This window comes from Flagellimonas marinaquae (assembly GCF_003992675.1).
GTDB lineage: Bacteria > Bacteroidota > Bacteroidia > Flavobacteriales > Flavobacteriaceae > Flagellimonas > Flagellimonas marinaquae.
Genome location: NZ_RZMZ01000010.1, coordinates 1 through 57,671, shown reverse-complemented (window position 1 = coordinate 57,671; position 57,671 = coordinate 1). Strand labels below are relative to the sequence as shown.

The following is a 57,671-nucleotide window of genomic DNA, read 5'->3' as shown; positions in this document are numbered from 1 at the left end:
GCTCCACTCACGGTCATCATACCTCCTCCGCAATATTGAGTATGGAAGCATTTGATTTGGCCAATGACCCTAACGCATATACCGAGCAGCTGGATTTGACCTCTCCTTGGCAGCCGAGACGTATTTTCTACAACACCTCGTGGTGGCAATACGGTAGTCAAGAAGCCTTTGAAAAAGTGGACAAATCAGGAATGGTAAAGTTGGATGTAGGCACTTACTATGCCGAACTTGGGCTCTCCAACAACGAAATTGCCGCAATGTCTCGCAGCCAACACCTCTGCCAAGGATTTGGTAGATTGACCAATAGAGGTTCGGATAATGAATATATTGAACTCCTTAAAGGAGATATGCCCAAATACAATAATGTTTTTGAAGGCATCAACACTACTTGGTCCAGAGTGGAAGGTGGTGGGGCCGTTGGCAAAATTCTGTATGAAGTAGAGGCCAATTTTGATTTTCAAAATCCATCAAAGCATATTCCACAGCTGGTTGAGGCATATCGGCTCTTGCAGGACGTAGAGGACGAGCATTGGAAAACCTTAAAGTCACAAGAGCTTAAAAATATCATATTGGCTGCTTCAGGATTGTATTTGGAGGCCAGTTCGGGAAGTGCATCTGCCACTCCAGGCAGCAAAGTCACGGTCAATATCGAAACCATCAACCGGTCCTCCCCTAGTGTTGTACTCAAGGAAATCCAAATAGTTGGGGTTGACGCCAACTTGAAACCGAATAAAGAATTGAACGACAATCAACAGGAGAATTTTGAAATCAGTTTTACGGTACCCCAAAATGTGAACTATACCAGCCCTTACTGGTTGAACGAACCAGGAACCTTGGGCACATACACGGTAAATGACCAAAATTTGATCGGCCTACCTGAAACACCAAGTGCATTTAAGGCCGTTTTTAAAGTACTGGTCGCTGGTGTTGAAATTCCGTTTGAAAAAGAAGTGGTGCATCGCTACTCCCGGCCAGATAAGGGAGAATTGTACGAACCCTTTGCCATATTACCTGAAGTGACTTCGGAAATTGATGAAAAAGTACTGATTTTCGCCAATGGCGATTCCAAGGAAGTCCAGGTGAAAATAAGAGCTGGAAAAAATGATGTATCCGGCAGCGTTACACTGACTCATCCCTCGGGATGGAACATTGTTCCGAGTAGCATACCTTTTTCCATAACTCAAAAAGGAGAAGAAATTTCCGTGGCTTTTCAGGTAACTCCGCCAAATACAGAAAGTGAAGGTAAGATAGCATCTAAAATCACCATTCAAAATAAGGTTTACGACCGGGAACTGATAGAGATCAATTACGATCATATCCCAAAACAATCGGTACTGCTTCCCTCTGAGGCCAAAGTGGTCCGAATGGACATCAAAAAATCCGGAGAGCATATCGCTTATATCATGGGCGCCGGTGACAAAGTACCCGAAAGTTTGGAACAGATTGGCTATCAAGTCCATTTAGTAAATCCAAACGATATTCAAAATGGAGATTTGGATAAATATGATGCTGTGGTGGTGGGTATCCGTGCGTACAATGTGGTGGAAGCCCTTAAGTTTAAACAACCCGTCTTGTTCGACTACGTAAAGAATGGAGGCACCATGATCGTACAGTACAATACGGCCGGAAGATGGGCCAGCCAATTTGAAAACATCGCTCCCTATGATGTAACCCTCTCCAGGGACCGGGTGACCGACGAAAATGCCCAAGTGAAGATTTTAGCACCTAACCATTCCTTGGTCAACTTCCCAAACACCATTACTGAAAAGGATTTTGATGGCTGGGTCCAAGAACGGGGACTTTATTTTCCAACGCAGTGGAGTGCAGACTTTACCCCGATTCTTTCCATGAAAGATGAAGGCGAAACGGACAAACAAGGAAGCCTTATTGTAGCACCTTACGGAGAAGGTCACTATATTTACACAGGACTAAGCTTTTTCAGGGAACTTCCCGTTGGAGTTTCTGGAGCGTACAAACTCTTTGCGAATATGCTTTCTATAGGAAAAGATGAGGTAAAAAAACAAAGCAATGTCAAAGGATAATATGGATATCAAATTTGAATGGAAAAAGGAATACAGCATCGTAATCCTTCTGAATGCCATTTACATTTTGGCCTTTTACCTCATTATGATCTTAAACAATTGACACCCTGAATGGCATTACTCGACTGGATTATTCTTGGTAGTACCCTACTCTTCATCGTTGCCTACGGTGTTTGGAAAACGCGTGGCAACAACAACGTGGACGACTACGTTCGTGGAGGTGACAATGTTAAATGGTGGACCATTGGACTATCCGTTATGGCCACACAGGCCAGTGCGATTACGTTTTTGTCCACGCCGGGTCAAGCATTCCACGACGGTATGGGCTTTGTTCAGTTCTATTTTGGACTGCCATTGGCCATGATCGTTATCTGCCTAGTATTTATACCTATCTATAAAAAACTTAAAGTGTTCACTGCCTACGAGATGTTGGAAGGTCGATTTGACTTAAAAACACGAACGCTTACAGCACTATTGTTTTTGGTACAACGCGGACTGGCAGCAGGAATCACTATTTTTGCCCCATCCATAATACTCTCCGCCGTTTTGGGCTGGGACTTACGAACCTTAAACGTAATTATTGGAATACTGGTAATCATTTACACTGTTTCTGGTGGGACCAAAGCAGTGAGCATGACCCAAAAGCAGCAGATGTTCATCATAATGTTGGGAATGTTCTTCGCATTTTTCTTCATTCTGGGAGCCTTTCCTACGGATATTTCCTTTGGAAAAGCGCTAAAGATTGCTGGAGCGAACAACAAACTGAATATTCTTGACTTTTCTTTTGACACCAACAACCGTTACACCTTTTGGAGTGGCATTACCGGTGGTTTTTTCTTGGCCTTGGCCTACTTTGGCACCGACCAGAGTCAGGTGCAACGTTACCTATCGGGCAAATCGGTTCGGGAAAGTCAATTGGCACTGATTTTCAATGGTATTTTTAAAATTCCAATGCAATTCTTTATTCTTTTGGTAGGTACCATGGTTTTTGTGTTCTACCAATACAATTCCTCTCCGTTGAATTTTAATCCAGCCGCCACGGAAGCGGTGATGCAATCCGAATATGCCAACGATTACCGCGCACTTGAGGAAGACCACAAAGCACTGGAAAAGGAGAAAAGAATGGCGCAACATTCCTTTTCATCAGCCTTGGAACTGAAAGAGTATAACGCCATTGAGCAGGCCAAGCAAGACATTATAAAAATTAACGAGAAAGAGAACGCCAGTCGGGAAACTGCCAAGGATTTGATTGCCAAGGCGGATAGCAAAGTAGAAACCAACGATAAGGATTATGTATTTATCCACTTTATCCTGAACAATTTACCGATAGGGCTTATCGGACTACTATTGGCCGTTATCCTATCCGCTGCCATGTCCTCCACGGCGTCAGAATTGAACGCTTTGGGAACTATTACCGCACTGGACCTGTACAAAAGAAGTATTGGAAAAAACCACTCACAGGAGCATTACCTTAAGGCCACCAAAGCCTTTACATTGCTCTGGGGGATTATCGCCATTATTATAGCAAACGTGGCCAACCTTTTTGACAACCTGATACAATTGGTAAATATTATAGGTTCCATTTTTTACGGGAACGTTTTGGGGATATTCCTGCTGGCCTTCTTCTTTAAATTCGTGAAGGGAAATGCCGTTTTTGTGGCTGCCATTGTCACACAGGTTATCGTAATCGTTGGGTGGTATTTGGACTGGATGTCCTACTTGTGGTTGAATGCTTTTGGTTGCTTGCTTGTGATTTTACTGGCAACCATCACACAAGTGTTCGATAACTTCCTAGGAGGTTCATCGGCGATTGAGGAATAAAAAAACCCACTTAAAAAGTGGGTCTTTATGTCAACTATAATGAGCCCTATTACATTTTGGCCCACTCTTGCAATGAATCCTTGTTCATTTTTACATAATCTTGGTTACCAGCAGCTTGGGCAGCGGCCAATGAACGCTTGGCAGCCTCAATGGCGGCTTCCTTATCCCCCATCTTTGCATAAATAAGGGATTGGGTTCTCATCATCCAATAAGCACTCCCATCGCCCATTTCAACAGCCTTATCGACCCACTCCTTGGCTTGCTGCATATTCATGCCTTCTGCAAAATAGTAGGAACCGGCAGCAAAATAATCGTTTGCGGTCAAATCTTCTTTATTGGCCATAGTTTCCTCAATGCTCTTCATGGCCTTGCTCACCGTAGGAACGATGAAGTCGACACCCACATAAGTGTTCTCCCACATAATGCCCAAGGTAGCACCATTGTTGTACAAATCATCAATGGTGATGGTAAACGATTCGATGGGCATTGGAATGTCCATAGTCTCCACCTTTACGGTAGCCGCTACTTTAGAAGCATCCCATTCTTGGGGAGTGCCCCAGTTATCGGTAGCAGTGTAGAAGAAAACTTCCCAAACGGCTTCGCTGGGTCTGGTAAAAATGGCATAAGTCCCTGCTTTCAATTCCTTACCTTCCACGGTAACATCATCACTAAAAGAGATAGTCGTGTTCTGGTTGGCACCAGTTCTCCAAATGGCGTCAAAAGGAACCAAATCACCAAATACTTTTCTTCCCTTCATCGCAGGGCGGGAATACTTAACGGTCACATCGGTCAATCCCACTTTTTGTTCCAGTGTGGAAAAAGGGCTTGGAGCCGGAGTCTGTATCTGGGCCTTCATAAAAAAGCCGATAGACATCATGCATAGTAAGAGTGTAAATTTTTTCATAGTTATTGTCTGTATTAATTGTTCAGCAAGGCAAAATTAACACAAAGCCCAGCCCAGTTTGTTAATTAAACCTTAAAAGAAGAGTAACGAATAAATAGTCAGGTTTTAATTTTTGTTTAACTATTTATTACTTTAATTAAACATTTTACTTTTATCTTTGTGTAAATTCTAATGAATGCAACTGTATCAACTACAATCTAAGCAAGTTTTTCCCATTAGTCAACAAGAAGCATGGGAATTCCTATCAGACCCAAAAAATTTAGCTGTCATTACACCTCCTCACATGGGGTTTCATATTTTGGCAGGAGCTGATAGACCAATGTTCCAAGGGCAGGTCATCCAGTATATCGTTAAACCGTTTCCCATGGTTTCTACCAAATGGGTAACGGAAATCACCCATGTAAAGGAAGGCGAATATTTCGTGGATGAGCAGCGGTTTGGCCCCTACGCACTTTGGCACCATAAACATTTTTTAAAAGAGGTGCCCGAAGGTGTGGAAATGGAAGATATTATCGATTATAAACTGCCTTTTGGTTTTTTGGGAAAACTGACCCATCCCCTGTTGGTTAAAGGGCAGCTTCAAAAAATCTTTGAATTCAGGGAAAAGAAGCTTGCCGACTTGTTTGGCAAAGTTGATGGAAAAGAAAATTATTTAAGTATCAGAAAAATATAATATGGAAAAGAATATACTATTGATTGGCGGATCGTACGGGATTGGATTGGAAATGGCAAAGAAACTTTCCAAAGACCATAACGTATATGTTGCCAGTCGCAGCAATGATGAGCTCAATAATCTGGATGTAACCCATATTCCCTTCGATGCCTTAACGGACGACCTTTCGGAAAAGAAAATCCCGGAAAAATTGGATGGCTTTGCATATTGCCCCGGAAGCATCAACCTAAAACCATTCAAGACCATGGGCATGGACACTATTCAAAAGGATATGGAAATCAATTTTTTTGGATTGGTCAAGGCCGTAAAGGAAGTTATGAACCGAATGAACGAAGGTTCCAGTATGGTATTTTTCAGTACCGTGGCGGTGGGGACCGGGATGCCCTTCCACACTAGTGTATCTGCAGCCAAAGGAGCCATTGAGGGCTTTGCCCGTGCCCTGGCGGCCGAATATGCCCCTAAAGTGAGGGTAAATGTAATAGCACCGTCCTTGGTGGACACTCCCCTATCCGAGCGTTTACTGAGCAATGACAAGAAAAAGGAAATGATGTCCGAAAGAAATCCATTAAAAAGAGTAGGAACGGCCAATGACATTGCCAACATGGCTACTTTTTTACTGGACGGTGACAATTCATGGATTACAGGGCAAGTTATTGGGGTCGATGGAGGAATGTCTAGCTTAAACGTGAATTCATGAAAGACAGCATCATAGTTTTTTGGTTCAGACGGGATTTACGATTGGAAGACAATGTAGGTCTGTATCAAGCCCTTCAAAACGATGCTCCAGTACTCCCCATTTTTATTTTTGACAAAGAAATCTTGGAAAGTCTGCCCAAAAACGATGCAAGGGTCACTTTTATCCATAATCAAATCCAAAAGATAAGCCAGCAACTTCGCACCAATTACGATAGTGGCGTAGCACAATATCACGATAAGCCCAAAAACGTATTTCAGCAGCTGGTGAAAGATTACCATATCCAAGCCGTATACACCAACCACGACTATGAGCCGTACGCGAAAGAACGCGATAAAGAAATCGCTGAGTTATTGAAGGAAAACGATATACAATTCAAAAATTTCAAAGATCAAGTGATTTTTGAAAAGGAAGAGGTGGTAAAGGACGATGGTGACCCCTACGTAGTGTACACGCCCTATATGCGCAAGTGGAAGGAAAATTTTAACCCTCCCACTCATTTGGTAACATACGATACCTTGAAAGACTTGGAAAAAAACCTTTACCAGTCCAAATCCTTGCCCCAACTCTCCTTGGAAGATATGGGATTTGAAGAGTCCGACATTAAAGTGCCAGATTTTACCGTCACCCCCAATTTGATTCAAAATTACGAGGACACCCGTGACTATCCGGCCAAAGAAAAAGGAACCTCACGATTGGGTCCACATTTGCGATTTGGGACCGTTTCCGTTCGAAAAATGGTGAAAAAAGCGATAGACGAAAAGAACGAAACCTTTTGGAACGAATTGATTTGGAGGGAATTTTTTATGCAAATCCTATGGCATTTTCCCCATACCGTAGATAATGCGTTCCGTTCCAAATATGATAGAATCGAATGGCGCAACAACGAAGAGGAGTTTGAAAAGTGGAAAACGGGAAAAACAGGATACCCCTTGGTAGATGCGGGTATGCGGGAACTCAATGCTACTGGCTACATGCACAACAGAGTGCGAATGTTGGTGGCCAGTTTTCTGTGCAAGCATTTGCTAATCGATTGGCGATGGGGCGAAGCCTATTTTGCCGAAAAATTGTTGGATTACGAAATGGCGAGCAATGTCGGGAATTGGCAATGGGCAGCGGGCAGTGGTGTGGATGCCGCACCCTATTTCAGGATTTTTAATCCTACAACGCAAATAAAGAAATTCGATAAGGATAAAAAGTACATCAACCGATGGGTTCCCGAACTGCAAGAGCTGGATTACCCAGATCCTATTGTGGACCACAAGATGGCTCGTGAACGCTGTTTAAAAACATACAAGGAAGCGGTAAGTTGATGCATTTTCTTTAAATTTAGGTGCTGATGCAATTTTGCTTTCCATCATTCTGACGGAATACAACAACAGTCGGCAAGTAACTAACTCAAAACCTAAATAATGAAAAAAGTTTCAACCTTACTCCTTTTGGCGCTGTTATCATTCAACCTATCGGCCCAAAAAATGTCAAAGGACAAAAAAGCGGTCGTCGCTTCCGTGGAAAAGCACAAGGAAAACCTTATTAAAATTAGTGATTCTATATGGGCGTTGGCCGAAACTGCCTTCGAGGAATCGATTTCCTCTGAATTATTGGCAGATTACGCCGAACAAAATGGAATGACCGTTACCCGTGGTGTAGCTGATATTCCAACGGCCTTTGTTGCCACCTACGGTTCTGGAAAACCTGTAATCAGTGTTTTGGGCGAATTTGATGCCCTTCCAGGGCTTTCACAGAACACCGTACCCACCAAAGACCCTCGAATCGATGGTGCTCCGGGACACGGATGCGGGCACAATATGTTCGGGGCCGCTAGTTTAGGCGCAGCCATTGCCATCAAAGAACAAATAGAGGCGGGCAACATTAAGGGAACCGTCAAATTCTTTGGAACTCCGGCCGAGGAAAAATTCTTTGGTAAAGTATGGATGGTAGAGGCCGGACTTTGGGACGATGTTGATGTAAATGTAAGTTGGCATCCATCTGCCGAAATTGAAGCCGATGTACAAAGTGGATTGGCTCTGGTAGATTTTATGGTGGAATTCTATGGTCAAGCAGCCCACGCCTCTGCAGACCCATGGAACGGACGTAGTGCTTCAGATGCCTTAGAACTATACACTACGGGAATCAACTACTACAGGGAACATATCAAACCAACATCCCGTATACACTACCATATACAAGATGGCGGTCAGGTGGTCAATGTAGTTCCCGATTATGCTCGCCTTTGGGTTCGAGTCCGTGACCCTAAAAGAGAGGTTATGCTACCCACTTTTGAGCGTGTAAAAGCCATGGCCGAGGGTGCCGCTATCATGGCCAATGTGGACTATAAATATTCGTTGATTTCTGGTATTTATGAAACCTTGGTCAACCGTGAGGGAGGCAAAATCATGCAAAATAATCTTGAGCTTTTAGGACCAATAACCTACACAGATGAAGAAATTACCTTTGGTAAAGGTATTCAAGAGGCTACTGGAAAACCCCAAGTGGGTATGGATGGTGACATTCATCCCTTGAAAGAAACGGAGGAATTACCCGGTGGAGGCTCCACCGACGTTGGTGATGTGAGTTGGAACGTTCCCAATATTAACTTGGGCGTAACCGTGGCGCCAAAAGGGACACCTTGGCATTCTTGGGCCGTTGTGGCCTGTGGCGGTATGAGTATTGGACATAAAGGTATGGTTTATGCTTCCAAGGCCATGGGGATGACGATGTTTGACCTTTTTGATGATCCAAAATTGGTTGAAAAAGTAAAAGAAGAATTTAAAACCAGAAAAGGTGATGTAAAATATGAGGCCATGATCGATGGCCCGCCACCAATTCCAGGTAAATAAACTAATTATTGTAAAGGCCTGCATCACGCAGGCTTTTATCCTTTTAAACAACTGAATTATGACGACCCCTATTGTACAAACCTTTCCGTTGAGCACGCCATGGCAAACGTTGGACCCCTTCCTTTTTAGTGTGTATCATTTAGATCATTTCCCAAAGGGAAACGGGGAAATGGGCCCAGATCCATCACTATTGGCTGGAAGGAACCTAGGAAGCGACTTTGATCCAAACCAGAAGTGGCGCATGTATCACGGGCAGTCCATTCCTGGATTTCCGTATCATCCGCACCGTGGTTTTGAAACTATTACTATTGTAAACAAAGGATTTTGCGATCACTCGGATTCTTTGGGAGCTGCTGGCAGATTTGGCGAAGGTGATGTACAATGGATGACGGCAGGAAGGGGTGTACAGCATTCCGAAATGTTCCCGTTGCTTAACGATGAGGCAGAAAACCCATTGGAACTCTTCCAAATATGGTTGAACCTTCCCAAAGCTGGAAAATTTGTCGACCCCCATTTTAAAATGCTCTGGAGCGAAGACATACCCGTGGTAGAAGAAGAAAAGGCAAGCATAAAAGTGATAGCCGGAACCTATAAAAATGTGGTCCCAGTGCCTCCTGCACCAGATTCATGGGCCGCCGACCCAAGTAACGAAGTGGCCGTTTGGAACATTCATGTGCAGCCTGATGCTGAATATGTGCTGCCCAGTGCAAGTGCATCGGTAAATCGCGTACTGTATTTTTATGAAGGGAAGGAAATCCATATAGGAGATAAAAAAATAAACTCCAATTTTGGTATTGTTTTAGACCCCACCACAGAAGTGAATATCAAAGCCGGCTCCGAAACTGCTCATATTATGGTTCTTCAAGGAAAGCCCATCGGCGAGCCGGTGGCAAAATATGGTCCGTTTGTGATGAACACCCAAGAAGAAATCCAAAAATCCATGGAGGAATACCGCCTCACCCAATTTGGTGGTTGGCCCTGGCCACACCCAGACCATGTCCACGATAAAGACAAGGGACGCTTTGCACTGTATCCTGATGGGAAAATGGTCGAGAAAAATTAAAGTTTTTCTGACAAACCCTTGTTTTTTGGGGCTTACGGCGTTTTTTTTATGAATAATCATCAGAATTATTTCTATTTTAATACCTGACAATCAAAGTTATAGTGCCAGCTAACTTATTTCGCCAGGTGCATGCTATTCAATATATTTAGGTTTATTTATGGTAAGGCGTTCCTGATTCTTTTGTTGGTCGGAAACATCGGCTATTCCCAAACGGAGGAAATCGATAGCCTCCAAAACCTCCTGAAAACGGCGGATGACACGACCCAAGTCAACCTACTGAGGCTTTTAGAGATAAAATCCAGATTTATAAACAAGGAGAAAGCGGTTGCTTACGGGTTGCAGAGTCTGGAAAAATCCAAGGAAATTGGTTTTTTCGGTAGGTGAGGCATGAAGTATACGTGAAAGATCGTGAAATTGAGGCCAACACCTTAGAATTGGCCCTGCTCAACACCCGTGTAGAACAAAATAGAAAACGAACGCTTTACCTTATTATCATATCTGCCCTATTGCTTTTTTCAGCTAGCCTACTCTATTTTAGGTACCATGCAAAGAAAAAATCCAACGCCATACTTTCCGAAAAAAATAGGTTGATATCGGAGCAACGAGATACCATTGGCCAAATGAACAAACAATTGGAAAAACGAATGTTACGGGCCCAGATGAACCCATATTTTATTTTTAATTCCCTTGGTTCCATTCAGCACCTCATCAGTACCAATGATAAAGAAGGAGCCCTAAGTTATCTCTCCAGGTTCTCAAAATTACTGCGTCAGGTTTTGGAAAGCTCTGTAAATGTAAGTTTGGTACTTAGCGAAGAAATTGAGCTGCTTAAAATTTATGTGGAATTGGAGGCTTTACGTTTTGACCATTCTTTTAGCTATCATTTTGAAATTGATGAGAATTTGGACATTGATGCCCACGAAATACCCATGCTGCTGGTTCAGCCGTATATCGAAAATGCCATCATCCATGGACTAATGCCCAAGAAAGGAGATAAACAGCTTACTATATCCTTTAAGAATATTGGGGACCATATTGAATGTGTTATTGAAGACAACGGCATCGGACTATCCAAAACAGGGGAACGGAAATCCAATAGGATATCTCGGGGAATGTCCATCACAGAGAGGAGAATCCAAGCACTTAAACAACACTCGGAACGGGAATTGGTGAAAATCGAAGACTTGACCAACGCAGACCATAGTGGCACACGGGTCACGATTTTGATCCCAAAAGAATAAGTCAAGAATTAAACCCTTACAATTTTTGCCCCAATGGCCCGCAAACGTTCATCGATGTTTTCGTAACCACGGTCAATCTGTTCAATATTGTGAATGGTGGAAGTTCCTTTGGCCGACAGTGCCGCGATCAAAAGGGAAACGCCTGCCCTGATATCGGGAGAGACCATAGTGGTTGCCTTTAAGGTCGATTTAAAATCGTGTCCGATCACAGTGGCCCTATGTGGATCGCAAAGGATAATCTTTGCACCCATATCAATGAGTTTGTCCACAAAGAACAATCGGCTTTCAAACATTTTTTGATGAATTAATACTTCTCCACGGGCTTGGGTTGCCGTAACCAAAATAATGCTCAATAAGTCAGGGGTCAATCCAGGCCAAGGTGCATCTGCAATGGTAAGAATAGATCCGTCAATAAAATTCTGGATTTCATAACCGTTCTCATGCTTGGGAATAAAAATATCATCATTTCTTCGCTCTACCGTAATTCCCAACTTACGGAAAACGGTCGGGATCTGTCCCAAATCGTCCCAACTCACATTTTTAATGGTCAGTTCGCTCTGGGTCATGGCCGCCAGTCCGATCCAGCTTCCAATTTCAATCATATCGGGAAGCATGGTATGTTCGGTGCCTTTTAGCGATTTCACACCCTCAATGGTCAGCAGATTGGAACCTATTCCAGAAATTTTGGCGCCCATACGGTTGAGCATTTTGCACAATTGCTGTAAATAAGGTTCACAAGCGGCATTATAAATGGTAGTGGTACCTTCGGCCAAAACGGCAGCCATCACAATGTTTGCGGTACCAGTTACGGAAGCTTCATCCAAGAGCATATAAGTACCCGTAAGTTTTTCGGCCTCTACACCATAAAAATACTCTTCCTTGTTGTATCTAAATTGTGCTCCAAGCTTGATGAAACCTTCAAAGTGGGTATCCAAACGGCGCCTTCCAATTTTGTCGCCTCCCGGTTTGGGAATATATCCTTTTCCAAATCGTGCCAATAAAGGCCCCACCAACATAATGGAACCACGAAGGCCCCTTCCATCTTCCTTAAACTTGGCTGATTGCAGGTAATCCAAATTGATATCGTCTGCCTTAAAGGTATACGAACCTTTTCCTTTCTTTTGGATCTTTACCCCTAAATCTTCGAGCAGTGCAATGAGTTTGTTGACGTCGACAATGTCCGGTATATTGTTTATCGTAATCTTTTCTTCTGATAACAATACAGCGCAAAGAATTTGTAGTGCTTCGTTCTTTGCTCCCTGGGGGGTGATTTCACCGTGCAATTGGTGGCCGCCCTCTATTCGAAATGTACCCATGTACTGATTTGGAATTTAATATCTTTTTTTACGACCTCTCTGACTCTTTTTGCCTCTATTATTGCTCGTATTCGAACGGCTGGGCCTGTTTTTAAGAAACTGGCCACTCTCGGTCAAGCTCTCGTCGCTCTTGGCCAAATCAATCTGACCATCGCTGAGTTCTTTCAGATGATTAAAAATAACCGTGTCTTCGACCGTGTCCTTGTTCCAGGTCAAATAACACTTTTTCATGTGGTTGGCGATGGCATATTCCAAGCCAGACCTCATATCGCCCTTTTCCCAATTAACGGCCACATCGATCATTCGTTTGATGTTGTTGCCGTAAAAACGGTATTTGGGATGGTTCTGAGGGTATTCCAACGGTTCTGGACGCTGTTGTAGCATCTCTTTGGATGTAATCGGAAAGGGAGAGTCAACATCCAATTTAAAATCGGACATAATGAAGAGTTGGTCCCAAAGTTTGTGCTGAAAATCTGGCACATCCCGTAAATGAGGCTGCAAATTTCCCATAACACTGATGATGGACTGCGCCACTCGGTTCCTTTCGTCGCGGTCCTCAATGGCAACTGCGTGGTCCACCATTTTTTGAAAATGGCGGCCGTATTCGGGGATAAAAAGCTTTGGACGCTCCGTATTATATTCTAAGTTGTATACTTCGTTCAAACTAATGTATTTAGTGATTTTAAAATTGGAAAGTCAATCCGATAACGTGTGCAAATTAATAAAATTATGGCAAACCATAGGTTTACAAGGAAATAACACCTTCCACAACAGAAACTTCCTTGTATTTTTGGATTACTGCATCCGGGTCTTTCATCTGTACAGTGATGGAAAGGCTGGTGTAGGTCCCTTTTTTGCTCTTTTTGGATTCGATCACAGCCCCGGTATTGTCAAAGATAGTTTGAATCTGCGAAATTCTATCCTCATCTGTGGGAACAATGAATTTATACAGATAAGTCGAAGGCCAACTAGTGGTTTCTAACAACTGCTCCTTCAGCTTTGCGTAAAATTCTTCTGTTTCCTTACTATCCATACCGCAATTTTATACAAATATATGGCTTACCCTTCAATTTTTTTTCCTTAAGTCGATTTCATTACTTTGTAATATTAATTTTAAGGTCTTTGGGAAAGAACAAAGTAGTTATAACGGGAGCTCCCGGCACAGGGAAAACATCCATAGTAAATGGTTTGGAAAGCAAGGGTTTCCACTGCTTTCACGAAATCATTAGGGACATGACCTCGAAGGCAAAACAGCAGGCGCAGTCGGAGCACCATATTTCCAATCCCTTGGTGTTTGTGGATGACGCCCTGCAGTTCAACAAAGATCTGCTGGAGGGAAGAACATCCCACTACAGGGAGGCGCTACGCATCAACGCACAGATCAGTTTTTTTGACCGGGGCATTCCGGATGTATTGGCCTATATGGATTTTTTTGATCAGGACTACGACGACTTTTTTATTTCCCATGCCGAAAACCATAGGTACGATTCGGTTTTTATTGTTCCCCCTTGGAAAGAAATATATCTCCGACAATGAGCGTTTGGAAACCTTTGAGGAGGCGGAAAGTATCCATCATTCCTTGTTGAAAACTTACACCCAATTTGGCTATAACCCCATCGAAGTGCCAAAAGATGAAGTCCAGAAGCGGATTGATTTTATTTTGGAAACACTTAAAAAAACATAGTGCATAAGGACACCACAAACATTTTAAAGGAATTTTGGGGATACGATGGTTTCAGAGGGTCTCAAAAGATGATCATCGATACCGTAATTTCCGGAAAAGATGTCTTGGCCCTCATGCCTACCGGCGGCGGAAAATCCGTCTGTTACCAAGTACCTGCCTTGGCCATGGAAGGTATCTGTATTGTAATCTCACCTTTGGTGGCACTTATCCAAGATCAAGTAGCACAGCTCAAAAAAAGGAATATCAAGGCAATTGCTTTAACCGGGGGAATCCATCCCAATGAGGTTAACGACTTGCTGGACAATTGTGTGTATGGGAATTATAAATTTTTATATCTATCCCCCGAGCGCCTGCAGCAGAACGTGGTAAGGGAACGCATACAACAAATGAACGTGAACCTGATCGCCATAGACGAAGCGCACTGCATATCCCAATGGGGCAACGACTTTAGACCTGCCTATTTGGAATGCTCCATTTTGAGGGAACTCGTGCCCAAAACACCGATGATGGCTCTTACAGCGACAGCTACACCTAGGGTTGTGGAAGACATCGTGGAGAATTTAGAGTTAAATGAGGTCCGTATTTTCAAGGATTCATTTTCCCGCTCCAATATCGCATTTAAGGTAAAGCGTTCAGAGGATAAGTTGTACCAGCTCAAAAAGTATATGGGGAAAATTCCTGGGAGTGGCATCGTGTATGTCCGTTCCCGGAAAATGTGCATTTCTTTGGCCAATTTTCTCATAAAGAACGGTATTTCCGCTTCCTTCTATCACGGAGGTATTCCCAAAAAGGATAAGGAAAAAAAACTCGATCGTTGGTTGAGCGATGAGGACAGAATCATGGTGGCTACCAATGCCTTTGGTATGGGGGTGGATAAGCCCGATGTCCGGTTGGTCATTCACTATCAGATACCAGATAGTTTGGAAAGCTATTTTCAGGAGGCGGGACGGGCTGGAAGGGATGGAAAGCCTTCAACGGCCATCATTTTGGCCTCCAATGAAGATGAGGACAGGGCCAAACAGCAGTTTTTGTCCACCCTACCGGATGTAGCTTTCGTTAAAAAAGTTTACTCCAAACTCAACAATTATTTTCAGATTTCCTACGGAGAACTTGTATCCGAGCCTTTGGCATTTAAATTCAACGAGTTTTGTACGCACTATGGGTTCAATCCCAACATGGCCTTCAATGCCCTTCGTGCCTTAGACCAAAATTCTGTACTATCACTTGCTGAAAACTTCAAGGAAAAAACAACGCTCCAATTTGTAGCCTCCAAGGCCGAGATATTTAATTACTTGGACAAAAACAGGAAAACCGCACCCATCATTCAAACCATTTTAAGGACTTATGGAGGCATTACCGACCATGAGACCAAAATCAACCTGTATATGTTATCCCAAAAAACAGGCACAGGCGAGAAACACTTAAAACATATCTTACAACAACTTGCAAACGACAATATCGCAGCATATCAAAACCATAACTCGGATTTGGAGATTACTTTTTTGGTGCCCCGCGAAGACGAACATACCATAAACCCCTTTGCCAAGAAAATAAAGGACTTTAACCAAGTAAAGCAGCAGAACATGGCCGCCATGCTGGGATACATTTCCAATCGGAACATCTGCCGTAGTGTTTACCTGTTGAATTATTTTGGGGAAAAGAACGCCGAAAAGTGCGGTACTTGCGATATTTGTACCAAGAAAAACAAAGAGGCCCCTCCACACGACCTAGAGAAACGAATTTTGGAACTATTGGAGCTTCGCCCCTATTCCTCCAGGCAATTGGAACGTATTACGGGGGCCAATGAACTGCAACTTTTAAACCTATTGGAAAGACTGTTGGAAGAAAGACGGGTCTCGATAAACCTTAAAAATGAGTACATTAAAACATAATTCACTTCGCATCGTATTTATGGGCACCCCCGATTTTGCTGTGGGCAGCTTGAAACAACTGTTGGATGCCAGTTTTAATGTGGTAGGCGTTGTCACCGCACCGGACAGACCCGCCGGAAGAGGGCGCAAGCTGCAGGAATCAGCGGTGAAACAATTTGCAGTAAAACATCAATTAAAGGTATTGCAGCCCACTAACTTAAAGGACGAAGCATTTTTGGAAGAACTGAAAAACCTTGATGCCAACCTGCAAGTCGTGGTCGCCTTTCGGATGCTGCCCAAAGTGGTATGGCAAATGCCTGCGCGTGGCACCTTTAATCTTCATGCTTCGCTCCTGCCCCAATATCGGGGTGCGGCACCCATTAACTGGGCAATTATCAATGGAGAAACAGAAACAGGCGTGACTACCTTTTTTATTGATGAAAAAATAGATACAGGCAATATCATTCTTCAAAAAACAGCCAAGATACTGCCAGATGACAATGCGGGGGACCTGCACGACAGACTAATGGAACTAGGTGCCCATTTGGTCGTGGATACCTGCAAACAAATTGAAGAAAAAACGGTATCCTTAAAAAAACAGGATGAGAGCGTGGAACTGAAACCTGCTCCCAAAATCCACAAGGATACCTGTAGAATCGACTGGAACAGCTCCATGACCAATATTTACAATCACATTCGGGGATTGAGCCCTTATCCCGGAGCTTGGACAGAATTGGTGAACGATGGGAAGCATGAACCCATGAAGATTTTTAAGACCGAAATGGAAACCGCTGAACACGACTATAACGTTGGAAAACTGGTGGTGGGAAAAAAAACGCTCAAGATTGCCGTTAAAGAGGGGTATATTTCGCTATTGGAATTGCAACTTCCCGGTAAACGAAAGATGCAGGTGAAGGAAGTTTTGAACGGACTGAATCTGGACAAAGAGGCCTATCTGCGCTAAAGCCTTGCTATGATTGGGCTAGGAAAAGTTGTCGTTTTTTTCCCACTTTATCAACAAACGTTTCAAGTTATCAACAAAAACCCCTATTTCCCTTGGTTTTACTTGCGTGAGACCCAAATCCATATAAATTTGTTCATCATTAAAATTATATTAACAACAATTAATTTAATTCCATTATGAACAAAACAGAATTAATCGATGCTATGGCAGCTGATGCTGGCATCACTAAGGCAGCAGCAAAAAAAGCATTGGAATCTTTCTTGGGAAATGTAGAAGGAACGCTTAAAAAAGGAGACAGGGTTTCCTTGGTAGGTTTTGGTTCTTGGTCAGTTTCTAAAAGAAGCGCTAGAGAAGGTAGAAATCCACAGACTGGAGCTACTATTAAGATTGCCGCTAAGAACGTTGTAAAGTTCAAAGCAGGTGCTGAATTGAGCAGTGCAGTAAACTAATCAATTTTTTATTGAATATACGAAAGCACTCCTTTTGGGGTGCTTTTTTAGTTTATATTCAGCTTTGTTTTTTGCATATGTTGAATAATATGTTAAATTTAAATATAAGAAATCAGGTAAATGGTTACTCAGAAGCCAAAAAAGGGGAATTTACTTGTTGCGGAACCATCGCTGACCGGCGATGTTTCTTTCAATAGATCTGTTGTACTTATTGCCGAACACAATCAAGAAGGCTCGGTAGGTTTTATTTTGAACAAGCCTCTTGACTATACCATTTGCGACCTTGTATCCGAAATCACCATTCCTTTTCAGGTGTTCAATGGCGGTCCCGTGGAACAGGACAACCTTTACTTTATCCACAAAGTACCTGATTTGATAGAAAACAGCATCGAGATTTCCGATGGTATTTTTTGGGGCGGTAATTTTGAGGTGACCATTGAGCTCATCAACAATGGAACCATTACCGAGCAGGATATCCGGTTCTTTTTGGGCTATTCCGGATGGGGAACCAGCCAATTGGACCAAGAACTCTCTTCCAAATCATGGGTGGTATTGCCCAACGAATACGAAAGCAGTATTCTGGAAAAGGCTGCAAATGCCTTTTGGAAAGAAAAGATGGTGGAATTGGGCGGTGACTACCTATTATGGTCCAATGCTCCCGAAAACCCCTCGCTCAACTAGCCAATCCTGGCCTTTGCGTTTAATTTGCCCACCAAACTCTTTGCAACTTTATTTTCATACTCCTTTTTCCTGTACTTGCTAATGGGCTGAATCCCGACAATGGAATTAGTGAGAAACATTTCGTCCATTTTTTGCAGCTCGAAAGGGGAAATGGAATCCTCGACCAAATCGTAGTCTTCCGACCCTGCAATCAACTTCATCAGGTTTTTTCGGATAATCCCGTCCAAGCAACCATCGCTCAAGGGTGGAGTCTTTATCTCATTGCCCTTTACCAAGAAAAGATTTCCGTTGATTGCCTCGACTACCTTTTTATCAGAATTTACCAATAAACAGTTGGCATAACCATTTTCCTGCGCATACACCCCAGCCACCACATTCAAGATTTTGTTGGTGGATTTTAAATTGGAAAGCATATCCTTGTTTACGTAGTAATCCTTGAAAAGCTCCACTTCGTAAGGTTTGTCCTCTATGATAAAGAAAGGAGATTCCATGGGACTGGTGTCAATTACATAGGAGACCTCATTGGTCGTGGGCGTATACAATCCACCCTCGTTTCTAAAAACAGTTAATCGCACACGGACCGCACTATTATTAAGTTGGTTGGCTCCTATGGTTTTCTTGATTTCTTCCTCTAAAAATTCCATGGTAAATTCCATAGGGATTTCCATCCGAAGGATGCGCATGGAAGCCATCAACCTGAAATAGTGGTCCTCCCAAAAAAAGAGGGTGCCATTCACATAGCGAACCGATTCAAAAAGGGCGTCGCCATACTTAAAAGCCCTGTTATTATGCGTGAAAATCGCCTTATCCGTTGCCTGTAGTTCTCCGTTACAATTGACCATAAAAAAGTCCCGATTTTTATCGGGACCAAAGATACGGTTTACTGGAGAATCGGGCTAGGTAGAACCCAGAACTTGTTTGAGGTCCGATACTTGGTTCTCCCACAGCATTTTCGCTTCGTCCACTTCATCTTCTTCGGCAAAATCAGTAATGAACAAGGAAACATCCTTTGTTATCTCGTCCACAATAATGCGCATTTCAAAATAGGAGCCATCTTCATTTTCTTCCCATGCCAATTTGACAAATTCCTCGCTTTTCCGCTTGAGCAATTTGGCCCTTTCTTCGGACCCATCCCATATAAATGTAAAAATCTCTCCGCGGGAGTTCACATTGTCAGCATACCATTCGGAAAGTCCAGAGGGGGTGGAAATATATTGGTAAAGCAACTGAGGTGAAGCCTGGATGACAAACTCCAGTTCAAATTTAACCTTATCACTCATTGTCGTGTTCTTTAGATCGTTATTTCAGCTTAAGTATAGTTTGGGAAGATATAAAAATAAATATCAAATAATAAATTAATAATGAATTTTGATTCAGCGAAAATTTAAACATATATTTGCACCCGCTTAGCGAAATCACGGCGAGGTAGCTCAGCTGGTTAGAGCGTCGGATTCATAACCCGGAGGCCGGGGGTTCAAGTCCCCCTCTCGCTACAAAAAACAAAGTCATTTAGCTGTTATCAGTTAAGTGGCTTTTTTATTTCTGCTGTATACTTTTTTTCCTAACTTATAGGTTTTAATCCAACCATCGAATGAACTACTTTAAAAAGTTAGGAACTCCCAACTTGCTCATGCTTCTTCTCTGCGCTATGATCATTATTGTGGCAGAATACCTTTTCCTTACTGGCAACACGGAGCACGGCCTCTTCGTGGGACTTTGGGCACCAACCCTTCTTGGCGTTATGATCTACTTAAAACTTGTGGACAATGACAGCAAATGATATCGTTTTATGGTTTTCCATTGTTGTTATTGTATTAGTCGCCATCTGGGCTATCCTCATGATACGGGCCTACAATAAGGCCAGCAATGGAAAATAGAGGTACTCCCCTATAGGCACGAAGCCTAGAGCATTTTATTTAAGTGAGTGGAATTGTTCTTATTTCGTTTAATTTTAGCTTTCTATGAAGAACACCATTTCCGAACGCATTGCAGATTTTCTCAAAAACTATCCGCCCTTCAATGCCATGGAGCCCAAACAATTGGAGCAATTGGCCTTGGAGGTGACCATTATCCATAAGGAAACCAATACCGTCGTATTTTCACAAAACGAAAGCCCCCATTCCCATTTCTACGTGGTAAACAAAGGGGCTGTTTCTTTATCCAAGGCAGGTTCCAGTCAAATATTGGATATCTGTGATGAAGGCGACGTGTTTGGGCTTCGCCCTCTTTTAGCCAACGAAAGCTATAAATTGGAAGCCAAGGCCTACGAAGAAACCATCCTGTACGCCATCCCCATTAGCGACTTTAAACCGTTGGCGCTCGAAAACAAGCGTATTGGCAATTTTTTGATAGAAAGCTTTGCTTCCAACACTGGTAACCCTTACTCCATCAAACATCGGGGCAAATTGTATGGAGAAAGTGGTGATTCCAATCAATATTCCAGTGATAAAATACTGGATCTTCAGCCCATTAAATATTCCACAGACCTTATCACCTGCAAAAAAGGAACAAAAATCAAGACTGTAGCCGATAAAATGACCAAGCATAACATTAGTTGTATACTGGTGATGAAAGATGAGCTGCCGGTTGGAATCATAACCGATAAGGATCTTCGGAAAAAAGTGGCCACAGGACTGTTTCCCATCACGGCGACGGCCAAATCCATTATGACCTCGCCCTTGATTACCTATCCCAAAGGGCTCACCTTGGCACAATCCCAAATGGCCATGATGAAGAGCGATATCAGCCATCTGGTGCTTACGGAAGATGGCACTTCGGATACGAAAGCAGTGGGCATTCTTTCCAAACATGATATAATGGTGGCTGTTGGGAATAACCCCGCGGTGCTCTTACGCGCCATCAAACGTGCGACCAAATACAAGAGGTTACGAAACATCCGCCATGGCATTATGAACTTGCTACGGGGCTATTTGGAACAGAACATCCCTTTGGGGTTGGTAGCCAAAATCATCTCTGAACTCAATGATGCCTCAACCAAACAGGTGATCAAAATTGCCCTATCGAAAATGGAAACAGAGCCCCCCGTGCCATTTACATGGCTTAGTATGGGCAGTCAAGGTCGTGGAGAGCAATTGTTGAATACCGATCAAGACAATGCTATCATCTTTGCCGATGTTCCCAAAGAACAACTGGAAGGGACGCAAAACTATTTTTTGACCCTTGGCGAACGGATTTCCAAAGGATTGAACACCATAGGGTTTGAATATTGCCCCGCGGATATGATGGCTTCCAATCCAGCTTGGTGCCACAGCCTGAGCGAATGGAAAAAGGTAACTCGGCACTGGATTCATAATCCGGGGCCAGATGAAATCCTACTATCCTCCATCTTTTTTGATTACAACGTGACCTTTGGGGAAAAGTCGCTGGCCGATGAACTCTCTCAAGATATTTTTGATAGCGTTCAAGGCTACCCCCAATTCTTTACCCATTTGGCAAGCGGAGCCCTACAAAATCCTTCGCCATCTGGATTCTTTAGGGATTTTTTAGTGGAGCAGGATGGCGAACACAAGGACTTTTTCGATTTAAAATTAAGGGTACTCATGCCCATTATCGATGCTGCCCGCGTGCTCATCTTGTCCCATTCCATCAAATCCATCAATAATACAGCTGAGCGTTATGAAAAACTGGCAGAGCTGGAGCCCAACAATAAAGAATTGTATCTCGCCTGTTCCTACGCCAGCAAGGCGTTGCTTAAATTCAGGACCCGACAGGGGCTTTTGCACAACGACTCGGGTAGGTTTATCGCCTTGGACAAACTCAACAAAGAGGAGAAAATCAAGCTGAAGCGAACGTTCAAGACCGTTAAGGAAATCCAATCACTCTTGGAAATACGGTTCCAAGTAAAAAATCTGTTGCGATAATGTGGCCGTTCACCAAAAAAAGGCCTTTGGAACTTCCCGATTTTTGGTGGGAATACGAAGCGTATTTTAAGGAACCGCTTCCAGATGATATTGGAGAAAATACATTTGTGGTTTTGGATACAGAAACAACCGGTTTTAGTTTGACCCGAGATCGGATGCTTTGCATTGGCGCCTTAAAATTGAAAGACAACAGCATTGTGGTAAAGGATAGTTTTGAAGTTTATGTGGAACAGGAACATTATGATTCGGAGAGTGCTGAAATCCACGGTATCCTTAAAAAAAGTAAAAAAGATAGTGTCACCGAGCTAGAGGCGCTCAAGCAATTTTTAGTATATGTAAAAAACCATGTTTTGGTAGGGCATCATGTGATGTTCGATATCAATATGATCAATGCTGCACTCAAAAGAAACGGGCTTCCAAAGTTGAAGAATAAAACTTTGGATACGGAATCGCTTTATATTCGGACCCTTTTGATCTCTACCTTGGTACAAAAAAAAGAGCGGTATTCCTTGGATGATTTGGCCAAAAAGTACAGTATCTCCAGAAAGGATAGGCATACGGCATTGGGCGATGCTTTTATCACCGCCATTGCATTCTTGCGAAGCGTAGAAAAACTAAAGCCCAAAAAAATAAAGGACCTCTTGCGATAAGAAGATCCTTTATTGACTAGTATTGAAGTTAATTTAGAGACTATCTTTCATAATCGACTCTACCACTTCTGGATTCAACAAGGTTGATGTATCGCCCAGGTTACTGGTATCTTTTGATGCTATTTTTCGGAGAATTCTTCGCATAATCTTACCACTTCGTGTTTTGGGCAGTCCTTCCACAAATTGGATTTTATCCAACTTTGCAATCGGGCCAATATGTTCGGTAATCAATTGGTTGATTTCCTTTTTCAGGTTATCCCGATTACGGTCCTCCCCTGTTTCTTTTAAAATGATGTAGCCATAAAGTGCATTCCCCTTGATGTCATGCGGGAATCCAACAATGGCCGATTCGGCCACGGCAGGATGCTCATTAATGGCATCTTCAATCGGAGCAGTTCCCAGATTATGACCAGATACGATGATGACATCGTCCACCCTTCCCGTGATGCGGTAGTAGCCCACCTCATCCCTCAAGGCGCCATCACCTGTAAAATATTTGCCTTCAAATGCAGAGAAATAGGTGTCCTTGTAGCGCTGGTGATTGCCCCAGATGGTCCGGGCTATGGAGGGCCATGGAAATTTGATGCACAATCTGCCGTCCACTTGGTTTCCTTTGATCTCTTGACCACTCTCATCCATCAATGCAGGTTGTATTCCTGGCATCGGCAAGGTCGCGTAGGTGGGTTTGGTCGGTGTGGAAAATGGTATGGGTGAAATTAGTATTCCTCCTGTTTCGGTTTGCCACCAGGTATCTACAATGGGGCATTTCTTTTCCCCAACATGATCGTTGTACCAATGCCAGGCCTCCTCATTGATGGGCTCTCCAACAGTTCCCAGAACTTTCAGGCTGGAAAGGTCATACTTGGTCACAAAATCAAGATTTTCCTTAGCCAAGGCCCGGATAGCGGTTGGCGCGGTGTAAAACTGGGTCACCTTGTGCTTCTGCACCACATCCCAGAACCGACCAAAGTCGGGATAGGAAGGTACTCCTTCAAACATAACGGTGGTGGCCCCATTGGCCAAAGGCCCGTAAACAATGTAGGAGTGACCGGTAATCCAGCCAATATCAGCAGTGCACCAATACACATCTTCCTCTCGGTACTGGAATACATTTTTAAAAGTATAAGCGGTGTACACCATATAACCTCCCGTTGTGTGGACCATACCCTTTGGGCGTCCGGTAGAGCCAGAAGTGTAAAGGATAAATAATGGGTCCTCGGCATCCATAATTTCGGGTACGCAATCCGAATAGGCCTTGTCCAAAAGTGGCTGTACCCACTTATCACGACCTGCTTTCATGATAACTTTCCCTCCTGTGCGCTTGGTCACCAAAACGGTTTTCACATCAGGGCATTTTTCCAGTGCTTCATCCACAATGGCCTTCAGGTCTATTACCTTGGTTCCTCGGTACGAACCATCTGAGGTAAGTACCATTTTGGCACCACAATCGTTGATTCGAGTGGACAGTGCTGTAGATGAAAAACCTGCAAAAACTACGGAGTGTATGGCCCCAATTCGGGCACAGGCCAATATGGCTATGGCCAAATCTGGTATCATGGACAAATAAACAACTACCCTATCCCCTTTTTGGACACCCTGCTCCTTGAGAACATTGGCATACTTGCACACACGCTCGTGCAATTCGCGGTACGTGATATGTTCCGCTTCTTCATCGGGGTCGTTAGGTTCGAAAAGGATGGCCGTTTTATCTCCACGGATGCGAAGATGTCTGTCGATACAGTTTTCGGTGATATTTAATTTGGCTCCTTTAAACCAGCTGATTTCTGGTTTTGTAAAGTCCCATTCCAAAACGGAATCCCATTTTTTACGCCATTGGAAATGTTCTTCGGCTACTTCTTCCCAAAATCCCTCGGGGTTTCTTACGGATTTTCGATACACCTGAAAATATTCCTCCAAGTGCTTGATATTATAATTACTCATTTAATATTGTGTTTGGTTATTATGTAGATTATTCATTTGGTTCCAAATATGTATCTGGACTATGCCAATAGCTCCTCTATTTCAGAAATTACTTTTTTCATCGAAAATGGTTTCGTCAAATAACGGTCTGCGCCCATTTTCAAGCCTTTTTCAATATCTTTTTCCTTACTTTTTGCCGATAGGAACACAATCTTGGTGTGTGCCAAATCCTCATTGTCCTTAACCTGTTTCAAGGTCTCATACCCATCCATCTCGGGCATCATGATGTCCAAAAGAATAAGATTTGGTTTTTCCCGGTTCGATATTTCTATAGCTTCTGTGCCGTCCCGGGCGATAAAAACCTCGAAATCCTTCTTTTTGAACGCATACTCCAACGACATCAAAATGTTGGGTTCATCATCCACGATCAGTATTTTTTTCTGCTTCATTGTTCCTTCGGTATTGAAAATCGTATAACTGCTCCTTTTTTATAGTGGTTGTCCACGGAAATGGTTCCTGAATGGCTCTCCACTATTTTCTTGCAAATCGCCAAACCCAATCCACTCCCTTGTGGTTTTTTGATGTTTTGGTTTTTTGACTGATAGAACTTGTCAAAGATGTAGTCCTTATCCTCTTCGGGAATCCCTCGACCATTATCCTTTACAATGACAGACACTTCCGCTTCGAGCTCTTCCAAAAGAATTTTAATTTTTCCCGTTTGTGGTTCCGTGAATTTAAGGGAATTTGACAACAAGTTGGTCAACACTTGCAAAATTCGGTCCTCATCATAGCGCGCAAATACGTTCTGTTTTTTCGAAAATTTGATGCTCACCCCTTTTTTTGATGCAATCTGCTCCACTCCATGTATTGCCTTTTGTATAGTATCCGACATATCGTAATCGTCCATTTCCAATTCCGTTCGGTTACCTGACAGTTTTTCCAAATCAAGAATATTCCGAATCAAGGTGTCCAATCGGTCGCTGTCCTTGTTTATATTTTTCAGGAACTTTGTCCGTAGCTCAGAGGGCATATCGGAATCCTCCAAAACTTCGGAGGCAGCCTTAATGGAGGTAACCGGTGTTTTGAGCTCGTGTGCAACAGTATCCAAGAATTCATCCTTTAGTTTGTCCTGTATGCGAAGCTCCTCGTTCACTAGCTTGAGCTGCTGTGCCATGGCAGCCAGTTCATTGGACTTTTCCTGCAGCAATTTATTGTTGGCTTTTGTCTCCTTGCTCTCCTCCAAAATATGAAGCACCTCCACCAAGCTTATAGGGGTTTCTTTGGAGACCGAAGCCAACAGTATTTTTGCGGAGGCACTTCCAATACTTCCGGTTAAAAGTTTCTCTGAAAAATTGATCAGCCGTGCATCCGCACGTTCCTCAGTTTCCGAAATATTGTATTTTCTATTGAACAACTGCAAGGCCCGGTTGGTGCGTTGTTCGCCTAAAAATCGGTTCAATAAGCGTTTGATGTCGGCTACATAGGCCTCGCCCTTCCAGATGAATCCTCCTTCTTGTAGGTTTCCATAATTTTCATGGTTGACAAACATCTCCGCGTAGTTCCTTTCCCTATAGTTCCCTTTGGTGTTAAGCGAAAAAGCAACAAAACTCAAGGTATTGAATGCCATACTCCATAAAAAGGCATTACTCTCCGGGGATAAATAATAAAAGCCGAATGTCTGGGCAGGTTTGAACCATGCGTATCCAAATAAACCCTCCGTTAAAACATCTACATTGGGCCTAGCTATATTGCTGATTACAGGAAGAAATATGGTATAGAACACAATGGCCAAGCCAACCAGCATTCCCGTTTCTGCCGCTCGTGCCGTTCCTCTTCTCCACGTTAATCCCAAAAAGAACGATGGCGCCAGTTGCGCAATGATCAAGAATGATATCAACCCAATGGAATACAACGACAATTGAACGGAAAAGCGGATGTAGAAAAAATAGGCTACAATGATCAGTAAGAAAATGGAGATTCTTCTAATATTCTTGATACGCTTCGCATTTTCCTCAGGATTTCCCTCTACCAATGTTTTGATGAAACCGTAGGGAATGACAATATTGTTACTGACCATGGTGGATAGTGCCAAGGTAGAGACTACGATCATGGATATAACCGTGGTGAATCCGCCAATAAAAACCATCACTGCCAAGCCGTAATCGCTTTGCTGTAATGGCAACAACAAGGAATAATAATCATGGTTTACTGCTGCATCCAAACGTATGTTTCCTGCCCATGCAATACTGATAACAAAGAGGTTGAACAAGAGCAAGTAGAGCGGAAACAACCAAATGGCCTTACGCAAATGGTTCTCGTTGTCATTCTCCACCACAGCGACATGGAACTGTCTGGGCAATAAAAAAATGGCGAAAAAGGATAAACAAATGGTGAACAACCAGTTGAACCCGTTCCCAAGTCCTCCAAAAGTGGTCAATTGGTCAAAATTTTCCCGTAGGCTTGCCTGTTCGTAAATATCCGTTGTGCCATCAAACAGATAAAAGACGACATATACGCCTATGGCCAAGAAAAAACAAAGTTTTAATATGGATTCCAATGCCACTGTGGCCACAATCCCTTTTCGGTGTTCCGACGTATCGGTGGATAGGGTTCCGTAAAAGGCCACAAAAACGGCGATAAGCAATGCAATGTAGAAGGTGGAATCGTCAAAAAATCCGGTGGACTGATAACTTCCCTTGGCCGAAATCAAAGAAAAGGTTTCGGACACTGCCTTTAACTGTAGCGATATATAGGGAATAATGGCAAACAAACAGGTTAAGGTGACCAATGCACCCAGTTGACGGTTATTCCCATACCTAATGGAAATAAAGTCGGCTATACTCGATATTTTGTGCTGCTTGGAGATGCGGATTACCTTTTTCATAAGGACTATCCAAAGCGGCATGGCCAAGACAGGACCTAAATAAATGGCCAAAAAACTGATTCCGGAACTCGATGCGATTCCCACACTGCCATAATACGTCCAAGCCGTACAATACACCGCTAGGGAAAGTGTGTATACGTAAGGGTTGTTGGTCCATTTGCTTCTTTTGTTTTTCTCGGCCACATATGCGATAACAAAAAGCATGGACAAATACAGCACAATGACCAATCCTACGCCATAGTTACTCATAGAATCGTTTTAAAATTATATACATCAAAACGACGGCAATCAACCAACTCGAAAAAATGAAAATGTAAAATATGGGAAAACCGAACACCTGCCCCTCCCCATCGAATAAAGTAACGAAGGGTACATTCCATAAGAAGAAAAGTACTATGGAAATGAGGATTAATTTCTGCTGATGTCGTTTTTTCATTTTTAACTTATGCTTGGCTCCATGGAAAATTACAAAAACGGCACGGTAAATTGTTACCGCACCGTTTTTGGCAACCACTCATTAATGTGAAGACGCTTCTCCTGCACCGCTTGGTATACGGATACGCTCCACAATTTCCTGTACTTCTTCCGGTGGTTCTGGAGTAAACCGGTTCACCACTAATGCAACGATAAAGTTCACGATCATCGCAATGGTTCCAAAGCCTTCAGGGGATATGCCAAACCACCAACTATCCTGAAGTCCGGCAACAGCTTCCTTACCGCCGTCAAAAATTCCAAACTTGAATTTGAGCATATAAAAGAGCATCAAACATAGACCTACGATCATACCGGAAATGGCTCCCTTGCTGTTCATCTTCTTATAAAAAATACCCAATATAATGGCTGGGAAGAAAGATGCAGCTGCGAGACCGAAGGCGAGGGCGACCACGGCGGCCACAAAACCAGGCGGATTTATCCCGAAATAGCCAGCAATCACCACCGCAACGGCTGCAGAAAGTCTGGCTGCCCACAGCTCACCTTTTTCTGAAAGGTCCGGTTTCAATACGTTTTTAATCAAGTCATGAGAAACAGATGATGATATGACCAAAAGTAATCCAGCTGCTGTTGATAGTGCCGCGGCAAGTCCACCAGCGGCTATCAAACCGATGACCCATGCTGGTAAATTGGCTATCTCAGGGTTGGCAAGCACCATAATATCTCTGTCCACTGTTAATTCATTGACTTCTGGTGCAGCTACATATTGAATTTTTCCATCTCCGTTCTTGTCCTCATGCGCAATCAGCCCCGTTTTTTCCCATCTATGGAACCATTCGGGCATGTTTGCGTACTGCTTTTCACTAACGGTTTCAATTAGATTGGTTCTGGCAAATACGGCCACTGCAGGGGCCGTTGTATAGAGAATGGCAATGAACAACAATGCCAATCCTGCTGATTTTCTCGCATCACGCACGCGTTTAACGGTAAAAAAGCGAACAATTACGTGAGGCAAACCTGCCGTTCCTACCATGAGGGCAAGGGTGATGGCGAAGACATCAATCACACTTTTGGAGCCATCGGTATACTCTGCAAACCCCAGTTCGGTGGAAAGACCATCCAATTTATCCAACAGATAGGTTCCTGACCCGTCGGCAAGGGTGCCTCCAAATCCTAATTGCGGAACAGGGTTGCCAGTCATCTGAATGGAAATAAAAATCGCAGGAACCATAAAGGCGAAAATCAACACACAATATTGTGCCACTTGGGTATAGGTGATTCCTTTCATACCTCCTAAAACGGCATAAAACAAAACGATTACCATACCAATCACCACCCCTGTGGTGATATCCACCTCCAAGTATCTGGAAAATACAATCCCCACTCCACGCATTTGTCCCGCCACATAGGTAAAGGATACAATCAAAGCACAGATTACCGCTACAATCCTAGCGGTTTTGGAGTAATAGCGTTCCCCTATAAAATCGGGTACGGTAAATTTTCCGAACTTTCTCAGATACGGGGCCAATAGCAGGGCCAAAAGCACATATCCACCGGTCCATCCCATCAAATACACCGCACCATCATAACCCGCAAAGGAAATGATACCTGCCATGGAAATAAATGAGGCCGCTGACATCCAATCCGCTGCTGTGGCCATTCCGTTTGCCAAAGGGGACACACCTCCTCCTGCTACGTAAAATTCTTTGGTAGATCCTGCCCGGGACCAAATGGCAATTCCTATATACAGACCAAATGACAAGGCTACCAAGACATAGGTCCAAATTTGTACATCACTCATAATTGTAAATTTTGTTGGTTAATTACTTCTCGTCGTATCCGTATTTTTTGTCCAATTTGTTCATGAGGCGAACGTATACAAAAATGAGTATGACAAAGACATAGATTGATCCTTGTTGGGCGAACCAGAACCCCAATTTAAATCCACCCAATCGGATGGTGTTCAATGCATCTTTGAATAGGATTCCCGCTCCGTAAGAGACTAGGAACCAGATAATCAGTAGTATCAATAAATATCTGAGGTTTTCTTTCCAATAGGCCTTGGCCCTTTGCTGTTTTTCTGACATAATTTGTTGGTTTAGTTGTTATAAATAAATATGTGCTTGTAACGTAATCATTCCCATTCCATCGGCATTACCTACCTTGGAATTTGCATACTCCAAGGTCAGTTTGGAGTGATGTCCCGTCATATATAGGTTGGCTCCAACTCCCCATCTTGTGGTATTATCATCAATGGCATCAATTGTCCTGGTTTGATAGGACAAGTAGGGTTGTAAGCGTGATTTGGTGTTGGGCCCAGGAACCAAATAGCCCACATGGCCATAAACCATGTTACCTGTTCCATATGGACCCAAGTTAAAGTTACGACCATAATCATTATTTTGATACACTGCATAGGCAGTTATTGCTGAGCCATCCTCACCAAGTGGTGCATCGTAAAAGGCATCCACCGCAAAAATGTTTACATCTTCCCCTTCCATATTGCCAACCTCATCCATAACTACAACCCCATTTCTGTGATTGAGAAAACCTGCCCCTAGATTGAATATTCTTTTAGTGCCGAGGTACGAACCTACTTTGTAGGGCAGAAAGTTGGATTCCTCGTCGAGGAAATGGTAATCAAAATAACCTTGAACCACTTTGCCAGCTTCCCCAGCTCCCAATAATTCACGACCCCGGTATACTGCTCTTCCATTGGGAGTAGGGTCATTTCCAGAATCCAAGGTATTGGTAATAGCCTCGTTGTAGGATACCCGATACTGAAGGCGACCAACTTTACCCTTAGCGTACACACCCAAATGTCGGGCAAACTGATCACTTAGGCCCAATACCGCCCAAGACGGACGATTGTTGTCCAATGTCATAAAGTTTAGGGTGCTACTATTGTTCAAGCGAGAAATACCATTCCAATAATGGAGTCCAGCCCCAATCGCTGCATTTTTGCTTAGAGTCCATTCTCCCCAAAAATCATGGAAGAATAGTTGAGCGGATTCTCCCTTGCCAGTAGGACTCAAATTGGACCCGTTTAAGCTATTGAGACCAAAGTGGGTCAAAATCAAAAACTTTTTGTTCAATTGGGTATAAGTAAGAATCCTGGCGCGTCGTACGCTCAGGTTAAGATTACTGGCATCTTCAGGTACGTCGTCGGAATACTGGGCCCAGAATTGCCCCCATGCGATGATACGGAGATACTTGGTACCATCTTCATTAAAACTCACTTTGTAACCACCGGTGTACTCGGTATTCCCTTGTGAGAAAGACTTAGGAACGACCAATAAGAATAAAGTCATTCCGATAAGCATTTGTTTCATTTCAGTTTGGTTGTTAGAGGGTTATGTGCCCTGCGAACATCCAAAAAAATTACGCCGAAATAAAAACCAATATATCTTTTTGTAAAATAGCTATACTTAATCCCTGAACCTGTCCCATTTTATGAGCATAAACTTATCTCCAAGCTCAGTCACCAACTGGCCAGCACCTTTGAGATTTTCAGGGTTTTGAAAGTATTTTTGTAGCTCGGTGTGGTTCAAAATTTTGTAGGTGGGATGATATTTGGAGTTGTATGGCCGTTTGATATTGTACTTTCGGACCCAGTTCATAACGGACACATGAGAAACACCGAGAATACGCTCGATTTCCCGATAGGCCAAGCCCTCCAAATACAGCTGTAGCGCCTTATTTACAAAATAATCATCAATTTGTTTGCCCAACTTTGGGACTGTAAAATAGTAGTTGCAGGATTTACATTTATAACGCTGCCTATCTTGTACGACCCCTGCTTTGGTAAATACGGTTGAAGAGCAATTGGGACAACTTTCCATTGTAGATATATTTACTTAGCATAAATATATCAATTTAGCTTTAAATATATATCAAAAGTGCTGTCAAAAAGACGTGTAATCCCTAAAAAGTATGCGATTTTATTGGGTAAATCCTAATTTTGGGATGCTATTTTCCCAAATAATCCATTACGTTGGATAAAATACGCTCTTGAAGGTTGGAGATATCACTTTTTACAAATGGTTCGCCAGTAATATTTTCGTACAGTTCGATATATCTATTGGAAACGGATTCAATATAGTCATCCGACATTTTGGGAACGGACTGCCCTTCCAGTCCTTGAAATCCGTTGGAAATCAACCATTGTCTTACAAATTCCTTGGAAAGCTGCTTCTGGGACTCGCCCTTTTCTTGACGTTCTTCGTAGCCATCAGCATAAAAATAACGGGATGAGTCTGGGGTATGGATTTCATCGATCAAAACGATTTCCCCATCTTTGGTTTTGCCGAATTCGTATTTGGTATCCACCAAAATAAGACCTCTTTGGGCCGCAATCTCGGTTCCCCTTTGGAACAGGGAGCGGGTGTATTTTTCCAGAATTTCATAATCTTCTTTGGAAACAATCCCCCTCTTTAAAATATCTTCCTTGGAAATATCCTCATCATGATCGCCCTTTTCGGCTTTGGTGGCCGGAGTGATCATGGGCTCTGGAAACTTATCGTTCTCTTGCATCCCTTCGGGCATGGGAACACCACACAGCATTCTTTTCCCAGCTTTGTACTCACGGGCGGCATGACCCGACATATAGCCCCGGATGACCATTTCTACCTTAAAAGGTTCACAAGCCTTGCCAACGGCCACATTGGGGTCGGGCGTGGCCATCAACCAATTGGGAACAATGTCCTCGGTATCCTTCATCATTTTGGTCGCAATCTGGTTCAAAATCTGTCCTTTGTAGGGGATGCCCTTGGGCATTACCACATCAAAAGCGGACAGACGATCTGTGGCTACCATCACCAAGACATCGTTTTCCAGGGTGTAGACCTCTCTTACTTTTCCTTTATAAACAGATTTTTGCCCAGGAAACTTAAAATCCGTGGACATTAGCGTATTCATTCCCATACTGATTTCTAGAATTGATTTTGGTGCTCTATGTTCTTATAGGCATCAATCACCTTTTTCACCAATTTATGACGAATCACGTCTTTATCATCCAAATAAATGATACTGATTCCGTCTACGTTTTTTAAAATAAGAAGTGCCTCTTTAAGACCAGAGATTACCCTTCGCGGCAAATCAATCTGTCCTGGGTCACCTGTCAATAAGAATTTGGCGTTTTTTCCCATACGGGTCAAGAACATCTTCATTTGCGCATGGGTGGTGTTCTGCGCCTCGTCAAGAATCACAAACGCATTGTCCAAGGTGCGCCCTCGCATAAAGGCCATGGGTGCAATCTGGATGGTCCCATCCTCAATATATTTCTCCAGTTTTTCCGAAGGAATCATATCCCTAAGCGCATCGTACAAGGGCTGCATGTAAGGATCTAATTTTTCCTTGAGGTCACCGGGTAAAAAACCAAGATTTTCTCCTGCTTCCACGGCTGGACGTGTTAAGATAATACGCCTCACCTGCTTTTCCTTAAGTGCCTTTACGGCCAAAGCGACCCCCGTATAGGTTTTTCCTGTACCTGCAGGACCAATGGCAAAGACCATATCGTCCTTTTTACAGGCATCTACCAAGCGTCTTTGGTTGGCTGTCTGCGCTTTGATCAACCTGCCGCTTACTCCATGTACCAAAACATCGCCACTGCTAGAGGAAGAGGTGTAATCCGCTTTGCTGGTGCTGGTAAGCACGCGCTCGATCATATTTTCGTCCAGTTTGTTGTATTTGGCAAATTGGCTGGTGAGCTCATCAAAACGCTTATCGAATTCTTCAAGCAGTGCTTCGTCGCCAAAAACTTTGATCTTGTTGCCCCGTGCTACAATCTTTAATTTTGGAAAATACTTTTTGAGCAACTCGATATTGGAATTTTGTTGTCCAAAAAATTCCTGTGGGCTGATTTCCGTAAGTTCTATTATTAGTTCGTTCAAAAATAGTGAGGTGTTACAGTTGTTTTTTGAAGAATCTCGTTCTTTCTTTTTTGACTAATTTTACAAACAAACTTAACTAAAAATCACTTTGAACGCGGAAAAACATATCAACAGTATTGTATGCCAATCATAACCCTAACTACCGATTTTGGATACAAGGACCACTATGTGGGTGCTGTCAAAGGAGCCATACTGAACAATCTTCCCGAAATCAATGTTGTTGATATTTCGCATGCCATCAGTCCGTTTAATATCCAAGAATGTGCCTACATCCTAAGGAACGCCTACCATTCGTTCCCAAAGGGAACGGTCCATATTGTAGGGGTTGATTCGGAGATTTCTCCTGAAAATGAGCATATTGTAGTGCAAGTGGATGGGCACTATTTTGTGAGCGCCAACAGCGGTGTCATTTCTTTGATAACTTCCGAGGTACAACCCGAAAAAGTCGTGGAAATCAATCTGCCGAGTTCCACATCGGGTGCTTTTCCGGTGCTCAACATTTTTGTTCAAGTGGCCTGCCATATTGCTCGTGGGGGTAAATTGGAAGTCATAGGTAAACCGTTCCAAAATTTAAAGGAACTACGTGATTTTGAACCACGGATCACCAACGAGGGAAAAAGCATTATGGGCAACATAATTTATATTGACAACTACGGAAACGTGGTCACCAATATCCAAAAAAGCCTGTTTGAAGCGTATAGAAGCGGACGGGATTTTGAGATCGTTGCGAGGACCACAAAAATACGGCAGGTGCATCAAAGCTATAACGGCATCATCAATTATAATCTGGAACGAAACCAGCGCAAAGGTCCAGGAGATGCCCTAGCGCTGTTCAATTCTGCAGGATATATAGAACTTGCCATTTATAAAAGTGACCTAAACTCGGTTGGAGGTGCCTCTTCGCTTTTGGGATTGAATTATAGGGACACCGTAACCATAAATTTCCTTTAAATGTTGATACGCATCGTTAAACTGACTTTTAAACCCGAAAATATTGCTAGTTTTGAGCGAATCTTTGAAGAATCAAAAAATGGCATTTTAGCTTTTGAAGGCTGTACTATGGTAGAATTGTATCAGGACATGGCAGATTCCAACATATTTTTTACCTATAGTTTTTGGGATTCGGAATCACATCTTAACAACTATAGGAAATCAGACTTCTTTAAAAGGGTTTGGGGCAACACCAAAAAATTGTTTGCCGATAAGCCCGAAGCTTGGAGCGTAACTAAAATTCAATCAACAAACCCATCTTAATGTTCGCAATTTTTAAGAGAGAGGTACGGTCTTTTTTTACATCGCCCATCGGTTATTTGATCGTGGGTTCGTTTTTGTTGCTCAATGGACTGTTTCTTTGGGTCTTCAAGGGCGAATACAACATTTTTGGTTACGGCTTCGCCGACTTGAGCAACTTCTTTTTATTGGCTCCTTGGATCTTTATCTTCTTAGTGCCCGCCATCACCATGAAAAGTTTTTCGGAGGAACGAAAAATGGGAACGCTGGAATTGTTATTGATCAAACCCATCTCCATCTGGAAACTGGTGCTCGGGAAATTTTGGGGCGCCTTTCTTTTGTGTGTTATCGCAGTAATCCCGACCATAGTTTATGTTTTTGCTATATCAGGATTGGGAATGACAGAGGGTAATTATGACCTCGGTGTAATCGTAGGTTCTTACTTTGGATTGTTGTTTTTGATGGCCTGCTACACATCGATAGGCATATTTGCATCCACCTTATCGGATAATCAAATTATCGCTTTTTTGGTTGGGATTTTGGTTTGTTTTTTGATTTTTAATGGGTTTGATGCCACTGCCACTTTGTTTTCCAACGGGGAAACCCAACAAACCATTCAGTCACTCGGGGCAAAATCACATTTTGATAGTATTGCAAGAGGTGTGATAGATACCCGTGATTTGGTCTACTTCATCTCATTGACATTGTTGTTTTTGTATCTCACGTTTCAACGTTTAAAACAATTGCCAAGGTAATGGGGAAGTTTTTTGTATCCATCGTAAAAGTGATTGTGGCCGTGGTGGTCATCAACCTATTGGCCAGTTTTGTCTATACCCGATTCGACCTTACGGAAGACAAACGCTATACACTCTCCGAGCCCGCCGTTGAAGTGGCCCAAAAATTTGAAACCCCCGTTATCGTAGATGTCTTGTTGGATGGAAACATTCCCGCCGAGTTTGCCAAATTGAAAGCTGAAACCATTCAATTGTTGGAATCCTTTGCATCGAAGAACAGTAACATCAAATACAATTTGGTTGATCCCTTGGAGGATAGCGAAAATCCACAAGAAACCGTTGCCCAGTTGCAAAGTTTGGGATTGCAACCCGCCAATGTTACCGTTGAGGAAAACGGAAAGGTATCCAACGAACTGGTTTTTCCTTGGGCCATGGTCAATTTCAACGACCAAACGGTGAGAGTGCCCCTATTAAAAAACAAACTAGGTTCCACGGCTGAGGATCGTATCAACAATTCGGTACAACAATTGGAATATGCCTTTGCCGATGCCTTTACCAAACTCAGCATTGAAGAAAAAAAGAGCATTGCCGTCATCAAAGGAAATGGCGAACTGGATGATATTTTTATTACCGATTACCTTACTGCCATTCGAGATTATTACAACATTGGCGCCATTACATTAGATTCGGTGGCAAGCAGTCCGCAAAATGTTTTGGACCAACTCAAAGAATTTGATCTTGCCATCATTGCAAAGCCAACGGAGGCATTTACCGATCAAGAAAAATACGTGATGGACCAATATATGGTTCAGGGGGGTAAATCCATTTGGATGGTAGACCAAGTCAATATGGAAATGGACAGCATTTATGCGGGTGGTGGCGAGGCTATTGCCATTCCAAGAGACCTTAATTTGAAGGATTTGTTCTTTAAATATGGGGTTAGAATCAATCCTGTTTTGGTCAACGACCTGTATTTTACCCAAATCGTTTTGGCCACGGGAGAAGGAAACGATTCACAGTACAACCCCCTACCCTGGTTGTATTATCCCATGGTTTTTTCGCAGAACAACCATCCCATCAACACGAATATTGAAGCCGTTCGGTTTCAATTTACCAGTCCCATGGATGTGCTGGAAAACGATTATCAGAAAACCATTTTATTGCAAAGTTCACCTTTATCAAAAACCGATGGAATCCCAAGAGTGGTAAGTTTGGATATGATCAACCAGCAACCCGACCGAGAAACCTACGTTAACGGCAATCTGCCCCTAGCTGTGCTTATTGAGGGTAATTTCTCCTCGATGTACAAGAATAGGGTAAAGCCTTTGAAGCTAAAAAACACGCTTGAAGAAGGGGCCGAAAACAAAATGATCGTCATCTCCGATGGGGATGTGATCAAGAACCAACTGCGCAACGGAAGACCGCTGGAATTGGGTTACGACAAATGGACCAGCAGCTTCTATGGTAACAAGGAATTCCTGGTGAACAGCACAAATTACCTATTGGACAATACGGGGCTTATTAACATTCGTAACAAGAAAGTTTCCATCCCGCTCCTGGATGTCAAAAAAATAGCGGAACAAAAAACCAAATGGCAGCTTATAAACATAGGGTTACCAGTAGCTTTGACCTTATTATTCGGTATTTTTTTCGGGTACTCCCGAAAACGTAAGTTCACCGCTTAGGTGTTGATAAATTTGTTTCTCTGCTAAATCCATTTGGGATATATTTGTTTACATTGATTTTAAAGGTCCCTTCGAGGGGATTAATTGCTAAAAAGGCAACTATACTAAAGTATTTCTTTGATGAAGTTTATTGTATCCAGTACATATTTATTGAAACAGCTGCAGGTTTTGGGAGGAGTTATCAACAATAGTAACACCTTGCCCATCCTAGACAATTTTTTGTTCGATTTAAAAGAAAGTAAGCTAACTGTTTCTGCCTCCGATTTGGAAACCACCATGAGTTCCGTCTTGGAAGTGGATTCCGATTCCGAGGGAACCATAGCCGTTCCGGCCCGTTTGCTTTTGGATACCCTAAAAACATTCCCAGAGCAACCCTTAACATTTGTGGTGGAGGATAACAATACGGTCGAAATCAGCTCCAATCATGGTAAATATGCCTTGGCTTACGCTGATGGTGCAGAATTCCCTAAAGCCGTGGAAGTTTCGAACCCGAGTTCCACTACCCTGTTAGGCGATATTTTGGCCACGGCCATCAACAAAACCATTTTTGCGGCAGGAAATGATGACCTCCGCCCTGTGATGAGCGGTGTGTTCTTCCAGTTTTCACCGGAAAATTTGACTTTTGTGGCCACGGATGCACACAAATTGGTAAAATATCAACGTCAGGATGTAAGCGCTTCAGAAGTAGCAGAATTCATTATGCCGAAAAAGCCCTTAAACCTTTTAAAAGGCATTTTAGCAGGTTCTGAATCCGAAGTGACCATCGAATACAACGATAGTAATGCCAAATTTTATTTTGACAATACCGAATTGGTCTGCAGATTGATTGATGGAAAATATCCAAACTACGAAGCGGTGATTCCCAAAGAAAATCCCAACAAGTTGACCATTGCAAGAAATCAATTCTTGAGCTCGGTACGAAGGGTTTCTATTTTCTCCAACAAGACTACGCACCAAATACGTTTGAAAATTGCAGGTGCGGAGCTCAATATTTCTGCGGAAGATGTGGATTACAGCAACAAGGCCGAAGAAAGACTTTCCTGTGCTTATCAAGGCGATGATATGCAAATAGGTTTCAACTCCAGGTTTCTATTGGAAATGTTGAACAACCTTTCGTCCGATGAAGTTTCCTTGGAAATGAGCCTACCGAACAGAGCAGGAATCCTTACCCCAATCGATGGACTGGACGAGGGTGAGCACGTGACCATGCTGGTGATGCCGGTAATGCTGAACAATTAAACTAACTAATCGAACATTGAGAAAAGCTGGAGCAAAAAGTTCCAGCTTTTTGTTTTTATGATATAAATCTAATGGTCATAAAATGTGATGGCGATTCGCCATTTGCGGCCTTTACAGCATTCACTATAGGCAGGATAAAGCCTATGATTGCCACTCCTATCAAACCCAATATGCCCAAGCCCAAAAGTAAAATGGCCGGAATACTGATAATGATGTAAAGGATAAGACTGATCTGAAAATTGATGATGGCCTTTCCATGTTCGTTCATACCCTCTACCCTATCTTTGGAGGACAACCAAATGATCAAAGGAACGATAAGACTCCCAAATCCTATGGCATACCCCAATAATTGGGTTAGATGGGTTACGGCCAACAAGGTATTGTCCGTTCTAACTGCTTTTTGATTGATGACTTCCATTTCTGATTGAATTAAAGGGTTCAACTTATCAGTATACAAATCACTAAAAATGTTACAAACAGCAACGAATTTGTACTTTTGTACCCATGTCGTATACAGATAACATCGTAGCCTTGGCAACCCCATCCGGAACAGGAGCCATTGCAGTGATTCGGGTTTCGGGACCAGATGCCATAACCCTTGCAGACCCTTTGTTCAGGTCTATTAAAGGCAAAAAATTGGTGCAACAGAAGAGCCACACCATTCATTTAGGGCACATTGTTGATCAAGGCAAGGTATTGGACGAGGTGCTTGTTTCCATATTTAAAGGACCACACTCGTATACCGGAGAAAATGTTATCGAAATTTCCTGTCACGGCTCCCCTTATATTCAGCAGCAGATTATACAGTTATTATTAAGGAATGGATGTCGTTCCGCATCCGCAGGAGAATTCACCTTGAGGGCCTTTTTGAACGGTAAAATGGACTTGAGTCAGGCGGAAGCTGTGGCCGACTTAATCGCGAGCGATAGCGAAGCCGCCCACGATATCGCCATGCAGCAAATGCGGGGAGGTTTCAGCAATGAAATTCAAGAATTGCGACAGGAATTGCTGAATTTTGCTTCCTTGATCGAGCTTGAACTGGACTTTTCGCAGGAAGATGTAGAATTTGCAGATCGAACCCAATTCAACCAACTCCTAAGCCGTATCAGTGAAGTACTTAAAAAGCTGATTGACTCCTTTGCTTTGGGTAATGTTATCAAAAACGGAATCCCAGTGGCCATTGTCGGTCAGCCCAACGTGGGAAAATCAACATTGCTCAATGTACTCCTCAACGAGGAAAGAGCCATCGTAAGTGAAATTGCAGGAACTACGCGGGATACAGTGGAAGACCATATCAGCATTAAAGGCATCAATTTTAGGTTCATAGATACCGCAGGAATCCGGGAAACGGTAGACGTTGTTGAAAAAATAGGAATTGAACGTACCTTCGACAAGATTGAAAAGGCCCGTCTCATCATCTACCTTTTTGACGGCATGGCCTTTGATAAAAAGGAACTGGAACAGATTCAAGAAAAATATCCCGACAAACGATTGTTGCCCATCTGCAACAAAACTGATTTATTGAACCCTGAACAAGTAGATAAAATTAAATCGGAAATCCCCGATGTTCTGTTCCTTTCCGCAAAGCTCAAAACCGGTATCCCAGAACTGGAACAGAAACTTCTATCATTAGTAGATTCTGGTGCATTGAGCGGGGACAATACCATTATTACCAATAGTAGGCATTATGATGCGCTGCTCAAGGCTTTGGAAGAAATCCAAAAAGTAAAGGAAGGGTTGGATATGGAACTCTCCAGTGACCTCATGGCCATCGACATTCGACAGGCGTTATACCATTTGGGTGAAATTACGGGCAGCGTGACAACGGATGACCTTTTGGGCAATATCTTTTCCAACTTCTGTATCGGGAAATAATCCTTTTTATCAATTTCTGGGAAGTAAAACTACAGCGGGCAGTGACAACACGAAAGCTCAACTTATACCCTTGTAAGTATTCGGTAAAATAGCCAACTAAAATTCTAATACTTTTTCCTAAAAAGGGACCGAAAATTTTGGTTTTCTGGTCTTCGTTTAAACCCGTAAAACGGTAGTAATGGATTCAACAATTCACTCCAAATTGTTGTGTTTAACAAAAAATTAGGATTGTGCGGATTATGCACCATATTAACAATATCCTTGAGCCATATTGCTAAATTAAATTTAATATTTTACATTATATGTATTAAATATTCTTAATTTGATAAATTATTTTCAATAATTAAACACTTTTTTTGCATTTCTTTTATTAAATCATCTTGGTTTTTTAAGACCGTTTCATTGGAATTGTTTTTAAAAAGGGTCATTTTAGCGGTTGACTAATTCAAAAATCATTCTAATGAAGACAAAAACAAATGCAGTTTTGCTACTGCTTTTAATGTTGTTTGTGCAGGCTACGTTTGCACAAAGTAGGACAATCTCGGGGACGGTTACCTCCGCCACCGATGGTCTGCCACTACCCGGTGCAAATGTTATTGTGAAGGGCACTTCAAATGGTGTGCAGACAGATTTCGATGGAAATTATTCCATCTCTGCCAGTAATGGACAAACCTTGGTTTTTTCATATCTTGGGCTTAAAACCAAAGAAATTGCAGTTGGGTCACAATCTGTGATCAATGTAACCCTTGAAGAGGATGCCCAGGCACTCGAAGAGGTTATTGTTACTGCTTATGGTACCAGTACCAAGGAGGCCTTTACCGGTTCCGCCAGTGTTGTTGGAGCAGAAGAGCTATCCATTAGGAACGTGACCTCTCCTATTGCCGCCATTGAAGGTCGTGCCACAGGGGTACAGTTTACCTCAGCAACTGGTCCCGGTTCTTCTCCCGGTATTGTAATCCGTGGTGTGGGTACGTTGAACGGTGATACCGATCCGTTGTTCATCGTTGACGGGGTGCAGTACGAAGGTGCACTGAACACCATCAACCAAGAGGATATCGAATCCTTCACCATCCTTAAGGATGCCGCCTCTACCTCCCTGTACGGTTCGCGTGCAGCGAACGGTGTGGTAATCATTACCACCAAAAGTGGTAGAAAAGGGGGAATCCAAGTAAATGCTTCCATGCAGTACGGATTGGTGGACACGTCCATTCCTTTCTATCCAGAACTTTCCCCTGGCGATTATTACGAGACCATGTGGGAAGCTTTGAAGAATTCAAGTGCCGGTGGTGGAGATCCCGCTTTCGCATCTGCCAATATCTATAATAACTTGGGATACAACCCATTTAATGTACCCAACGACCAGATTGTGGGTACGGACGGACAGTTGAATCCCAATGCCAGCGTTATCTACCAAAGTCTTGACTGGTACGATTTGTTGGCAAGAACTGGTGTACGCCAGAACTATAACGTGAACGTTTCCGGTGGTGGCGAAGACCACAAAGTATTCTTCTCCGCTTCCTATTTGGATGAGGACAGTTACGTAGTGACTTCCAATTTTGATCGTTTGACCACGCGTTTGAACGCAGAGTTCGATGTGAACGATAAATTGACCATTGGTGGTAGTGCCAACATCACCATTACCGAGGCTGTAGCACCAAGCTCAGCTGGTACTGGAAGTATTGTGAACCCATTTGGTTTTGCTAAGAACATTGGTTCCGTTTATCCTGTTTACGTAAACGACCTCCAAGGTAATATCGTAAGGGATGTATTTGGAAATCCTGTTTTTGACAATGGTGAAGGCTTTCCGGAATTCAATATCGGGTCAAGACCTATCAGCCAGGGGCGTCACGCGCTACAAGAGTTGTTGTTGAACGATGAGCGTAGCAGAAACAACACTTATGGTTTCCGTTTCTTTGCCGAGCAAGAGATCATTGACGGTCTTAGCGTGCGATTGAACTACGGCAGGGATATCAACGAAATTCTTATCAAAGAGTATGAAAATGCCGTGATTGGTGATGCACAGCCCGATGGAAGGTATGGGGAGACGCGAAGCAGAAGACAGGTGGAAAACTTTAACCAGATCATCTCCTACAGAAAGAGCTTCGGCGATCACAACCTCGATATTACCGCAGGCCACGAAAGCTTCGATAGAACCTACACGGAAAACAGTGGTTTGAAGACCATTCAAGCAGCCAATGGTATCTTTGAGTTCGATAACTTCTCGAACATTGTGGATTTGGCGGGTGCTTCTACCAGAAAGAGTATCGAAGGGTATTTCTCAAGATTGAACTATAATTACAAGAACAAATACTACATCAGTGGTTCCGTTCGTCGTGACGGTTCTTCCGTATTTGATTCCGATACCCGATGGGGTACCTTCTACTCTGTAGGTGGTTCTTGGAGAATCGACCAAGAAAACTTCTTGAAAGGTTCTGAAGTGGTCAACCAATTAAAATTGAGAGCTTCTTACGGTGAGGTAGGTAACGATGACCTATTGGATTTCTTCCTTTCGCAGCCAAGATTCTCCATTACTTCCAACGCGGCCAATCCTGCCATTATTTATACGGATATAGGAAATGCCGACCTGCAGTGGGAGACCATCGAGAACTTTGACGTTGCCTTAGAGTTTACCTTGTTCAACAACTTCTTGGACGGTTCCGTGGAATACTATAAGAGAAATTCCTCTGACCTTTTGTACAACTTGCCTATTGCACCAAGTAACGGTCTGAACGAGGTTCCCGTGAACGTTGGGGACATGTTCAACTCTGGTTGGGAAATGGCTTTGACCGCCAACCTTTTCAATAGACCTGATTTTAGATGGAATGTGACCTTGCAGGCCTCAACCTTCAAGAACGAAATCACCAGCTTGCCTTCTCCATTTGTGAACGGTTCCAAGCGTTGGGATGTGGGACGTTCAAGGTTTGATTTCTTTATTTTGAGAACTGCTGGTGTAGATCCAGAAACTGGAGACCAGTTGTTCCTACAGTATGAATTGGACGATGACGGAAACAGTGTTCCTGTATTAGATGCCAATGGCGAGATTGCCACTACCAACGATTGGCAGGAAACCGAGCGTGCCTATACAGGTGAGAGCTCTATTCCTGACCTATTGGGATCTATTGCCAACAGCATCAGCTACAAAGGATTTTCCTTTGATTTCTTGATCAACTACGGTATCGGCGGTAGCGTATTGGACAATGCGTACTCTGCTATGATGCACAGTGGAAACTATGGTAGCTCTTTGCACCCTGACATTTTAAGGGCGTGGAGACAACCCGGTGACATCACCGATGTTCCTAGAATGGAAAACGGTAACCCGAACTTGGTACGTACACAATCCGATCGTTTCTTGACAGATGCCTCATTCTGGGCACTGCGTAACGTGAACTTGGGCTACACCTTTGACAGCAAAATCGCCAACCAACTTGGCCTTGACCAGTTGAGGATTTCCCTTACCGGTGAAAACCTATATACCAAGAGTGAGCGAAAAGGACTTAACCCACAGTTCAACTTGGCCGGTACAGGTGCAGGTAACGACTTTAACCCCGCCCGTATCATCTCATTGGGGCTGAACGTAACTTTTTAAAAAAATCAAATGATGTTAAGAAAAATAAATCTAATGTTACTGGCTTTCCTAGGGATCGCCATAACTTCATGCGACGACGACTTTTTGGAAACAACGCCCACGGATGCCATTTCTGCCGCCGATGCGTTGGCCAACGAGGACAACATGCAACTAGTATTGAACGGATTACACCGAAGTCTTTACTCACAGTTGCAGACCATTATTCCAGGTGGAAGTAGTAATAGGGCAGGAAACCATTATTGGGTGCCTCTTGGGGATAACCTTTCCGGAGGTTTGATCCACTCCGCCAATGCCAACAACTTGGGTTGGAGAACGGAGATGCAGTGGAACTCCCATACCGATCAGACATCATTGACCTCTGAATTGTTGTGGTACCACAGGTATAACACCATTTTGGGGGCCAACCTCTTGATCAACAGGGGAACTGACGGAACCTTGGTGGAGTCACCACAGTTGAACGAAATTTTGGGACAGGCCTACACCTATAGGGCCTATGCCTATCTTTCCTTGGTGCAGCATTATGCCAAAGGGTATTTGATCGGGAATCCTGCAAGCGACCCAGGGGTACCATTATTGTTCTCTTCGGAGTCTCCCTTTACCAGTGAGCCAAGATCGACCGTTCAGGAAATCTATGACCAGATCGAGGCAGACCTAGCTGCCGCCATCGATCGTTTTGAGGAAGGTTCAGGAAGGCCTAGCGGAGGCGCCGAAACCAAATCTCAATTGAATATCAATGTTGCCTACGGTCTTTTGGCCCGTACAGCCCTATCCAAAGGGGATTGGCAAACAGCTGCTGATGCCGCCGTAATGGCACGTCAGGGCTTCCCATTGATGGGTGAGGAAGATTGGAAATCAGGCTTTAATACGAATAACCTTTCCGAGGTGATCTGGGGAAGCAACGTAATCGAAGCTGAAACCACATTTTTCCGTTCCTACTTTTATTTGATAAGCAATACCTTCAATGGTAGCCAGAACAGGAGCAACCCAAAGATTGCCGATAGAAGGGTAATCGATGCCGCTCCGGATACGGACTACAGAAAGGATATGTTCATCGTAGATGCACCGAACACCAACAGTTCTGCGGCCAACAATCTAGGAGGACTTGATCCCAATACCGGTCTGCCAAGAGATCCCAATTATGCCAACGATTTGGAAGGCTATAATGAACGTAGGGAAGAAATCAATACGGAATACGGTATAAACAACAATTTCAACCAGCATCCGTATATGCAGTTTAAATTGAGGAACGCCACTCCAGCGACCATATCGCCTGATGATGTGATTTACATGCGTACTTCTGAAATGTACTTGATCGAGGCAGAGGCCAAGGCGATGTTGAACGACATCCCAGGTGCCCAAGAAGCTTTGAGACCTTTGGGAGAAGAGCGTGACAGTGCTTACGACGTAACCATCTATAACACCCAAGAGTCCATGATGGAGCACATCAAGTTCCAAAGACGATTGGAGTTGTGGGGCGAAGGTTTCGGCTACACGGACAAAATCCGATGGGACGAGGGAATCGACCATGCTGCAGACGGAGGTTCCGGAGCATCGGCCGTACTTTACCAAGAAGCGTATCAAATCGAGCGTCCATCGGTGAACGATGATTGGATCTTCAAGATCCCACAAGCGGAGTTGGATGCCAACCCGAACTTGTCACCATCAGACCAGAACTAATCCGATCAGGATAGATTAGTCATAAAAAAGGCCCCTCACCTTGGTGGGGGGCTTTTTTTTGTGTTGAACCAATAACTGACCCCTACAGACCAGTAAAATGCATTGTTCAAATCTTCTTCGAAAGTTCCCGTTTCCGTGGTGAGCGTGGCACTTGTTTGTGGTAGTGCCCACACGGGGCTAAAAGAAAGAATAAATCTCTCAAAATGATATTGTAAAGGAAAACTCAACTCCACATTAAGGATGTTGAATTCCGAAGCTTCCGCAATCTGCACACTTGTTGTTTGGGTCTCATCCAAGGTTCCGCCTTGACCATTACCCTGTCCGCCAGCCCCTGTTTTCCTGCTTCCCAACCGGCTTGTGGAGTAGTACTCCTCATAAAAGTACTGAGAGCCTGCATATACGGAAACTCTAGGAGCAAATAACAGGTGATCTTTCATTGCCTTGAAGGTTTTATCTACCATCAGCCCCAGAAAAAAGTCGGGGGAGCTCGTCTTGTTAAAATAAGAACTGGCATAAAGGGATAGTTCCACTAACTTAAAATCATAACCGATAAGTCCAGTGACATCTGCCACCGTCTCCGATTGGACATTATAACTTGCATCATTATAAAAGTATGCACTTGCAGAAACACCTACATTCCAACGGTCGGAACCCAAAAGATAGCCGCCCGTTACATAAAACAGGTCCACACGTTGATCCTCGGAGCCTACCAAGTAGGAAACAGTGGCGTCTGCAAATAAACCAGAACTATCATAATAGCTTACGGAAGGTAATAGATAGGGGGCTGCTACGGAATCCCTACGGCCCATAAACACAGCATCGCTGACATAACTCAAATCCATTAACAAATAAGATTCCTTTTTCTCGGCCCTATCCTTATCGGTTCTTTGAGCGAGTGTGGTATATGGTGCAATACATAACAAACCTAAAAGAATGAGGAGATGTTTCATGATACGGTAAATTATATACTACTTAAGGGGCTTGTCCATTGCTTTTTTGACAAGCCCCTGCGCTAATTCCACAACATTACTTGCCTCCTTTTTTCTTAAGGGCTGTTTTGTTCATGGATTTTTTGGATTTCATGTTTTTGATGGATTTCATCTGCTTGTTCATCATCATTTTTCGATGATTATACATATTCGCGAACTTGTCACCATTTAGGTTCAAACATTCACCCTCCTTAAGTCTAATCTGTTGACGGTTTTGGTTCATGTACGTTCCAGTTGGGTCAACCATTGCCCCATTGGCAAGTTGGAGGCGTTCCTGCAATCTATTTTGTGATTGTGTCCGTATCTGGTACACTTCCCCATCAATGCGCATTAGTTGGAATCGGTTTTGGTTGCGTTCCTTCACCTGAGTATCTGTAAGTCCCTTGTCGGATTGCATTACCTTATATCGGTACTGATACTCATTCCGATATTTGACGCCATCATTGTCCAAACATTCCCCATCCTTCAGCCTAAGTCTATCACGATCACGGGTCAAATAAGCACCGTTTGGATAGACAATAGTCCCATCATCCAACGTTATGGGATCTTGTAACCGAATTTGGTCACGATCTCGAATCTGAAGTACATCGCCATCGACCAACATTAATCGGTCTTGATTTTGATCGGGATCTTGGACCCTGTCCCTATCCCTGTCCTGAGCATTTAGTGCCATTGTTCCCAAAACAACAAACACCAACATTACAATCTTTTTCATGGTACTCGTTTTTAAAAGTTAACAACTACCAAATTAGAATCATCAAAACTAAAATCCTATGATTTATATCATTAAACTGCTGTAATACAGGTATTTACAACTTAACTATGGTAACTTAAGTTACATAAAAAACATAATCGTTTGTTTATCAACGAGTAACAAATCGATACAGATCATCAGTTATCTGGAACAATTTTCCCTTTAGGGAAGTTTCACGCTCTGGATACTCCATTGGATAAGTTTCCACTATTTGATATTGGTATTGACCAACAGTGACCGATGACCAACGTTTTGGGAATAAAATATCGCCGGTTTACTGAATTTCCACGAGTAAATACAATACCAAGGGCAGTCGTGCTATGCCCGTCTTCTGTCATGCTTTTACTGGTGATGGGATTTTAATCGATTTTATCAATGGGAATGGTTAAAAAACAGATATACCTGATACATAAACAAGCCGATGCCGGCAATTATCAAATACACATTGGATGCCTTGTAAAATGCAGCATAACTTGACTTTCCCTTCCAGCTGTTGATGAGTAAAATAATAGGTATTAGTGCTGCAATCTGCCCAAATTCAACACCTACATTAAAACTGATGATTTTTAAAAGAATTTGGTCGTGGCCCATATCAAAGGACTGCAACCTCGTGGACAATCCCAATCCATGGATAAGTCCAAACAAAAATACCATTCCCAATAAATTGGGTGATTTGACGCCCAACTTCCCAAATCCATCCAAGTTTTCAAACCCTTTGTACAGGACGCTTAAGGCAATTATGGCATCAATTGCATATTCATTGACCTGTATACCAAGGTAGGTACCTCCCAACAGGGTGATACTATGCCCAATGGTAAATACGGTAATAAACTTCACGATGTCCCGGAATCCCTTTAGAAAAAAGATGACCCCTGCCAAAAATAACAGGTGGTCATATCCCGTAAGCATGTGTTTGGCCCCGACCCATAGATAGGATAGCAATCCTCCGTCGTTTAAAATTTGCTGATCTCCGGAACTCACATCGTGGGCCAACAAAATGGATGGAAATAACATTAAACCGATGAACAACAGCAGTTGGGTAACAAAAGGGCTGAACATTTTTATTTCTTCGCGTTTTTAAAATAGAGAAAGAGACCCGCTATCACCACCAAACTGACCAACCAGAAGACGTAGGATGGAAAACCTTGCTCCTCTTCATGGGCATGTCCATGCTCGCTTGCGGAATGGGCATTATGTTCGGCACTATGTCCCGAACCCACTGCAAAAGTGAGCGTGGCCCAGTTGGACTCGTGGGTCAGCCCTTCCTCTTCGGATTGGACCATATAGATGGTTCTTAAATGCCAAATCCCTTCGGAGGCAATTTTAAATTCCAGTATACCAGCTTCATTGGTACGAAGTTGAAGTCCCGCATTATGATCATGGTCCGCCGTTTCACCACTTTCGTGGGTATGGGGCTCCCCGCCATCATGACTGTGTTCAGTAGTAGTGGATTCCCTCGTCGTTTTGGAACCGATAATGACCAGCTGATTGGCCAAAGGCTTCCCATCATAGAGCAATTTCACTTTTAAGGAGTGGCCCGCGTGCAAATCATACGGGTTTTCTAGCGGTATAAACTCAATGGGATATCCCAGTTCGGTATTCCAGTCTTCGGATAGGCTATCCCCCACCTGAAAAATGGTCTTAACATGCTTGGAGTATTTTTCGACTGCGTCTTCCTCGAGGGCACCGTTATTTTTTCTCCATTCCAACATATCTACCACCCCATCGTGGGCCAAATAATCGTTAAAGGATTTGGCATCCAATGCAATATTCCGTGGGGCGGTGGAAACACCAGCCACCCATGTTCCAGAATTCCCTGTGGTAAAGTTCAAAAAAGTGATGCTATCTTTTTCGGTCCATTGGGTTGAGTCGACTTGGATGCGCTGGCCATTGCCCACCAAACTCACATCCAACATGCGGTTTCTATCAATTACATTTTCACTTTTGTCAAAAGTGCCATTAAACAATTGGATTGTGGCCTGCGTATTTGGCTCCAGAAAATAATTGTCCAATTTCAAGAACATATCATGGCTACACAACAGCAGGATGGCTCCTACTCCCCAAAAAAACTTTTTCATTCTAATTTTGATATTAATGTATTCGAGCTTGAATATAAAACCTTACCCCCTATTTCTATAAAAGTTTATGATAAAAAAAAACAAAATCATGCTTTAGCCCTAAAACATTTTAAGTAGTAAGCGAATAATGGATTTTTAATTCCCCGCCATACAGCTATTTCATTTTTGTGTACCTGTAGAGGTCATCCGTAGCCTGTAATAATTTTCCCTTTAGGGAAGGTTGAAGTTCTGGATGCTCCTCAAGATATGTTTCCACCAGTTGATATGCTTCGGGCGATTGGTATTGTCCAACAGTGGCGGACAACCAACGTTTTGGGAAGAAAATATCGCCCGTCTTCTGAATCTCTTCGAGCAAATCCAATGCCAAGGGCAGTTGTGCTATGGCCGTTTTTTGGCGCAGCGGATGGTGCAAATAACCACAGGCGGTAACTACCCATGATTCCTTCTCACGGTTCTTGGGGTCTTCAAAAGATTCAAAAAAAGTAGCCCTAATCCCTTCATCCGACGCTACGGCAGGTGAAAGAAACTCAAAGCGTTCTATTTTATCGGGATTGTCCAGCTCATTCTTGGCCTTCTCCAATATAGTTGACGCAAGCTCATGGTCATAAAGCGAAAGTAATAGGGCCATTTCTGTATAATCATCCTTATTCAGCCTTAATCCTGGAATATTTTGGTCCTTATTCCATACAGCGTACAACCGTTGTTTTCCATTTTTGGAGTAGGCCAAATCTTTCCATAGCTGGAATAAGTTCTTTTTAACATTGGGCTCATATCTTTTCTTGAACATTTCGTTCCAAAGGAGCTCTTCCACTTCGGCCTGCATCACAACCCGTTGTTCCGTGGTAAAGAAATTCCAGAACAAGTAGCTTGCTTGCCCACTAATGATTCCGTGTACAAATTCATTTTGCTCGTTCAGGACACCGTTCATAAAAACATCAAAGGCCAAAAGCGGATCTACATTTCCCGACAGTACATTTTCGTATGTATTCAAGTAGGAATAGGCACGGGCCACCTCATCGGAAAGCTTTGCAATGGCACTCAAATAATCTGTATCCACAGGAAAAAGCCCATACCCAAAGGCATCCGAATTATAAATAATGGTCTTTGGTTTGGGCAAACCCTTCGCCATATTCACCTCCACGCTACGATCTGAAATAATCACAGGAATGGTTCTTGTGCTATCCAGATACACCAAGGTAATTTCAAAGGATTGAGGCCATAATTTGTCACTACCATCCTCTGCCTGCTGTGAAATGGTAAAATTAGCAATCTTATCATTTTGATAACTAATCTGCTCTGTTAGGATAGGCCTTCCCGATTGGTTTACCCATACCTCGCTCCAAGCTTTGAGGTCCGTTGGGGTTTTCTCGTCCAGAATATCGACCAAATCGTTCCAGGTAGCATTCCCATAGGCATAGGTTTTGATGTACTCTCGAATACCATTGCGAAATGCTTTCTCGCCTATGGTCGCCTCCAGTTGGCGCATCATAATCGGGGCTTTATTGTAAATGATTCCCCCATATAAACTACCGGCATTCTTGAGGTTATCTAAATCCTGACGTATGGGGTTAGTGCCACGGGTCCTGTCTTCCCCATAGGCACCCCGGTAATGTGACATCATAAATTGCAGCTTGTGATTAATGTTGGGAAAGGCCGGATTGATGATTTTATCGGCCATAAAATTGGCGAAAACCTCTTTCATCCAAACATCGTTGAACCAGTCCATTGTGACCATGTCCCCGAACCACATGTGGGAGGTTTCGTGGGCAATGAGCTTGGCGCTTCCCATAAGCCTTCGTTCTGTAGCGCTTTCGTCCAAAAAAATGGAGCCTTGGCGGTATTGGATGGCTCCCACATGCTCCATTCCCCCATATTGAAACCCGGGAATGGCGGCAAAGTCCAATTTCTTGAACGGAAAATCGAACTGGGTGTAATCCTTTAAAAAATCGATAGATCGTTGGTGGAGGTCAAATATTCTGGGGAGACTATAGGCTATTTTGGCGGAATCCGTTTCACGATAAAGCAGGGTCATATCAAACTGTCCCGGGTTTTCGGTGACCGATTCAAACTTTCCGACCACCATGGAAAACAGATAGGTGCTCATAGGGTCACTCACCTCAAATACATAGTGCGCCCTATTGCCTTCCAAAGTGCGCTCATGCAAGGGAGCTCCAGAGAGTACCTTCCAATCCGATGGAGCGGTAATATCCAATACATATTTGGCTTTGATATTGGGTTGGTCAAAACAAGGGAACAAGGTACTTGCCCTATCTGGAACCAATAAGGTATAGAGATAGTCCTCGTTTCGGTTCAATGAAAGCTCTCCAGCATGGAAGGCTATTTCGATGGTATTGGAGCCCTTCTTCAAACCTTTACTTATTATGATGTGCTCCTTTTGATGGTCAATTTCTTGGGATTCCCCGTTGACTTGAATTGTTTTTAAGAGAGCCGCATCCGCATTAAAGTCAAGATATAAGGGTTGCGATACGTCATTGATTTCGAGTTCTAGCTTTAGGTTTGAGGGTATCGGCTCTTCTTTTTTCGGAGGAATATCAAAAGAAAGATGGTAAACAACATTTGATACCTGACTTTCCCTGTATTCGGCCATTTTCAACGGAATGCCTTCAGCCAAAATATCCACTTGAGGATTTGACTGGCAGCCAATGATCAAAATACATCCGAGCAACTGAAGTAGACGTTTCGGTTTCATAGAAAGTGGGTTGGATTACGCTCTGAAAAGGTACCGCTTTTCCACTTCAGAAACAATTGCATCCGAATGGTTGTCTTTTGGATAAAATTCTATTCCGTTACCACATAATTTACAATGTCCACACCGGTATTTCCCGTTTTGGGGTTGAAGGCATACACCGTGATTTGGTAATACCCAGCTTCAGAAACGGGCACAACACCCTGAAAGGTGTTTTGGGTTGGATTTTTGAGTGGGACCTTAGCCACTGTTTGGCCTTCTTTTTTTACCATGGCCTTTACTTCCATAAGATTGGAATCCCAAATACCTCCAGCTTCAATGGGGCAACCGCACATCATTACGATATGGGCCTTAATGGGCAAACCTGATTGGGGAATCGATTCCAAAGCGATGTATTGGTGGGTATTGGGTGCAAGGATATCGACCACAAATCCGGGAATTTCAATCACTATGCCATCTCCCAAAATGTCTTTTCCTGGAATTAACCAGAGTTCGGTGCTTGCTTGTATGCGCGCATTTTTCTTATGGATTGGTGAAAGTACTTCTACACGAACCAAAGTGGGTTCTTCAATATCAACTACCGCTAAGAATCCCGCTGTTTTATCATCGCTCAACTGGGTGTAGCGTTCGTGGGGACTTTTCATGATCAGATTGGTGTTGCCGGTTGACCCAGTAGTATGGCCCTCGGCCAGTATTTCACCGTTCAATGTATTCCGGACGATGACATGTGCCCCTCCAATGGAGCTTCCCACAAACTTGGCATCTTTGGCCCTGGCGCGCACCATCAGCTTGGTTTCTGTTGCAAAAGCGTTTAAACTAAAGAAAAGTAAGGCAAGGTATAGGATAGTGTTCTTCATTTTGAGTCATTTTCAACCCTAAAAATAAGGTTTTTTATCTCGAAATGCAGTTTTTAAAATACTTTCCAACAGTTAGGCATTGCCTTTGTCCTGTAAGTTTTGAAGTTCTGAACTGGCCGCTTGAATCAGCCGTTTCAGATGAGTGGAATCTTTTTTGGGACAGGATTGCTTAAGATAATAAGTCGCGCTTTCAATCAATCTTTGACAATACGAAATCTGTTCTTGCAAGGGACACTTACAAATGGTTTGGGCGTATAATTGGTCCAATTGTCGTAACGAGGGTGTTTGCGTATGTTTTTTAAAAAACTTAATCATCGGGGAGTTGATTTGCAAACAAAGACCTCAAAAATCGAGCCAGAAGAGTTGTTTACTCCCCTTCCACCCGAAGCATGAATCCTCTGCGGCTTACGTTCACAATGCTCAATTTAGAATCTTGCGAAAGATGTTTACGCAAATGTGAGATAAATACGTTGAGGCTTTTTTTATTGAAGTAATCATTCTTGTCCCACACGGTGGTCAAGATTTCCTTGTGGGTACAAAGCTGATTTTTATTTTTGGCCAAAAGGGCCAATAAATCAAATTCTTTACCCGTCAATTTAATAGGTTGCCCCTTAAAACTGAGTTCAAAATTCTCCATGTTGAGGATGTAATCGCCTATTTCGTATTGGGAAACCTGTACCTCTTCATTTTCGGGGTTCACCAATCTGGCCAACAGGGCATTGATACGCACGACCAATTCCTCCTCGTCGATAGGTTTTTTCAAATAGTCCACCGCTCCCAAAGAAAAGCCCTTAAGGACATCTATTTTCATGGAACGAGCGGTCAAGAAAATAAAAGGTAGGTTGGGATTGATCGCCTTTATTTTTTGGGAAAGCTCAAAACCGTCCATATCGGGGAGCATCACATCCAATATGGCCAAATCAAATAGGTTGGTCTTTGTTTTTTGTATGGCTTCTGATGCGTCTTTGGCCCAAGTAACCGCAAAACCCTTCATCCCCAGATACTCGGAAAGCAAGTAGCCCAAGGAATTGTCATCCTCCACCAAAATCAATTTATATTTTTTCTCCATGTTTCGTCAGTTTAAGGGATAGGGTAAATGTGGTGCCCTGTCCAGGTTCGCTCTGTACTTGAATGGTACCACGGTGCATTTTAATGATTTTTTGTACGTAGTATAGCCCCAAGCCATAGCCTTTCACTTTGTGCACATCTCCATTTTTGATTCTAAAGTATTTCCTGAAAATCTTTTTGATATCCTCTTTGGCAATACCTTGACCATTATCTGCTATACTGATAAAAAGATGTCCTTTTTGCTTGTAGGCCTTAAGTTTTACTTGGGGGTCATCGGAGTATTTCTTGGCATTTTCCAATAAATTGGCCACTACATTTTCCAAATGGAATTTTTCCGCCTTAATGATGTAGGGGCCATTTTCCAATTCAAATTCAAAATCAGTGCCTTCATGTTCGGCCAAAAGCGCAAAACCACTACAAATGCGCTCTAGCTCCGGTTTAAAGTCGATTTCCTGAAACTGCAATACCTTTTTTCCCGATTCCATACCGGCCAGTTCCAGCACCTTGTCGATATGCTTTTTGAGCCTATCAGACTCTGTTCGAATCAATTCGACCACCGCCTTTTTGCTTTCGGGCATGTCCTGTTCCAAAATCTTGGTCGCCAATCCAATGGAAAAAACTGGGGTTTTAAGTTCATGGGTCAGGTTATTGATAAAATCGTTGGTGGTGGTATTGATACTGCGCTGCAGATAAAATGATTTGAGGACCCAAATGACCACCACAATAATCATCAAAAGGAATAATAGCCCGGGAATTATAAGCCCTCGTATCTGCCCTAAAAAGTAGTTGTTCAGGTCTTCAAAACCAATTTCCAGAATGATTTCCTTTTTCAGCAACTCGGGCAAATAGCCACGCACCTTTATGGGGTAAGTGAGGTTTTCCTTGGCCCCAAGATGGGGACGTATGGAACTCAAATACGTGATGGAATCGCGAGAATACAAGGTGTAGGTAAAAGGTGCGTCGATTCCCGAAACATTCAATTGGTAGGAAATATAATCGTTTAGATAATACTGGGACGCTTTTTGCAGACTATCGAGCCCAATCTTGACCTCGGAAGTATCCTTTCGTATAGCATTGCCTAAAGTGTAGGTCAAGGAGTTGACTTCTGACAGTTCACTGTTGATGTTTTCCCTGGCCTTATCTATTTTATCCGAAAACTGGGCTTTTGCCAAACCAAGGCCCACACGCAAATATTGGTATTGTACCACCAATAGGCCAATAACAGCAATCACAAAAACTAGTACATAGAGGTTCCTCTTGGTCAGCATACCGCTAAATAAACAAAAATATACCAGCTAATTACCGATTGGTTAACCCTATTAATCTTTCATTAACCTTTTTGATCTTTTATTAGTCGCAGTGTGTACAACGAAACCTTATCTTAGACTTGAGTTTAGTTAAAACATATAGAAGTAGTGAATCCATCAAACCGACCTCCACAGGGCGGTTTTTTGGTTTAAGCTATCTTAGTGTCCCAATTTGGTATGGATAGAGTTGCTCAAGTCTGCATATCCCTTATCTTTGAAGTCCAAATTTTATACATGTTCCATATTTTTCAGAAAAAGGAATTCCTTGTGGATCACTTACACGGGTTGGTAGATATCCACAACCACATTTTGCCCGGAATTGACGATGGTGCAAAAACGGTGGAGGACTCCATATCCTTGATCAAAGGCTTCTCTGAAATCGGGATTACTTCCTTTGTGTGCACTCCCCACATTATGCACAATGTTTACGACAACAACCCTAAGACTATAAAAGCGTCTTATGATACGCTAAGTAAAGAATTAAGTTCGCGTTCCATATTGGATATTAATTTATCATATGCCGCTGAGCATATGATTGACGATAATTTTGAGCATATCTTGGAGGAAGAAGAGGTTATGCCCTTAGGAAAGGACCATTTGCTCGTAGAAATGTCTTACTTACAACCTTCCTTTAATTTTGATATTGCCGTTGAAAAGGTAAAAAAGAAAGGGATATTTCCCATCTTGGCGCATCCAGAGCGGTACATGTACTTTCATGGTAAGTACGGAAAATATCCTTCTTTAAAGGCTGATGGTGTTTTGTTCCAGCTTAATTTACTTTCATTAAGCTCGGAAGCGTACGGTGGTGGAGTACAAAAAACGGCCAAAAAGTTACTGGATGATGGCCTTATCGATTTTGTTGGAAGTGATATTCACAATATAAGGCAGCTTACCTTGTTAAAAGAGGTAAAAGTGTCCAAGAAGGCAATTCAACAGTTACTTCCAATAATCGATGGTACCATTCGGACCTTTTATTGAATTCAAATTTCGAATTGGTAAATAGCAATGTACCATCAATACCTTTAATTAACTTTAAAGAAAAATAGCGCCCTTTTGCAAAGGCGCTATTATAATTTTTATTATTTGACTATTACACTATTCGATACAGAACTATTTTCTGACAATTAACTGTTTGAAGTATATCCTGCCATCTATAGTCATCATTTTCAGATGATATACTCCCGACTGTAAATTATTGATAGGAAAGCTATATCTACTCCTTCCTTCCATAAAATTTGATGGGGCGAACGTACGCACAAGTTGTCCTGATGAGTTAAAAATCATTAGATCTTTTAGTTCTATATCTGGGGAACTAGCTACTAAGGTGATATTTGTTGCTCCTGGATTTGGGAACAGGATGATTTCAAAAGGAACAGTCTCACTATTATTGTTGGATTCTAGTTCCAATCCCTCTGGTGAGTCCACCGTGCTGAAAGAACCTGTTTTTGCACCCAAACCTGTAACCACCGAGAAGGTAATGGTCAGGGGCTGCCCCAAGACCCCACTGCTCGCCGTACCACCGTTGTAGGCCGTGGCAGTCAAGGTGTAGTCTCCCAAGGGAAGGTCCTGCGCTTCATAGTTGCCCGATATATCCCCGAACAGTGCGTAAGGTGCCACTCCTTCACGGCGCGAAACGGTCTCTGGGCCTGTTAATTGAAGTAGCACACTACCCGGATTGCCCAAGGTATTCGCCCGAACGTTCAGCGACTGCCCGCCCGTGGGGCCCAGGTCAAGCTGCTGTCCATCGGAAATATTGAAAAGGTCGGTGTCCGTCGATGCATCCACCAAGGTAAGGCTTGTCACGCCCTCGCTGATGGGGCCCGTCACGTTGATGGAAACCGTGTCGGTGTCGGTCTGACCGTTCGCATCGGTAACGGTGAGAACCGCACTGTACGTGCCCGTATTGGCATAGGTATGGACAGGGTCGGCATCCGTCGAGACCGCACTGCCGTCTCCAAAGTTCCATTGGTAACTGCTTATCCCC

General features: G+C 43.1%; 52 protein-coding genes and 1 tRNA gene (1 of these 53 running past the window's edge). 28 read left to right on the top strand and 25 right to left on the bottom strand.

Annotated features, from left to right (window positions below; all coding sequences use genetic code 11):
• On the top strand, positions 1 to 2,042 hold the 3' portion of the coding sequence (locus EO130_RS06485) for a PIG-L family deacetylase (RefSeq protein WP_127140717.1). Its footprint begins 490 nt before the window's first position; the window shows 2,042 of its 2,532 coding nt (coding positions 491-2,532); its start codon lies off the left edge, out of view; the stop codon is at positions 2,040 to 2,042.
• A gap of 111 nt (positions 2,043 to 2,153) precedes the next feature.
• A complete protein-coding gene (locus EO130_RS06480; protein WP_127140716.1) occupies positions 2,154 to 3,863 on the top strand; it encodes a sodium:solute symporter family protein in 1,710 nt (569 codons plus the stop codon).
• Positions 3,864 to 3,912: 49 nt separating this feature from the next.
• Here EO130_RS06480 and EO130_RS06475 read toward each other — a convergent pair whose 3' ends face one another.
• Positions 3,913 to 4,767 carry a DUF2911 domain-containing protein gene (locus EO130_RS06475; protein WP_127140715.1) on the bottom strand — a complete coding sequence of 285 codons (855 nt, stop codon included), beginning with the start codon at positions 4,765 to 4,767 and terminating at the stop codon, positions 3,913 to 3,915.
• Between the two features lie 175 nt (positions 4,768 to 4,942).
• Between EO130_RS06475 and EO130_RS06470 the strand changes: the two genes are divergently transcribed.
• The 7 genes from EO130_RS06470 to EO130_RS06440 all read left to right on the top strand — a co-directional run bounded on the left by EO130_RS06470 (position 4,943) and on the right by EO130_RS06440 (position 11,278).
• Entirely contained in the window at positions 4,943 to 5,440 is a 498-nt protein-coding gene (locus tag EO130_RS06470; RefSeq protein WP_127140714.1) for an SRPBCC family protein, read from the top strand.
• A 1-nt stretch (position 5,441) separates the two neighbouring features.
• Positions 5,442 to 6,137: an SDR family NAD(P)-dependent oxidoreductase gene (locus EO130_RS06465; RefSeq protein WP_127140713.1), complete on the top strand. Its 696-nt coding sequence runs from the start codon at positions 5,442 to 5,444 to the stop codon at positions 6,135 to 6,137.
• On the top strand, positions 6,134 to 7,447 hold the full coding sequence (locus EO130_RS06460) for a cryptochrome/photolyase family protein (protein WP_127140712.1): 1,314 nt from the start codon (positions 6,134 to 6,136) through the stop codon (positions 7,445 to 7,447). The genes EO130_RS06465 and EO130_RS06460 overlap by 4 nt, the downstream gene beginning before the upstream one ends.
• Positions 7,448 to 7,546: 99 nt before the next feature.
• The gene (locus EO130_RS06455) at positions 7,547 to 8,974 is read left to right on the top strand and encodes an amidohydrolase (protein WP_127140711.1); all 1,428 of its coding nucleotides are present in this window, start codon (positions 7,547 to 7,549) and stop codon (positions 8,972 to 8,974) included.
• Between the two features lie 58 nt (positions 8,975 to 9,032).
• Positions 9,033 to 10,037 (top strand): pirin family protein, encoded by a 1,005-nt coding sequence (locus tag EO130_RS06450; protein ID WP_127140710.1) that lies wholly within the window; start codon positions 9,033 to 9,035, stop codon positions 10,035 to 10,037.
• 129 nt (positions 10,038 to 10,166) lie between these two features.
• Positions 10,167 to 10,421: a hypothetical protein gene (locus EO130_RS06445; RefSeq protein ID WP_127140709.1), complete on the top strand. Its 255-nt coding sequence runs from the start codon at positions 10,167 to 10,169 to the stop codon at positions 10,419 to 10,421.
• The gene (locus EO130_RS06440; protein ID WP_127140708.1) at positions 10,418 to 11,278 is read left to right on the top strand and encodes a sensor histidine kinase; all 861 of its coding nucleotides are present in this window, start codon (positions 10,418 to 10,420) and stop codon (positions 11,276 to 11,278) included. The genes EO130_RS06445 and EO130_RS06440 overlap by 4 nt, the downstream gene beginning before the upstream one ends.
• An 8-nt stretch (positions 11,279 to 11,286) precedes the next feature.
• Here the strand turns inward: EO130_RS06440 and murA are convergent, their stop codons facing one another.
• The 3 genes from murA to EO130_RS06425 all read right to left on the bottom strand — a co-directional run bounded on the left by murA (position 11,287) and on the right by EO130_RS06425 (position 13,627).
• Complete coding sequence (gene murA / locus EO130_RS06435) at positions 11,287 to 12,594, bottom strand: UDP-N-acetylglucosamine 1-carboxyvinyltransferase (protein ID WP_127140707.1); 1,308 nt, start codon at positions 12,592 to 12,594, stop codon at positions 11,287 to 11,289.
• 15 nt (positions 12,595 to 12,609) lie between these two features.
• Complete coding sequence (locus EO130_RS06430; RefSeq protein WP_127140706.1) at positions 12,610 to 13,257, bottom strand: DUF4290 domain-containing protein; 648 nt, start codon at positions 13,255 to 13,257, stop codon at positions 12,610 to 12,612.
• Between the two features lie 82 nt (positions 13,258 to 13,339).
• Positions 13,340 to 13,627 carry a DUF493 family protein gene (locus tag EO130_RS06425; RefSeq protein ID WP_127140705.1) on the bottom strand — a complete coding sequence of 96 codons (288 nt, stop codon included), beginning with the start codon at positions 13,625 to 13,627 and terminating at the stop codon, positions 13,340 to 13,342.
• A gap of 89 nt (positions 13,628 to 13,716) precedes the next feature.
• Between EO130_RS06425 and EO130_RS06420 the strand changes: the two genes are divergently transcribed.
• The 6 genes from EO130_RS06420 to EO130_RS06400 all read left to right on the top strand — a co-directional run bounded on the left by EO130_RS06420 (position 13,717) and on the right by EO130_RS06400 (position 18,243).
• Positions 13,717 to 14,130 carry an AAA family ATPase gene (locus EO130_RS06420; protein ID WP_241244310.1) on the top strand — a complete coding sequence of 138 codons (414 nt, stop codon included), beginning with the start codon at positions 13,717 to 13,719 and terminating at the stop codon, positions 14,128 to 14,130.
• Positions 14,060 to 14,278: an AAA family ATPase gene (locus EO130_RS15700; RefSeq protein ID WP_335341045.1), complete on the top strand. Its 219-nt coding sequence runs from the start codon at positions 14,060 to 14,062 to the stop codon at positions 14,276 to 14,278. The genes EO130_RS06420 and EO130_RS15700 overlap by 71 nt, the downstream gene beginning before the upstream one ends.
• Positions 14,278 to 16,170 carry a RecQ family ATP-dependent DNA helicase gene (locus EO130_RS06415; protein ID WP_127140704.1) on the top strand — a complete coding sequence of 631 codons (1,893 nt, stop codon included), beginning with the start codon at positions 14,278 to 14,280 and terminating at the stop codon, positions 16,168 to 16,170. The genes EO130_RS15700 and EO130_RS06415 overlap by 1 nt, the downstream gene beginning before the upstream one ends.
• Complete coding sequence (gene fmt, locus EO130_RS06410) at positions 16,151 to 17,113, top strand: methionyl-tRNA formyltransferase (RefSeq protein ID WP_127140703.1); 963 nt, start codon at positions 16,151 to 16,153, stop codon at positions 17,111 to 17,113. The genes EO130_RS06415 and fmt overlap by 20 nt, the downstream gene beginning before the upstream one ends.
• A gap of 176 nt (positions 17,114 to 17,289) precedes the next feature.
• The gene (locus EO130_RS06405) at positions 17,290 to 17,562 is read left to right on the top strand and encodes an HU family DNA-binding protein (RefSeq protein ID WP_127140702.1); all 273 of its coding nucleotides are present in this window, start codon (positions 17,290 to 17,292) and stop codon (positions 17,560 to 17,562) included.
• Positions 17,563 to 17,682: 120 nt separating this feature from the next.
• Positions 17,683 to 18,243, top strand: coding sequence for a YqgE/AlgH family protein (locus EO130_RS06400; protein WP_127140701.1), 561 nt, complete (start codon positions 17,683 to 17,685; stop codon positions 18,241 to 18,243).
• Here EO130_RS06400 and EO130_RS06395 read toward each other — a convergent pair.
• Positions 18,240 to 19,085 carry an aminotransferase class IV gene (locus EO130_RS06395; protein WP_127140700.1) on the bottom strand — a complete coding sequence of 282 codons (846 nt, stop codon included), beginning with the start codon at positions 19,083 to 19,085 and terminating at the stop codon, positions 18,240 to 18,242. The genes EO130_RS06400 and EO130_RS06395 overlap by 4 nt on opposite strands.
• 54 nt (positions 19,086 to 19,139) lie before the next feature.
• Positions 19,140 to 19,523, bottom strand: coding sequence for an START-like domain-containing protein (locus EO130_RS06390; RefSeq protein WP_127140699.1), 384 nt, complete (start codon positions 19,521 to 19,523; stop codon positions 19,140 to 19,142).
• 139 nt (positions 19,524 to 19,662) lie between these two features.
• Between EO130_RS06390 and EO130_RS06385 the strand changes: the two genes are divergently transcribed.
• The 4 genes from EO130_RS06385 (at position 19,663) to EO130_RS06370 (ending at position 22,774) form a co-directional block, all read left to right on the top strand.
• Positions 19,663 to 19,736 (top strand) — tRNA-Met (locus EO130_RS06385).
• Between the two features lie 98 nt (positions 19,737 to 19,834).
• Positions 19,835 to 20,023, top strand: a complete 189-nt coding sequence (locus tag EO130_RS06380) for a hypothetical protein (protein ID WP_127140698.1) — start codon at positions 19,835 to 19,837, stop codon at positions 20,021 to 20,023.
• 181 nt (positions 20,024 to 20,204) lie between these two features.
• Positions 20,205 to 22,124 (top strand): DUF294 nucleotidyltransferase-like domain-containing protein, encoded by a 1,920-nt coding sequence (locus EO130_RS06375; protein WP_127140697.1) that lies wholly within the window; start codon positions 20,205 to 20,207, stop codon positions 22,122 to 22,124.
• Entirely contained in the window at positions 22,124 to 22,774 is a 651-nt protein-coding gene (locus EO130_RS06370; RefSeq protein ID WP_127140696.1) for a 3'-5' exonuclease, read from the top strand. Before EO130_RS06375 ends, EO130_RS06370 begins: the two co-directional genes overlap by 1 nt.
• 33 nt (positions 22,775 to 22,807) lie before the next feature.
• On the opposite strand, the gene acs is transcribed toward EO130_RS06370, so the two are convergent.
• The 9 genes from acs to EO130_RS06320 form a co-directional block, all read right to left on the bottom strand.
• Positions 22,808 to 24,715: an acetate--CoA ligase gene (gene acs / locus EO130_RS06365; protein WP_127140695.1), complete on the bottom strand. Its 1,908-nt coding sequence runs from the start codon at positions 24,713 to 24,715 to the stop codon at positions 22,808 to 22,810.
• Positions 24,716 to 24,774: 59 nt separating this feature from the next.
• Positions 24,775 to 25,143, bottom strand: a complete 369-nt coding sequence (locus EO130_RS06360; protein WP_127140694.1) for a response regulator transcription factor — start codon at positions 25,141 to 25,143, stop codon at positions 24,775 to 24,777.
• Positions 25,140 to 27,827: a sensor histidine kinase gene (locus EO130_RS06355; RefSeq protein ID WP_127140693.1), complete on the bottom strand. Its 2,688-nt coding sequence runs from the start codon at positions 27,825 to 27,827 to the stop codon at positions 25,140 to 25,142. The genes EO130_RS06360 and EO130_RS06355 overlap by 4 nt, the downstream gene beginning before the upstream one ends.
• A gap of 268 nt (positions 27,828 to 28,095) precedes the next feature.
• Entirely contained in the window at positions 28,096 to 29,811 is a 1,716-nt protein-coding gene (locus EO130_RS06345) for a sodium:solute symporter family protein (RefSeq protein WP_127140691.1), read from the bottom strand.
• Between the two features lie 22 nt (positions 29,812 to 29,833).
• Positions 29,834 to 30,097, bottom strand: coding sequence for a DUF4212 domain-containing protein (locus tag EO130_RS06340; protein ID WP_127140690.1), 264 nt, complete (start codon positions 30,095 to 30,097; stop codon positions 29,834 to 29,836).
• An 18-nt stretch (positions 30,098 to 30,115) separates the two neighbouring features.
• A complete protein-coding gene (locus EO130_RS06335) occupies positions 30,116 to 31,321 on the bottom strand; it encodes a hypothetical protein (RefSeq protein WP_241244309.1) in 1,206 nt (401 codons plus the stop codon).
• A gap of 117 nt (positions 31,322 to 31,438) precedes the next feature.
• A complete protein-coding gene (locus EO130_RS06330; protein WP_127140688.1) occupies positions 31,439 to 31,852 on the bottom strand; it encodes an IS1/IS1595 family N-terminal zinc-binding domain-containing protein in 414 nt (137 codons plus the stop codon).
• A gap of 127 nt (positions 31,853 to 31,979) precedes the next feature.
• On the bottom strand, positions 31,980 to 32,933 hold the full coding sequence (locus EO130_RS06325; protein ID WP_127140687.1) for a phosphoribosylaminoimidazolesuccinocarboxamide synthase: 954 nt from the start codon (positions 32,931 to 32,933) through the stop codon (positions 31,980 to 31,982).
• A gap of 8 nt (positions 32,934 to 32,941) precedes the next feature.
• Complete coding sequence (locus EO130_RS06320) at positions 32,942 to 33,901, bottom strand: PhoH family protein (protein WP_127140686.1); 960 nt, start codon at positions 33,899 to 33,901, stop codon at positions 32,942 to 32,944.
• Positions 33,902 to 34,021: 120 nt separating this feature from the next.
• Between EO130_RS06320 and EO130_RS06315 the strand changes: the two genes are divergently transcribed.
• From EO130_RS06315 to dnaN, 5 genes are all read left to right on the top strand, one after another.
• Positions 34,022 to 34,852, top strand: coding sequence for an SAM hydrolase/SAM-dependent halogenase family protein (locus EO130_RS06315; RefSeq protein ID WP_127140685.1), 831 nt, complete (start codon positions 34,022 to 34,024; stop codon positions 34,850 to 34,852).
• A complete protein-coding gene (locus EO130_RS06310) occupies positions 34,853 to 35,155 on the top strand; it encodes a putative quinol monooxygenase (RefSeq protein ID WP_127140684.1) in 303 nt (100 codons plus the stop codon). It begins immediately after the preceding gene.
• The gene (gene gldF, locus EO130_RS06305; RefSeq protein ID WP_127140683.1) at positions 35,155 to 35,886 is read left to right on the top strand and encodes a gliding motility-associated ABC transporter permease subunit GldF; all 732 of its coding nucleotides are present in this window, start codon (positions 35,155 to 35,157) and stop codon (positions 35,884 to 35,886) included. Before EO130_RS06310 ends, gldF begins: the two co-directional genes overlap by 1 nt.
• Positions 35,886 to 37,550 (top strand): gliding motility-associated ABC transporter substrate-binding protein GldG, encoded by a 1,665-nt coding sequence (gldG, locus tag EO130_RS06300; protein ID WP_127140682.1) that lies wholly within the window; start codon positions 35,886 to 35,888, stop codon positions 37,548 to 37,550. Before gldF ends, gldG begins: the two co-directional genes overlap by 1 nt.
• 120 nt (positions 37,551 to 37,670) lie before the next feature.
• A complete protein-coding gene (gene dnaN, locus EO130_RS06295) occupies positions 37,671 to 38,789 on the top strand; it encodes a DNA polymerase III subunit beta (RefSeq protein WP_127140681.1) in 1,119 nt (372 codons plus the stop codon).
• A 55-nt stretch (positions 38,790 to 38,844) separates the two neighbouring features.
• Here the strand turns inward: dnaN and EO130_RS06290 are convergent, their stop codons facing one another.
• Positions 38,845 to 39,207, bottom strand: coding sequence for a DUF4870 domain-containing protein (locus EO130_RS06290; protein WP_127140680.1), 363 nt, complete (start codon positions 39,205 to 39,207; stop codon positions 38,845 to 38,847).
• An 86-nt stretch (positions 39,208 to 39,293) separates the two neighbouring features.
• Here EO130_RS06290 and mnmE point away from each other — a divergent pair, with 86 nt between their 5' ends.
• The 3 genes from mnmE to EO130_RS06275 all read left to right on the top strand — a co-directional run bounded on the left by mnmE (position 39,294) and on the right by EO130_RS06275 (position 45,927).
• Positions 39,294 to 40,664, top strand: coding sequence for a tRNA uridine-5-carboxymethylaminomethyl(34) synthesis GTPase MnmE (gene mnmE, locus EO130_RS06285; RefSeq protein WP_127140679.1), 1,371 nt, complete (start codon positions 39,294 to 39,296; stop codon positions 40,662 to 40,664).
• Between the two features lie 460 nt (positions 40,665 to 41,124).
• Positions 41,125 to 44,250: a SusC/RagA family TonB-linked outer membrane protein gene (locus tag EO130_RS06280; protein WP_127140678.1), complete on the top strand. Its 3,126-nt coding sequence runs from the start codon at positions 41,125 to 41,127 to the stop codon at positions 44,248 to 44,250.
• Positions 44,251 to 44,262: 12 nt separating this feature from the next.
• Positions 44,263 to 45,927, top strand: a complete 1,665-nt coding sequence (locus EO130_RS06275) for a RagB/SusD family nutrient uptake outer membrane protein (protein WP_127140733.1) — start codon at positions 44,263 to 44,265, stop codon at positions 45,925 to 45,927.
• Positions 45,928 to 45,962: 35 nt separating this feature from the next.
• Here EO130_RS06275 and EO130_RS06270 read toward each other — a convergent pair whose 3' ends face one another.
• The 8 genes from EO130_RS06270 to EO130_RS06230 all read right to left on the bottom strand — a co-directional run bounded on the left by EO130_RS06270 (position 45,963) and on the right by EO130_RS06230 (position 55,648).
• Positions 45,963 to 46,877: a hypothetical protein gene (locus EO130_RS06270; protein WP_127140677.1), complete on the bottom strand. Its 915-nt coding sequence runs from the start codon at positions 46,875 to 46,877 to the stop codon at positions 45,963 to 45,965.
• Positions 46,878 to 46,953: 76 nt separating this feature from the next.
• Complete coding sequence (locus EO130_RS06265) at positions 46,954 to 47,631, bottom strand: DUF6799 domain-containing protein (RefSeq protein ID WP_127140676.1); 678 nt, start codon at positions 47,629 to 47,631, stop codon at positions 46,954 to 46,956.
• Positions 47,632 to 48,042: 411 nt separating this feature from the next.
• Positions 48,043 to 48,729 (bottom strand): HupE/UreJ family protein, encoded by a 687-nt coding sequence (locus tag EO130_RS06260; protein ID WP_127140675.1) that lies wholly within the window; start codon positions 48,727 to 48,729, stop codon positions 48,043 to 48,045.
• Positions 48,730 to 48,731: 2 nt separating this feature from the next.
• Positions 48,732 to 49,748 (bottom strand): DUF4198 domain-containing protein, encoded by a 1,017-nt coding sequence (locus tag EO130_RS06255; RefSeq protein ID WP_127140674.1) that lies wholly within the window; start codon positions 49,746 to 49,748, stop codon positions 48,732 to 48,734.
• Positions 49,749 to 49,902: 154 nt separating this feature from the next.
• On the bottom strand, positions 49,903 to 52,458 hold the full coding sequence (locus EO130_RS06250) for a M1 family metallopeptidase (protein ID WP_127140673.1): 2,556 nt from the start codon (positions 52,456 to 52,458) through the stop codon (positions 49,903 to 49,905).
• An 89-nt stretch (positions 52,459 to 52,547) separates the two neighbouring features.
• The gene (locus tag EO130_RS06245; protein ID WP_127140672.1) at positions 52,548 to 53,312 is read right to left on the bottom strand and encodes a hypothetical protein; all 765 of its coding nucleotides are present in this window, start codon (positions 53,310 to 53,312) and stop codon (positions 52,548 to 52,550) included.
• Positions 53,313 to 53,679: 367 nt separating this feature from the next.
• Entirely contained in the window at positions 53,680 to 54,381 is a 702-nt protein-coding gene (locus tag EO130_RS06235; protein WP_127140670.1) for a response regulator transcription factor, read from the bottom strand.
• Positions 54,365 to 55,648 (bottom strand): sensor histidine kinase, encoded by a 1,284-nt coding sequence (locus EO130_RS06230; protein WP_127140669.1) that lies wholly within the window; start codon positions 55,646 to 55,648, stop codon positions 54,365 to 54,367. The genes EO130_RS06235 and EO130_RS06230 overlap by 17 nt, the downstream gene beginning before the upstream one ends.
• A gap of 273 nt (positions 55,649 to 55,921) precedes the next feature.
• On the opposite strand from EO130_RS06230, the gene EO130_RS06225 reads away from it, so the two are divergent.
• Positions 55,922 to 56,665, top strand: coding sequence for a tyrosine-protein phosphatase (locus tag EO130_RS06225; RefSeq protein ID WP_127140668.1), 744 nt, complete (start codon positions 55,922 to 55,924; stop codon positions 56,663 to 56,665).
• A 132-nt stretch (positions 56,666 to 56,797) separates the two neighbouring features.
• Here the strand turns inward: EO130_RS06225 and EO130_RS06220 are convergent.
• Positions 56,798 to 57,671: PKD domain-containing protein (locus EO130_RS06220; protein ID WP_127140667.1), on the bottom strand; the 874-nt coding region annotated here is incomplete at its 5' end.

What these genes read in the sequence shown, in the direction of transcription:
- EO130_RS06455 (WP_127140711.1), top strand. Translation starts at nt 7,547, where the DNA reads ATGAAAAAAGTTTCAACCTTACTCCTTTTGGCGCTGTTATCATTCAAC.
- EO130_RS06470 (WP_127140714.1), top strand. Translation starts at nt 4,943, where the DNA reads ATGCAACTGTATCAACTACAATCTAAGCAAGTTTTTCCCATTAGTCAA.
- EO130_RS06405 (WP_127140702.1), top strand. Translation starts at nt 17,290, where the DNA reads ATGAACAAAACAGAATTAATCGATGCTATGGCAGCTGATGCTGGCATC.
- EO130_RS06310 (WP_127140684.1), top strand. Translation starts at nt 34,853, where the DNA reads ATGTTGATACGCATCGTTAAACTGACTTTTAAACCCGAAAATATTGCT.
- EO130_RS06290 (WP_127140680.1), bottom strand. Translation starts at nt 39,207, where the DNA reads ATGGAAGTCATCAATCAAAAAGCAGTTAGAACGGACAATACCTTGTTG.
- EO130_RS06335 (WP_241244309.1), bottom strand. Translation starts at nt 31,321, where the DNA reads ATGACTTTATTCTTATTGGTCGTTCCTAAGTCTTTCTCACAAGGGAAT.
- EO130_RS06275 (WP_127140733.1), top strand. Translation starts at nt 44,263, where the DNA reads ATGTTAAGAAAAATAAATCTAATGTTACTGGCTTTCCTAGGGATCGCC.
- EO130_RS06445 (WP_127140709.1), top strand. Translation starts at nt 10,167, where the DNA reads ATGCTATTCAATATATTTAGGTTTATTTATGGTAAGGCGTTCCTGATT.
- EO130_RS06225 (WP_127140668.1), top strand. Translation starts at nt 55,922, where the DNA reads ATGTTCCATATTTTTCAGAAAAAGGAATTCCTTGTGGATCACTTACAC.
- EO130_RS06400 (WP_127140701.1), top strand. Translation starts at nt 17,683, where the DNA reads ATGGTTACTCAGAAGCCAAAAAAGGGGAATTTACTTGTTGCGGAACCA.
- acs (WP_127140695.1), bottom strand. Translation starts at nt 24,715, where the DNA reads ATGAGTAATTATAATATCAAGCACTTGGAGGAATATTTTCAGGTGTAT.
- EO130_RS06230 (WP_127140669.1), bottom strand. Translation starts at nt 55,648, where the DNA reads ATGCTGACCAAGAGGAACCTCTATGTACTAGTTTTTGTGATTGCTGTT.
- fmt (WP_127140703.1), top strand. Translation starts at nt 16,151, where the DNA reads ATGAGTACATTAAAACATAATTCACTTCGCATCGTATTTATGGGCACC.
- EO130_RS06460 (WP_127140712.1), top strand. Translation starts at nt 6,134, where the DNA reads ATGAAAGACAGCATCATAGTTTTTTGGTTCAGACGGGATTTACGATTG.
- EO130_RS06465 (WP_127140713.1), top strand. Translation starts at nt 5,442, where the DNA reads ATGGAAAAGAATATACTATTGATTGGCGGATCGTACGGGATTGGATTG.
- EO130_RS06330 (WP_127140688.1), bottom strand. Translation starts at nt 31,852, where the DNA reads ATGGAAAGTTGTCCCAATTGCTCTTCAACCGTATTTACCAAAGCAGGG.
- dnaN (WP_127140681.1), top strand. Translation starts at nt 37,671, where the DNA reads ATGAAGTTTATTGTATCCAGTACATATTTATTGAAACAGCTGCAGGTT.
- EO130_RS06345 (WP_127140691.1), bottom strand. Translation starts at nt 29,811, where the DNA reads ATGAGTGATGTACAAATTTGGACCTATGTCTTGGTAGCCTTGTCATTT.
- EO130_RS06475 (WP_127140715.1), bottom strand. Translation starts at nt 4,767, where the DNA reads ATGAAAAAATTTACACTCTTACTATGCATGATGTCTATCGGCTTTTTT.
- EO130_RS06360 (WP_127140694.1), bottom strand. Translation starts at nt 25,143, where the DNA reads ATGAAGCAGAAAAAAATACTGATCGTGGATGATGAACCCAACATTTTG.
- gldG (WP_127140682.1), top strand. Translation starts at nt 35,886, where the DNA reads ATGGGGAAGTTTTTTGTATCCATCGTAAAAGTGATTGTGGCCGTGGTG.
- EO130_RS06340 (WP_127140690.1), bottom strand. Translation starts at nt 30,097, where the DNA reads ATGTCAGAAAAACAGCAAAGGGCCAAGGCCTATTGGAAAGAAAACCTC.
- EO130_RS06250 (WP_127140673.1), bottom strand. Translation starts at nt 52,458, where the DNA reads ATGAAACCGAAACGTCTACTTCAGTTGCTCGGATGTATTTTGATCATT.
- EO130_RS06260 (WP_127140675.1), bottom strand. Translation starts at nt 48,729, where the DNA reads ATGTTCAGCCCTTTTGTTACCCAACTGCTGTTGTTCATCGGTTTAATG.
- EO130_RS06245 (WP_127140672.1), bottom strand. Translation starts at nt 53,312, where the DNA reads ATGAAGAACACTATCCTATACCTTGCCTTACTTTTCTTTAGTTTAAAC.
- EO130_RS06315 (WP_127140685.1), top strand. Translation starts at nt 34,022, where the DNA reads ATGCCAATCATAACCCTAACTACCGATTTTGGATACAAGGACCACTAT.
- murA (WP_127140707.1), bottom strand. Translation starts at nt 12,594, where the DNA reads ATGGGTACATTTCGAATAGAGGGCGGCCACCAATTGCACGGTGAAATC.
- EO130_RS06375 (WP_127140697.1), top strand. Translation starts at nt 20,205, where the DNA reads ATGAAGAACACCATTTCCGAACGCATTGCAGATTTTCTCAAAAACTAT.
- EO130_RS06395 (WP_127140700.1), bottom strand. Translation starts at nt 19,085, where the DNA reads ATGGTCAATTGTAACGGAGAACTACAGGCAACGGATAAGGCGATTTTC.
- EO130_RS06280 (WP_127140678.1), top strand. Translation starts at nt 41,125, where the DNA reads ATGAAGACAAAAACAAATGCAGTTTTGCTACTGCTTTTAATGTTGTTT.
- EO130_RS06265 (WP_127140676.1), bottom strand. Translation starts at nt 47,631, where the DNA reads ATGAAAAAGATTGTAATGTTGGTGTTTGTTGTTTTGGGAACAATGGCA.
- EO130_RS06255 (WP_127140674.1), bottom strand. Translation starts at nt 49,748, where the DNA reads ATGAAAAAGTTTTTTTGGGGAGTAGGAGCCATCCTGCTGTTGTGTAGC.
- EO130_RS15700 (WP_335341045.1), top strand. Translation starts at nt 14,060, where the DNA reads ATGCCGAAAACCATAGGTACGATTCGGTTTTTATTGTTCCCCCTTGGA.
- gldF (WP_127140683.1), top strand. Translation starts at nt 35,155, where the DNA reads ATGTTCGCAATTTTTAAGAGAGAGGTACGGTCTTTTTTTACATCGCCC.
- EO130_RS06235 (WP_127140670.1), bottom strand. Translation starts at nt 54,381, where the DNA reads ATGGAGAAAAAATATAAATTGATTTTGGTGGAGGATGACAATTCCTTG.
- EO130_RS06370 (WP_127140696.1), top strand. Translation starts at nt 22,124, where the DNA reads ATGTGGCCGTTCACCAAAAAAAGGCCTTTGGAACTTCCCGATTTTTGG.
- EO130_RS06270 (WP_127140677.1), bottom strand. Translation starts at nt 46,877, where the DNA reads ATGAAACATCTCCTCATTCTTTTAGGTTTGTTATGTATTGCACCATAT.
- EO130_RS06425 (WP_127140705.1), bottom strand. Translation starts at nt 13,627, where the DNA reads ATGGATAGTAAGGAAACAGAAGAATTTTACGCAAAGCTGAAGGAGCAG.
- mnmE (WP_127140679.1), top strand. Translation starts at nt 39,294, where the DNA reads ATGTCGTATACAGATAACATCGTAGCCTTGGCAACCCCATCCGGAACA.
- EO130_RS06450 (WP_127140710.1), top strand. Translation starts at nt 9,033, where the DNA reads ATGACGACCCCTATTGTACAAACCTTTCCGTTGAGCACGCCATGGCAA.
- EO130_RS06480 (WP_127140716.1), top strand. Translation starts at nt 2,154, where the DNA reads ATGGCATTACTCGACTGGATTATTCTTGGTAGTACCCTACTCTTCATC.
- EO130_RS06355 (WP_127140693.1), bottom strand. Translation starts at nt 27,827, where the DNA reads ATGAGTAACTATGGCGTAGGATTGGTCATTGTGCTGTATTTGTCCATG.
- EO130_RS06380 (WP_127140698.1), top strand. Translation starts at nt 19,835, where the DNA reads ATGAACTACTTTAAAAAGTTAGGAACTCCCAACTTGCTCATGCTTCTT.
- EO130_RS06390 (WP_127140699.1), bottom strand. Translation starts at nt 19,523, where the DNA reads ATGAGTGATAAGGTTAAATTTGAACTGGAGTTTGTCATCCAGGCTTCA.
- EO130_RS06325 (WP_127140687.1), bottom strand. Translation starts at nt 32,933, where the DNA reads ATGGGAATGAATACGCTAATGTCCACGGATTTTAAGTTTCCTGGGCAA.